Source organism: Variovorax sp. Root434, assembly GCF_001426595.1.
In the GTDB taxonomy this organism is placed as follows: domain Bacteria; phylum Pseudomonadota; class Gammaproteobacteria; order Burkholderiales; family Burkholderiaceae_C; genus Variovorax.
In genome coordinates this window covers 1-57671 of sequence record NZ_LMEK01000005.1, presented here as the reverse complement: position 1 = coordinate 57671, position 57671 = coordinate 1, and the positions used below count along the sequence as shown (strand labels likewise).

The following is a 57671-nucleotide window of genomic DNA, read 5'->3' as shown; positions in this document are numbered from 1 at the left end:
GCGCCGATGAAGACGCCGACGAACAGGAAGATCGCGAGGTTCTCCCAGTCGAAGCCACCGCCGCCTCCGCCGCCGTGGCTGCCCGTGTCGCGCGTGGGTTCGGGCAGCGGCTCGCCGTCGACCAGCCCGATGAGCCGGTCCACCGCCGCGTTCAGCCCGCCCGCGAAGTCGTTGCCGCGAAAGCGCGGCTTCATCTCCTCGTCGATGATGCGCACGGCCGCAAGGTCGGGCACCGCGCCTTCTAGCGCCTTGGCCGTGGCGATGCGCATCTTGCGGTCGTCCTTGGCCACGACCACCAGCAGGCCGTCGCCGACGTCCTTGCGGCCGATCTTCCAGGCGTCGCCCACGCGCTGCGTGTAGCTGGCGATGTCCTCGGGCGCGGTGGTCGGCACCATCAGCACCACGATCTGCGAGCCCTTGCGCTGCTCGAAGGCCGCGAGCTTGGTGTCGAGGCCGTTGCGCTGCGCGGCATCGAGCGTGCCGGTCTGGTCGATCACCCGCGCCGTGAGCGCGGGCACCGGCAGCAGGCCTTGCGCGAATGCGCCGCCCATCGTCAGCAGCATGAGTGCCGCCAGAAGGCGCGCGCCCCATTCCAGAAACACCGCGGAACCGGCTTTGCCGGGCCGCCGGTGTTGCCCCCGGCGAGGGGGGAGGCGCAGTGACACGAAGTGCACGAAGACTGGGGGAGTTACTTTTTCGGCGTGCTGAAGTCGACCGTCGGCGGCGTGGAAATCTGCGCCTCGTTCTGCACCGAGAAGTTCGGCTTCGGCGCGTAGCTGAAGATCTTGGCCGTGATGTTGGTCGGGAAGCTGCGTGCGAGCACGTTGTACTCCTGCACGCTCTCGATGTAGCGGTTGCGCGCCACGGTGATGCGGTTCTCGGTGCCTTCGAGCGTCACGCGCAGGTCGCGGAAGGCCTGGTTGGCCTTGAGCTCGGGGTAGCGCTCCGCCACCACCATCAGCCGCGACAGCGCCGACGAGAGCTCGCCCTGCGCCTGCTGGAACTTGTTGAAGGCCTCGGGGTTGTTGAGCGTCTCGGGCGAGACCTGGATCGAGGTGGCCTTGGCGCGTGCCTCGATCACCTTGGTGAGCGTGTCCTGCTCGAAGCTGGCCTCGCCCTTCACGGTGGCCACGATGTTGGGCACGAGGTCGGCGCGCCGCTGGTACTGGTTGAGGACCTCGCTCCAGGCCGACTTGCTGGCCTCGTCGAGGGACTGGAACTGGTTGTAGCCGCAGCCGCTCAGGGACACGACAGCCGCAAGGATCAATAGCCAGCGCTTCATCATCATTTGCATTACCTCCGCAGAAGATGCGGAAGGTAGCATAGGTGGCTCGATGTCCCTCGATCCCCTCCATGCCCTGCAGGCCGCCAACCGTGCGGTATTGCCCGTTGCTTCCGATGCCTTCGGCACCCTGCTGGTCGCCGGTGCGACTGGCGCGTTGGGAGCGGAACTGCTGCGGCGGCTCGCGGGCAGCCACCGCCATGCCCACACGCGCGTGCTGGCGCGCGAGCCGATCCGCGACGGGTTGCGCGGCGTCGAGACCTACCTGAGCCCGGCCCAGCCGATCGCGCAATGGCCGCTCACCTCCGCCCACACGGCCATCGTCGCCTTCGACCCGCCGCGGCTGTACCACGACCGCGAACGCGCGCTGTGGGTGCCCGAACCCTCGGACCTGCCCGCGCTCGCGCGCTGGCTGCGCGCCAGCGGCGTGCAGACGCTGGCCATCGTGCAGCCGCACGACCAGGGCCGGCTGCCCGAGGCGCTCAAGCGCGGGCTCGCGAGCCTCGACGAGCAGGCGGTGGTGGCCTGCGGCTTCGAGCGCGTGATCCTCCTGCGCTCCGCGCGCAAGCCGGCGAACGCGAAGTTCGCCAATCCCCTCGAGCGGCTGGCCGCATGGATGCTGTCCGTCGTGCGCTTCATGGTGCCGAGCAGCGAGCAGCCGGTGCGCGCGTCGAAGGTGGCGGAGCTGGTTGATGTGGCGCTGCGCATCGCGCCGCCGGGCGTGCACGTGGCCGCGCCCGAGATGGTGTGGCAGGCCGCGCAGGGCGACATGCTGGCGGTGGCCGAGCGCTGGCTCAGTCCTGCTGCTTCAGCCGCGCCATTGGCGTAGCAGCTGCGCCGAATCGACCACCAGCCCGAGGTGCAGCGACACCATCGCCAGCGCCGCGCCTTCCAGATGCGGGTCGGTGCCGCGCACGAGGTCGCGCAGCACGATCACGCGGTAGTTGTGGTTGTTGGCGTCGAAGGCCGTGTTGAGCACGCAGCAGTCAGTGAAGCCGCCGTTGAGCACCACCGTCTCGATGCGCTGGTTGCGCAGCAGAAAGTCGAGGTCGGTCGGGTAGAACGCCGACAGCCGGCGCTTGCTGTCCACGCGCATGTCGCCGGGCTCGACGCGCGTGACCCACTCGGTCCACTTCGAGCCTTCGATGGCGTGCGCGTCGGCGTTCGGAATCTCGCCCACGTGCAGCGGAAAGGTGCGCCGCCACGCTGACGGAATGCCGCGGATGTCGTCCACGCCATCGGGGCGCAGCACCGACTTGATGTGCACGATGCGCACGCCCAGCGCGCGCACCTCGTCATGAAAGCTGTCGATGGGCGCCACCACGTCGCGCGCCCGTGGTGCGGGGCAGGGGCAGTCGGGGCTGTCGTCGAGGTGGCCGCGGTGCATGTCGATGGAGACGACTGCCGTGGTCGCGGGGTTCAGGTAGTCGGCGAACTGCGCCGCGTCGAGTTCGCGCTCTTCGTTGTAGACCCAGGCCTTCATCGCCGTTCTTCTCTCACATAGGGTTGACCCAGCGCACCGGGCTCTTCATCGGCGCCGCGCCGCGAGAGAGCGACCCACACCATCACGCCGAGCGTCACCGCATACGGCGTCATCATCACGAAGTACTGAGGCAGTTGCACGCCGGCCGCGGCCAGCTGCGGAATCAGCGCTTCGATGCAGCCGAACAGCACGGCGCCCGCCAGCGCCTTCCACGGCGACCAGCGCGCGAAGATCACCAGGCCCACCGCGATCCAGCCGCGCCCACCCGTCATGCCCGCGATCCACAGCTTGGTGCTGACCACCGAGATGTACGCGCCCGCCAGTCCCACGAGGGCCGAGCCCGCGAGCACGGCCGCGAAGCGCCATGCCGTCACGCGAATGCCGGCCGCGTCCGCCGCCTGCGGGTTCTCGCCGACGGCGCGCAGCCGCAGGCCGGTGGAGGTGCGCGCGAAGAACCACGCCACCGCGCCGAAGATCGGCAGCGTGAACCACACCATCGCGTTCTGCTCGAAGAGCCTGCCCACGCCCGGCAGCATCGACAGCGGCCACAGGCCCATCGCGCCGATGCCTTCGGTCGCGTGGTTGGTCCAGTCGGCCATCGAGCCCACCAACGCCGTGAGCCCCTGGCAGAAGAACACCAGCGCCAGCCCGGCAATCACCTGGTTCACGCGCAACCAGATCACCATCACCGCGAACAGCACCGACACCATGCTGGCCGCCAGCATCGCGAGCACCAGCGACACCGCCGGCTGCCCGATGGCGATCTGCGCGCCGATGCCGGCCAGCGCGCCGACCAGCATCAGCCCTTCGGCGCCGAGCGAGAGCACGCCCGCGCGCTCGCTGATGATCAGGCCCAGTGCGGCCAGCGCATACGGCACGGCGAAGTCCGGCGTGCTCGCGAGCCAGTTGAGAACGATGCTGCCGCTCATGCCGCGGCCTCCCCGCCCACCCGGCGCAGCCGGTGGCGAATGAAGAAGTCGCTCGACGCCACGCACACCACGATGACCGCCTGGATCAGCTGCACCATGGAGAACGGCACCTGATAGAACACCTGCAGGCTGCGGCCGGTGACGAACAGCGCCGCCACCAGCAGCGCTACCACCGTGGCCGCAAGCGGGTTGTTGCGCGCGAGAAAGGCGATCAGGATGCCCGAGAAGCCGTAGCCCTGGTAGAAGGCCTGCGTGAGCCGCCCTTCCTGCCCCGCGACCACTGCGAAGCCCGCGAGCCCGGCCATCGCGCCCGACAGCAGCACCGCGCCATAAATCGTGCGCCGCACCGGTACGCCGTTGGCATGCGCCACGCGCGGGTTGGCATCGACGAAGCGCAGATACAGCCCCACGCGGCTCACGCTCACCAGCCACCACGCCAGCAGCGCGACCACGCCCGCGAGCAGGATCGAGCTGCCCACGCCGGCGCCCAGCTCGGGCAGCCGCTCGAACGCGCGGAACTGCGGCGAGTAGGGGAAGTTGTCCTTCGGGTCCTTCCAGCTGCCATAGACCAGATGCAGCAGGAAGTTGGCCGCCATGTAGTTGAGCATCAGCGTCGAGATGATCTCGTTCACACCGAGCTTCAGCTTGAGCCACGAAGGCCCCAGCACCCACAGCAGGCCGCAGCCGATGGCAGCCGCGAACATCAGCGGCAGGCGCAGGTTTTCGGGGCCGATCTGCCACATCGAGACGGTGGTCGCGCCGATGGCGCCCCAGATCATCTGGCCTTCGAGCCCGAGGTTCCAGAAGCGCGCGCGGAAGGCGATGGAGCCCGCGAGGCCGACGAGGATCATCGGCGCGGCCTGGAACAGCACGGCGCGGAAGTTCTGGCCGTCGAAGAAGGTCTGCATGACGAACTCGTTGGCGAGTTCGGCGGCTGGTACGCCCGCCGCCACGAGGATCGCGGCGGAGATGGCGAAGCCCACGAGCAAGGCGGCCGCGAGGATCAGCGCCTGCCAGCGCCAGGCCATGTGCTGGCGGATTTCGAGCGCGTAGCGGCGGCCGGCGAGCGGCGGGGTCTTGGGAGGATGTGCCATGTCGGCTGCCAACACTGCTTCAGCCATGGTCCACCATCGCCTGTCCGATGGCTTGCCGGTCGGCGGGCTGCGCGAATTCGCCCGCGATGCGACCGCGCGTCATCACGCCCACGCGGTCGGCCAGCTGCAGCACCTCGTCGAGGTCTTCGCTGATCAGCAGCACGGCGGCGCCGCTGTCGCGCGCGGCGCGGAGACGCGCATGCACCTCGGCGCTGGCGCGCACATCGAGCCCGCGGCTCGGGCTGTGCGCGAGCACCAGCGTGGGCGACTTGCCGAACTCGCGCGCCAGCACGAGCTTCTGCGCATTGCCGCCGGACAGCAGTGCGGCCTTCTGCGCGACCGAGCGCACACCCTGCACGTCGAAGGCGCGCACGGCCTCCTGCGTGTCGCTCTGGATGCGGCCGCGGCGCAGGCGCCACACGGGGCCGTAGCGGCCGGTGTGCACACGGCCGATGGCGTAGTTCTCGGCGACGGAAAGGTCGCCCGCGAGCGCGAGCCCGTAGCGGTCGGCCGGAATGGCGGCAATGCCGATGCCACGGCGCGCGGATGCGGCCATGGTCTTCAGGTCGCCATGGCCTTCGAGCCGGATCTCGCCTTCGGTGGCTTCGCCCGGCAGGCCCATGATCGCGCCCGCCAGCTCGCCTTGTCCGTTGCCGCCGACACCGGCGAGGCCGTAGATTTCACCGGCGTGCAGTTCGAGATCCACGCCGTCGAGCACACGCCGGCCTTCGGGTGAGGCCGGCGTGCGCAGTCCGCGCACGGACAAGCGCACCGGGCCACGCGATGTGGCCGAGGCCCGGAAGCCTTGCGTTGCAATCGATTCACCCACCGTGAGCTTCACCAGCTCGGCAACAGAGGCTTGGTCGGGCCGCAGCGTGGCCACTGTGCGCCCGCCGCGCATCACCGTCACGCGGTCGGCGTACGTCTTCACGTCGGCCATCTTGTGCGTGACCAGCACCACGGCCGCCCCCGCGCGCGCCAGCCCTTGTACCGTCTGCAGCAGGCGCGAGGCCTCCTGGTCGGTCAGCACGGCCGTGGGCTCGTCGAGGATCAGGATGCGTGCGCCCGCGAGCAGCACCTTGAGGATCTCGACGCGCTGCTGTTCGGCAATCGACAACGCATCGATGCGCTTCGACGGATCGATGTCGAAGCCCAGCTCGGACGCCTTGTTGCGGATGTCGCGTTCGATCTCGCGCAGCCGCTCGCCGTGGCTCTGAAACTCGGCTGGCGGCGGCGCAGTGAGCAGGATGTTCTGCGCCACCGTGAACGGCCGCACCAGCTTGAAATGCTGATGGACCATGCCGATGCGGTGCTTCGCCGCATCGCGTGGCCCGGCGAAGCGCACCGCGTTGTCGTCCACCAGCAGTTGCCCGGCCTCGGGCGCATAGAGCCCGGCCGCGATGTTCATCAGCGAGGACTTGCCCGCGCCGTTCTCGCCCAGCAGTGCATGCACTTCGCCCCAGCGCGCGGCAAAGTGAGCGTCGGTCAGTGCCGCGAAGCCGTCGAAGGACTTGCGTATGCCGGTGAGTTCGAGCGCGTTGGGCATGAGGTGCGTGGCTCCGGCTTACTTCTGCGTGACCACGCCCTTGACGAACCAGTCCATCTTCCACAGGTCCGCATCGGACAGCACCGCGCCCTTGGCCACGCGCTCCTTGCCGTCGCGGTCGGCGAGCGGGCCGGCGTAGACCTGCTTGCCCTTCAGGATCGCGTCGCGCTCGGCGGTGATGGCCGCGGTCTTGTCCTTGGGCACGGCGGGGCCGAAGCCGGCGATGTCGGTGCCGCCGTCCTTCATCTCGATGAAGGCGCCGTACTGCGAGGGCTTCCAGTTGCCGGCGATGATCTTCTTGAGTTCGGGCGTCAGGAAGCGGTCCCACACCCACACCGACGAGCACAGCGTGGCCTTGGGCGCGAACTGGCGCAGGTCGCGGTGGTGGCCGGTGCCGTACACACCGCGTTCCTGCGCGACGATCTGCGGCGTGGGGCTGTCGACGTGCTGGCCGATCACGTCGGCGCCCTGGTCGATCAGCGCGGCGGCCGCGGCACGTTCCTTCACCGGGTCGTTCCAGGCGCCGGTGTAGATCACGTTGACCGTGGCGTTCGGGTTCATCTTCTGCGCGCCGAGAGCGAAGGCGTTGATGGTCCAGTTCACCACGCCGAAGGGATTGGCCGCGACGAAGCCGAGCTTGCCGGTCTTGGAGGCCGCGCCGGCCGCCATGCCGCAGAGATACTGGCTCTCGTAGGTGCGGCCGTAGAACGATTCGAGGTTGCTGCCGTTGGTGGTGCCCGAGCCGTTGAGGAAGGCCACGTCGGGGTACTTCGCGGCCAGGTCCTTGAAGCTGTCGGAGTAGCCGAAGGCCGTGCCGATCACGATGTTGGCGCCGCGCTGGATGAATTTCTCGGCCGCGGGCTTGATGGCCGAGGCGTCTTCCGGCACGTTCTCGACGAACTGGATCTTCTGGCCGATTTCCTTCTCGACCTTCGCGCGGGCTTCGTCGAAGGCCTGCGTCCAGCCGCCGTCGTTCTTCGGGCCGAAGTAGAGCATCGCGATCTTCGGCTTGTCCTTCAGCGTGAAGCCATCGGCGGCCGCGGCGGGCAGCGTGGTGAAGAACGCGCCGCCGGCCGCGATGGTCATCGCGAGGCCCAGGCCGGGAGTGAGGGTGCGCAGCTGCTGCATGGAACTACCTTTGGTGAGGGGCTTTGAAGAAAGGGAGGGACGAGAAAATCGGAGCGAGCAGTGCGCGTCACATCATGAAGTTGATGCGGAACACATTGCCTTCGGGGTCCAGCAACACCGACTGGTACCAGTTGTAGTAGGTAACGTACGGCGGCTTGACGAGCGTGGCACCCGCTTCGAGCGCAACGGGCACCATGCGGTCGACGTCGGCCTGGCTGTCGACGTCGATGTTCAGCAGGAACTTGACACCGCGCGTGTCCGAGAACTCGCTCAGGTGCAGCAGTTCGTAGGCATCGAGCGCGTTGAAGCCCAGGCTCGACTTGCCGGTGTCCAGCCCGCGGAAGATCGGCGAGCGGATCGCCTCGATCTCGGCGAAGCCGAACACGCGCTGGTAGAAGCCGCTGAGCGCGACCACGTCCTTCGCGAAGACGTTGACGTAAGACAGGTGGGCCATGCGTTCAGGCCGTCACTTTGGTGCCGCCGAAGGTCGTCTGCTTGACGAACTTCGATGTGAGGTGGTCGCCCGACGAGATGGGCGCGTACTTCGCCTCTTCGCCCGGCGCGAGGCAGCTCGGCAAGCACTCGACCATCGCGTCGTAGTTGGGCTGATGGAAGAACACCAGCGACTGCCGGCGATTGGTGCTCGCCACCTCGAAGGGCGGGTTGATCACGCGGTGCAGCGTGGACACCCACTGGTCGTTGGTCCACTGCATCATGAGGTCGGCGATGTTGACCACCAGGCCGCCTTCGACCTGCGGCACGTCGACCCACTGGCCGGCCTTGTTGAACACCTGCAGGCCCTTGTCGTCGGGCAGCACGATGGTGAGGCTGCCGTAGTCGCTGTGCGCGCCCGCACGCAGCTGGCCGGGCAGTGGCTGTTCGCGTTGAGGCGGATAGCTCAGCACGCGGAACATGCTGATGTGCCTGTCGATCTTGTCGTCGAAGAAGGTCTCGGGCAGCGACAGGCCGAGCGCGAAGACGCGCATCAGCGAGCGCGAGAGATCGCTCATTGCCTCGAAGTAGCCCTCGTAGGCTTCCTTGAAGCCTTCGATGGGCGGCCAGCTGTTGGGCTCGAAGTGCGGGCCGGCTGCGGGGCCGCGGTGGTAGTCGTCGTCGGGCACGTTCGAGGGACCGATGGAGAACGACTCCTTCAGGTCGCCGGGCGCGGCCTCTTCGAGGCTGTAGGAAAGGCCTTCCTCGCCCACTGCGCTGTAGCCGCGCACGGCGTCTTCGCGCGGGCGGTCGACCTTGCGCTTCTCTGCCAGCGGCATGTCGAAGAACCTGCGCGAGAGCGAGGACACGCGGGAGATCAGGTCCGGCGAAATGCCGTGGTTGGTGATGACGAGAAAGCCGATGCTGCGGCAGGCTTCGTCGACTTTCTTCGCGACCTCCGCCTTTCCTTCGGCGGTGCCGGCGAAGTAGGGCGCGAGATCGATGATGGGGACGGACAGCAGGGTCATGGCAGGTTCCTCATGCTTGGCATGCCTTTCGCCATGCAACGTCTGTGCCAGTTGGACCAAATGGACAAAACGCATTCGTCGCGTCAGCATGGTGCGCAACCTTGCGCCGCGAAGGCAACTGCGGCGCAAGGCGATGCACCGTGGCCTTACAGTGGTGCGCCGTTTGCCGATTCATGAACAAGAGCGAGGGAAGATGCCGAAGACCAAAGCGCTGGCCGCAAGCGCCAGCAAAGAGAGCCCGGTGCGCAAGCGCGCCAAGCCCGCGGTGCGCAGCGCGTCCGCGGTGAATCGCCGGCTGCGCCAGATCGAGGACAAGCGCAGTGCGATCCTTGGTGCAGCGCTGGGGTTGTTCTCGCGCTTCGGCCTGCACGGCACGTCGATCGACCAGGTGGCGGCGCGCGCCGATGTGTCGAAGAGCAACCTGCTCTATTACTTCGCGAACAAGGAAGAGCTTTACGTCAATGTGCTGCGCGACCTGCTGGCGCTGTGGCTCGAACCGCTGCGCGGCTTCAGCGCCGAGCAGGACCCGGGCGAGGCCATCGGCGGCTACATCCGCCGCAAGCTGGTGGTGTCGCGCGACCGGCCCGATGCGTCGCGGTTGTTCTGCCTCGAAATGATCCAGGGCGCGCCGCTGCTGCGCGACGAACTCGACCGCGAGCTGCGCACGCTGGTGGAGAAAAAATCGGAAGTGATTCGCGCATGGATCGAGGCCGGCAAGCTGGCGCCGGTCGACCCGCATCACCTGATCTTCGCGCTGTGGGCGGTGACGCAGCACTACGCGGACTTCGGCGTACAGGTGCAGGCACTGACGGGCCACACGCTGGACGATGCGGCGTTCTTCGAGCAGACCGTGGAGAACGTTCAGCGCATCGTGCTGCAGGGCATTGCGCCCCGCTGAATCTTGCCTTGCTCCCTCCCCCTCTGGGGGAGGGTTGGGGTGGGGCAAGCAGCGTGTCCATCGAGCGCTCTGCCTGCCCCCATCCCAGCCTTCCCCCAAAGGGGGAAGGAGCAATTCAAAGGCATTGCCTGCGAATGCAGAAGGGTAAGAAGCGTCAGTGCTGCGGTGGCGCCGCGATCTCGTGATAGCGCCGGTCGAAGTAGATCAAGCCTTGCGCCGCGCCGCCGATGGCGATGGCCACCGCTTCGCAGAACAGCACGTCATGCGTGCCCGCGCTCGTTGAATGCACCACGCGGCAGTCGAAGGACACGGCCGCGTTGTCGAGCATCGGCGAGCCCGTGGTCTTGTGGCTCCAGTTGCCGGCGGCGAAGCGTTCGTCCATCGGCGTCTTGCCGCCGAACAGCGCGGAGAGCGACTGGTGCCCCGCGGCCAGCACGTTCACGCACAGCACACCGTTGGCCTTGAACGCCGGGTACACCGAGGCCGAGCGGTTCAGGCACACGAGCAGCGTCGGCGGTTCGTCGGTCACGCTGCACACGGCCGAGGCCGTGAAGCCGGCGCGGCCTGCGGGGCCGTCGGTGGTGATGATGTTCACTGCGGCGCCCAGGCGCGCCATCGCATTGCGGTAGTCGGCCTTCGGCAGGCCCGTAGGCAGGCCGGGTGGGTTCGATGCTGCAGGGTGGGAGGCCATGGCGTTCAGCATGTCGTGACTCTTTCAGGCCAGCACACAGGCCTCGTCGAAGGGCAGCCGCGGCAGGCGGCCGAACACCTTCGACGCATCGCCGTGGCCCAGGTTGATGAGGAAGTTGGTGGTCCAGTCGGTGCCCTCGAAGAAGGCGGCATCGACCTTCGCCTTGTCGAAGCCCGACATCGGCCCGGCGTCGAGGCCGACCGCGCGCGCGGCGAGCAGCAGGTAGCCCGCCTGCAGGCTGGCATTGCGGAAGGCGGTCTCGTGCGCGGCTTCGGGGCTGCCGGTGAACCAGCTGCGCGCGTCGGCATGCGGGAACAGCGTGGGCAGCTTGTCGTAGAACTTGCGGTCCCACGCGGCGATGACCGTGACGGGGGCGGTCATTGTCTTGTCGAGGTTGCCCTTGGAGAGCGCCGGTGCGAGGCGCTGTTTGCCTTCAGGCGTGCGCACGAACACGAAGCGGGCAGGCGAGCAGTTGGCCGAGGTCGGGCCGAGGCTCGCGAGCGCATAGATCTGCTGCAGCTGTGCATCGGTGACCGGTTCGTCGGTCCAGCCGTTGTGGCTGCGTGCGCCGGTGAATAGCAGCGACAGCGCGGCGTCGTCGAGTGCGGTGGAAAGCGTTTTGGTCATGCGGGAACGGCGGGTGCGCTGACCCGGGAAAGAAAGTCGAGCAGGCTGCGGTTGAAGGCTTCGGCCTCGGTCACGCTGTGGGCATGGCCGCCGTGCGGCATGAAGTCGAGCGTGACGTCGCGCAGGCCATCGGCCAGGCGCTGCGAGCAGGTCCAGGGCACGAGCGCGTCGTCCTTGGCTGCGGCGACCAATGCAGGGGCGGCGATGTCGGCGAGGCGCGCGTCGATGTCGAAGGCCCGCAGCGCGGCGATGCGCGCGCGCATGTTGGCTTCGCCGGGGAAATGCGCGAAGGCGTGGTCGACTTCGTCGGCGACGCGCTGCGCGTGTTCGGCGCACCAGGCAGCGGGGTACAGGAAGATCGGTTGCGCTTCCACGTATGCGCGCGGGCCGCAGGCGCCGAGCAGCGCGAGCCGCGCGTCGAAGCAGCGCGCCGAATGCGGATTGGGCCGGGACCATGCATTGATGAGCACGAGGCTCGCGATGCGCGAGGGCGCATCCAGCGCGAGCTGCAGGCCCACGAGGCCGCCGAGCGCATGGCCCGCGAAGTGGCATTGCGAAGTCTTCGTGGCATCGAGGATGTCGAGCACGTCCTGCGCCATGTGTTCGATGGCATACGCATCGGGCAGCGCAGCGGGGCTGCGGCCCGTACCGCGCTGGTCGTATGCGATGACGCGGTGCCCGGCGGCGACCAGGGCGCCGAGCTGCGGCTGCCAGAAGCCCGCCGAGCCACCGAGGCCGGACGACAGCAGCACGGTGGCCGCCGCATCGGCCGGCCCATGCACTTCGTAGTGCAGCGACGGCATGAGTGTCAGGCCTTCTTGCCGACGTGTGCGATCGAGGCGATCTCGATCAGCGCATCGGGCTTCACGAGGCCGCACTGGATGCAGTAGCGCGCGGGCTTGGTGCCGGGAAAGAACTCGGCATACACCGCGTTGATCTTCGCGTAGTCGGCCCAGTCCTTGAGCATGATCTGGTTGAAGGTCACGTCGTCCATGGTGCCGCCCGCGGCTTCGACCACGCCCTGGATGATGGTGAGCACATGCCTTGCCTGTGCGCTCGCGTCGCCGACGTGGACCACGTTGTTGTCCTTGTCGAAGGGCAGCGTGCCCGACACGTAGAGCACGCCGTCGGCGAGCGTGCCGGGGACGTAGGGGGCGAGCGGCACGCCGGTGCCGGGCGGGATGATGGCTTGCTTGGGCATGAGGGGAGGCTCCTTGAAGTGAATCAGGCGATGGCCGTTTCGGCCGGTGCGGGTTGGGTGATCGATGAAGGCGCGAAGGTGCGGCAGAAGTCGTCTACCGTGGAGACCCATCCGAAGAAGGTTTCGACGTTGTAGACCGAGGCCTTCTGGATCGCAGGTCCGCCGAGTTCGTGCGTGGCGTCCTCGAGCATCACGGCGAAGTATTCGAGGTGGAAGGCATCGCGCAGCGTCGATTCGACGCACACGTTGGTCGCGATGCCGGTGAACACCAGGTGGCGGATGCCGCGTGCACGCAGCGTGCTGTCGAGCGTGCTGTTGAAGAAGCCGCTGTAGCGCGTCTTGGGCACGACGATGTCGCCGGGCTGTGGCTTCATCTCTTCGATGAGTTCGTAGTCCCAGCCGCCCTTGGCGAGGAACTTGCCCCGCAGCTCGGGCCTGGCGCGCATGGTCTTGAGCGCGTTCGACTTGTGCCAGTTCGGCGAGCCGGGGCCGCCGGCTTCGATGTACGCCGCGTCCCAGCCGTTCTGCAGGAATACAACGAGCATGCCGGCCGCGCGTGCCGCTGCGATGGTGCGCACGATGTTCGCGATGGTGCCTTGCGCGCCGGAGATGTCGAAGCCGGCCGAGTCGACATACCCGCCGATGGAGGCGTAGGCGTTCTGCATGTCGACGACGATCAGCGCGGAGTCGGTCGCGTGCAGCGCCAGCGGCTCGGGGCGCGCGGGCAGCACCTGCGGTGCGGGGGCGCCGGGCAGCCGCGGTGCGCCAACGGGGATGTTCGATGTGAGAGTCGTGTTGCGTGCGGGAGTGCTCACGTGGTGCTCCTGCTCAGGCCGCGAGGCGCTCGGGCTCGGCCTGCGAAGGCACGGGGCTCTGCACATGCGCGCGGCTCTTCATGAGCGGCTGGATGCGCTCGCCGAAGGCTTCGACGCCCTGCACGAAATCGTCGAAGGTCAGCAGCACGCCTTCGGTGCCGGGCACCTCGGCCATTTCGTCGAGCAGGCGCGCGACGGTGGCGTAGGAGCCCACCAGCGTGCCCATGTTGATGTTGACGGCGGAGGTCGGGTCGGTCATCTGGCGCACGTTGGTGTCGGCGCCCGACTTGGTGTCGGCTGCGCCCTGCTGGCCCAGCCATGCAATCGCTTCATGGTCGGCGCCGGCCTTGTAGTGCTCCCACTTGGCGCGCGCGGCGTCGTCGGTCTCGTCGGCGATCACCATCATCAGCACGTAGGTGGTGACGCTGCGGCCGGTCTTCGCGGTGGCCTCGATGAGCTTCTCAGCCGCGGGCGCGAAGGCCTTGGGCGTGTTCACGCCCTTGCCGAAGCAGAAGTTGTAGTCGGCGTATTTGGCCGAGAACTCCATGCCCGCGTCGCTCTGGCCGGCGCAGATCACCTTCATGTCGGCCTGCGGCTGCGGGCTCAGGCGGCAGTCGTCCATCTTGAAATGGTCGCCCTTGAAGTCGGACTGGCCGGTGCCCCAGAGGTCGCGCAGCACCTGGATGTATTCGCTGAGGTACTGGTAGCGCGTGCCGAAGAACTGGTCGCCGGGCCACATGCCCATCTGCGAGTACTCGGGCCGCTGCCAGCCGGTGACGAGGTTGAGGCCGAAGCGGCCATTGGAAATGGAGTCGATGGTCGACGCCATGCGCGCCACGATGGCCGGCGGCATCACCAGCGAGGCGGCCGTGGCAAACAGCTTGATCTTGCTGGTGACGGCGGCGAGGCCGGCCATCAGCGTGAAGGATTCGAGGTTGTGGTCCCAGAACTCCGTCTTGCCGCCGAAGCCACGCAGCTTGATCATGGACAGCACGAAGTCGACACCGTAGCGCTCGGCCTTCAGCGTGATCTGCTTGTTGAGTTCGAAGCTGGGCTTGTACTGCGGCGCGTTTTCGGAAAGCAGCCAGCCGTTGTTGCCGATGGGAATGAAGATGCCGACGTTCATGGAAGCGCTCCTGTTGCGAGGTTGCGAAGCTCCTTGCATGCGCCGTGCCAGTTGAATAAGTTGTTTTAAATCAATGGGTTGGAGAAAAATTGCATCCACGTTTTGACCATTTGGTCCAAAGTGGAGCAGGCGTTCCGCCGGAATTGCGGCAGCACGGTGCAGCATGGACCAAAGCGGTGCAGTGCCGCCGTCACGCACGGCGCGGCAAAATCACGCCATGCCCAAGACCCCACTCCGCGCCGCCGCGGCCATCGGCGGCACTGCCGACGACGTCGAAGCGGCCTTCTACGAAGCGCTGCAGCGCGGCGACATCGACGCGCTGATGGCCTGCTGGGCCGACGAGGACGAGGTTTTCTGCGTGCATCCCGGCGGCCCGCGGCTGGTGGGGGCCGTGGCGATCCGCGCGGCCTTCGAGCAGATGTTCGGCAACGGCGCGATCCACGCCACGCCGGCGCGGGTGCGCAAGATCGAGTCGCTCGCCAGCGCCGTGCACAACGTGCTCGAACGCATCGAGGTGCTCACGGCCGAGGGCCCGCGCCATGCCTTCGTGCTGGCCACCAACGTCTATCACAAGACCGTCCAGGGCTGGCGCATGGTGGCGCACCATGCGAGCCCGGGCAGTGCGCGCGAACCGGACGAAGCGAACGATCCGCCCCAGGTCCTGCACTGATGTCTTCCTTCGTCGCCACCTCCGGTCCCGTTTCCGCGCCCCAGTCGCTGGACTACGCGGCGCCGCGCTGGCTGCCCGGCGGCAACCTGCAGACCATCTGGGCCGCGCTCTATGCGAAGCGCTTCGACGGGCCGGCCCCGGTCTACCGGCGCGAGCGCTGGCCCACGCCGGACAGCGACTTCATCGACGTCGACTTCGTCGATGCGCCAATGCCGGGCCCGAGGCCGCTGCTGGTGCTGTTCCACGGGCTCGAAGGCTCGTCGCGCAGCCACTACGCCGAGGCCTTTGCCGCATTCGCCGCCTCTCGCGGCATGGCCTTCGCGGTGCCGCATTTCCGCGGCTGCAGCGGCGAGCTGAACCTGGCGCCGCGCGCCTACCACTCGGGCGACTTCGAGGAGATCGGCTGGATCCTCGCGCGCATGCGCGACCAGCATGCACGCAAGGGCGGCGGGCCGGTGCTGGCGGCGGGCGTGTCGCTCGGTGGCAACGCGCTGATGCGCTGGGCCTCGGAGGCGGGCGAGAGCGCCTCCGGCGTGGTGAGCGCCGTGGCATCGGTCAGCGCGCCGCTCGACCTCGCGGCGGGCGGCGAAGCCATCGGGCAGGGCTTCAACCGGCTGGTCTACACGCGCATGTTCCTCGCGACCATGAAGCCCAAGGCGCTGGCCAAGCTGGAGCAGTTCCCGGGGCTGTTCGACCGCGAGCGGCTGATGTCGTCGCGCAACCTCTACGAGTTCGACAACGTCTTCACCGCCCCGCTGCACGGCTTTCGCGATACCGAGGACTACTGGACGCGCGGCTCGGCCAAGCCGCACCTGGCCTCGGTGCGCGTGCCCGCACTGGTGGTGAACGCCCGCAACGATCCGTTCATTCCCGCGGCGAGCCTGCCGAAGCCCGGCGAGGTCGGCGCGCACGTCACGCTGTGGCAACCCGCGCACGGCGGGCACGTCGGCTTTCCGATGGGGCTGCCGCCGGGGCATGTGCGCGGCATGCCGGAGCGGGTCGGCGGCTGGCTGGCCACGCACGTCTGAGGGCGAGCAAAATAGCGCGATGGACGACATCGTCAAACAAGCCCTCGCCAAATGGCCCAACGTGCCGCACTGCTACGGCTGGCTGGGCCTGGACGCGCGCGGCAACTGGTACATGCGCGACGACCGCACCCAGGCCATGGGCCCGTTCCGCGCGGCCAAGGGCTCGATGCTCAGGCACGACAAGCTGATCGACTTCATCCACCGCAACTACGAGCACGACGACGAGGGCCAGTGGTTCTTCCAGAACGGGCCGCAGCGCGTGTATGTGGAGCTGGAGGCCGCGCCGCTGGTGTGGCGCGTGGCCGAAAAGGAGGGCGGTGGGTTCACCGTCACGTCCCACACCGGCAAGGCGGTGGAGGTATCGGGCTGCCTGCTCGATGGGGAAGGCCGGCTCTATCTGGTCTCGCCCCTCGGGCTTGGACTGGTGCACACGCAGGACGTGGGCATCGCCGCCGAGGCGGTCGAACGAGGCCTGTGGGCGCCGGAGGCGGTGCAGGCCAGCGAACTGCCCGACCGCTTCGGCCATGTGCTGAGCCCGGCGCAGCGCCATGCCGGCACGGCCTCCGCGCCGGCGAAGCCCTGAACTCCGCAGTCTGCCGACCCGCCAATGAAGAAAGCCGGCGCAGGGCCGGCTTTTCGTGTGACCAGGGAAAACGCTTACTTGGCAGGAGCACTGGCCGCAGAGGCCGCGCCTTCAGCGGGGGCTGCGGCTGCCGGGCGGTCGGGCACCGGGAACTTGGCGCCGCCGGCATTGGCCATGTAGACCACGGCGCGGCCCACTTCGAGGTCTTCGAAGTCGCCGCCGCCTTGGGCTGGCATGGCGCCCTTGCCCTTCAGGGCATGTTCGAGGAGGGTGGCATAGCCTTGGCCGATGCGCGGGCCCCAGGCAGCGGCGTCGTTCAGGTGAGGGGCGCCGGGAATGCCGGGCGCGCCGTGGCAGGCGACGCACTGGGCCTTGAACACGGCCTCGCCTGCAGCGAGCGGGCGGTTGGCGTCGCGGATCTCGATGGTGCCGACCTTCCTGAGGCGTTCGGCCACTTCGCGGTCGCGCGCTTCCTTGGTCACGCCGTAGAGCGCCATGTTGTCGCCTTCCGCGGTGCCGGCGGGCTTGGTGCCCGAGACCACGTAGGAGACAAGACCCACGATGATCAGGATCGGGGCAATGAAGGAGAAAAATACCGCGAGCAGCAGTTGCTTCGGGTTCTTGATCGGCCCGGTGTGGGCTTCTTCTGTGGCCTGGTAATGCGGGTCTGCGCTCATTGGCGTCCTCAATAACGGGGGCTCGTCGGGGGGCTTTTCCTAACCAACCGGCGATTATAGAGAGGCCCCTTGCCCGAAGGGACAAGGGACCACCCTTATCGAGCGCCTCGGCGCATCAACCCTTGTCGCGTGCGGCCCAGCCGCCGCCCAGCGTCTTGTACAGCGTGACCTGGTTCTGCAACTGCAGCAGGCGTGTCGTCACGGCCGATTGCTGCGCGGTGAACAGCGAGCGCTGCGCGTCGAGCAGATCGAGCGCGCTGGCGATGCCGTTGCGGTAGCGCAGGTCGGAGAGCTTGAAGCGCACGGCTTCCGCGTCGGCCTGCGCACGCTGCGCGCGCACCTGCTCGCCCAGCGTGGCGCGGCCCGCGAGCGCATCGGCCACTTCGCGGAATGCCGTCTGGATCGACTTCTCGTACTGCGCCACCGCGATCTCGCGCCCGGCCTTGGCCGAGTCGAGCGTGGCGATGTTGCGGCCGGCATTGAAGATCGGCAGCGTCACCGACGGCGCGAACGACCAGGCCTTGGAGCCGCGGTCGAACAGGCCCGAGAACTCGCTGCTCGCGGTGCCGATGGAACTCGTCAGCGACACGCGCGGGAAGAAGTTCGCGCGCGCCGCGCCGATGTTGGCGTTGGCCGCGATCAGCTGCTGTTCGGCCGAACGGATGTCGGGCCGCTCGGCCAGCAGGTCCGAAGGCAGGCCGGCCGGCACGTCGGGCATTGGCTTGATGCCGTCGAGACCCTTGACCCCGCCCGCCGTGGCTTCGGCCGGCACCGGTGCGCCCAGCAGCAGGGCGAGGGCGTTCTCGTCCTGCAGGCGCGCACGCTGCTGCTGCGCATAGGAAGCGCGCGCCGTTTCCAGCAGCGAGTTCGCGGCCTGGAAGTCGAGCTCCGACGACACGCCGTTGTCGAAGCGCATCTTCGTGAGGCGCACCGACTCCTCGCGCGTGACCATCGTCTGGCGCGTGATCTCCAGCAGCTCGTCGTCCGCCAGCAGCGTGAGCCAGCCGTTGGCGACCGACGCGATCAGGCTGATCTGCACCGCCTTGCGGGTCTCGTCCGTGGCGAGGTACTGCGCCAGCGCCTGGTCCTTCAGCGCGCGGATGCGGCCGAAGAAGTCGATTTCCCAGGACGTGAAGCCGACGCTGACGCTGTACTGCGAGGCCACGCTGCCGGCGCTGCTGTTGTAGACCTGAGCCGGGTTGGGGCTCGAGCGCGAGCCGCTGCCCGTCAGGCCGAGCGCCGGGAACAGATTCGAGCGCTCGATCTGGAACTGCGCGCGCGCCTGCTCGATGTTGAGCACCGACACCCGCAGGTCGCGGTTGTTCGTGAGCGCCGTCTGGATCAGGCCTGCGAGACGCGGGTCGGTGAAGAAGTCCTGCCAGGGCAGGTTGGCCGCGGCCTGGCCGGGCGGCTGCGCCGGGTCGCCCGGGAAGGTGGTCGGCACCGGCGCCGCGGGGCGCTCGTAGGTCGGAATCAGCGAGCAGCCGGCCAGCAGCATTGCCGCGGCCAGGGCTGTGGGAATCAGTTTCTTAGTCATGTGCTTTCTCTTCCGTGATGCCGGCGGCTTCCGCATGCCGCTTGTCGACCTCGTGCTGGCGCGCACTGCCCTTGAACAGTGTGCGCACCACGACGAAGAACACCGGCACGAAGATCACGGCAAGTGCCGTACCCGTCACCATGCCGCCGAGCACACCCGTGCCGATGGCGCGCTGGCTGGCCGAACCGGCGCCCGAGGCGATCACCAGCGGTACCACGCCCAGGCCGAAGGCCAGCGAGGTCATGATGATCGGGCGGAAACGCAGATGGGCTGCGGCCAGAGCCGCTTCGACGACGCCCTTGCCCTGCGCCTGCAGATCCTTGGCGAACTCGATGATCAGAATCGCGTTCTTCGCCGAGAGGCCGATGATGGTGATCAGCCCCACCTGGAAGTACACGTCGTTCGAATAGGCGCGCAGCATCGTGGCCAGCAGCACGCCCAGCACGCCGAGCGGCACCACCAGAATCACCGACAGCGGGATCGTCCAGCTTTCGTACAGCGCGGCCAGGCACAGGAACACCGCCAGGATCGCGAAGCCGTACAGGATGATGGCCTGCGAACCCGCGAGCTTTTCCTCACGCGACTGTCCCGTCCATTCGAAGCCGAAGCCTTGCGGCAGCTGCTTGGCGAGCTTTTCCATCTCGGCCATGGCGGCACCCGTGCTGAAGCCCGCGGCGGCGGAGCCGCTGATGCGGATCGCGGGATAGCCGTTGTAGCGCACCGTCTGCGTGGCGCCCGTGACCCACTTGGTGGTCGCGAAGGCCGACAGCGGCACCGGCTGGCCCTGCGTGTTGCTGGCGTTCAGCTTGAGCAGGTCGTCGGGCTGCATGCGTGCGGGCGCATCGGCCTGCACCACCACGCGCTGCAGGCGGCCGCGGTTCGGGAAGTCGTTGATGTAGCTCGAACCCAGGCCCGTCGACAGCGTTGCGTTGATCGCATCGAAGGTCACGCCCAGGGCGCTGGCCTTGTCGCGGTCGATGTCGATCTGCAGTTGCGGCGCGTCTTCCAGGCCGTCGGGGCGAACCTGCGTCAGGATCTTGCTCTGCGAAGCCATGCCCAGCAGCTGGTTGCGTGCGTTGATCAGCGCCTCGTGGCCTGCGCCCGAGCGGTCCTGCAGCCGGAAGCTGAAGCCGCTCGCGTTGCCCAGTTCGGGAATGGGCGGCGGGCTCAACGGGTAGATGAAGGCGTCGCGGATGCCCGAGAGCGCCCCGAAGGCACGTCCGGCCAGCGCGCTGGCCGAGTGGGCCGGATCCTTGCGTTCTTCCCAGTCCTTGAGCGTCACGAAGGCGAGGCCCGCGTTCTGGCCCTGGCCCGAGAAGCTGAAGCCCATCACGCCCACCATGCTCTGCACTTCGGGCTGCTTGAGGATGAAGCCTTCGACCTGCTGCATGACCGACAGCGCGCGCTCTTGCGTCGCACCCGGCGGCAGCTGCACGTTGACGATGATGTTGCCCTGGTCTTCTTCCGGCAGGAAAGAGCTCGGCAGGCGCGTGTAGGTAAACACCACCGCGCCGATGATCGCGACGTAGATGACCAGGTAGCGCGCGGCGCGGCGCAGGATGCGCGCGACCACGCTCTCGTAGCCCTTGGCCGTGCGCGTGAAGCCGCGGTTGAACCAGCCGAAGAAGCCGGTCTTCTCATGGTGGTGGCCTGCTTCCACGGGCTTGAGCAGCGTGGCGCACAGCGCCGGCGTGAGCGACAGCGCCATGAAGGCCGAGAAGCCGATCGACGTCACCATCACCGCCGAGAACTGGCGGTAGATGTTGCCGGTCGAACCCGCGAAGAACGCGAGCGGCACGAACACCGAGATCAGCACCACCGTCACGCCGATGATGGCGCCGGAGATCTGCCTCATGGCCTTGCGCGCGGCTTCGAGCGGCGAGAGCCCCTCTTCGCTCATGATGCGCTCGACGTTCTCCACCACCACGATGGCATCGTCCACCACGATGCCGATCACCAGCACCATGCCGAACATGGTCAGCACGTTGATCGAGAAGCCGAGTGCGAGCAGCGAGGCGAAGGTGCCCAGCAGCGCGATCGGCACCACGATGGTCGGGATGATCGTGTAGCGCCAGTTCTGCAGGAACAGGAACATCACGATGAACACCAGCGCCACGGCTTCCAGCAGCGTCTTGACCACTTCGGTGATCGAGATCTGCACGAAGCGCGAGCTGTCGTACGGAATGTTCCACTTCACGCCCGGCGGAAAGAAGCGCTCGAGCTCGGTCATCTTGGCGCGGATCGCCTTGGCCGACTGCAGCGCGTTGCCGTTCGGCGTGGGCTGCACGCCGATGCCGACCGCGGGCACGCCGTTCAGGCGCGCCGAGGTCGCGTACGACTGGCCGCCGAGTTCGACGCGCGCCACGTCCTTCAGCCGCACGGTCGAGCCGTCGGTGTTGGCGCGCAGCACGATGTTCTTGAACTGCTCCACGTTGGCGAGCTGGCCGTTCACCACCACGGTGGCCGCGATGGCCTGGCCGGGAATGTTGGGCAGGTCGCCGATCGTGCCGGAGGACACCTGGGCGTTCTGCGCCTTGATCGCGTTGTTCACGTCGGTGGCCGACAGGTTGAAGCCCTGCAGCTTGGCCGGATCGATCCACACGCGCATCGCGTTCTCGGTGCCGAACAGCTGGGCCTGGCCCACGCCCACCACGCGTTGCAGCTCGGGCACGATGTTGCGCGAGGCGTAGTCGCCGAGCGCGACGGGGTCGAAGTTCGGGTTGTCCGAAGACAGCATCGCGAACAGCAGGAAGTTGTTGCGCGACTTGTCCACGCGCACGCCCTGCTGCGTCACGGCGGCCGGCAGCCGCGGCGTGGCGCGCGAGAGCCGGTTCTGCACATCCACCTGCGCGAGGTCGGGGTTGGTGCCGGCCTCGAAGCTGATCGTGATGGAGCCGGTGCCGTCGGCCTGGGCCACCGATTCCATGTAGATCAGGCCCGGCGAGCCGTTCATCTCGCGCTCGATGACGGACAGCACGCTGTCCTCGAGCGTCTGCGCCGAGGCGCCGGGATAGGCGGTGTTGATGACGATGGCGGGCGGCGCCACCGGCGGGTACTGCGAGATCGGCAGCTGGGTGATTGCCACGCTGCCCATCACCAGGATGAACAGCGCGATCACCCACGCGAAGATCGGGCGGTCGATGAAAAATTTGGCCATTTGCGGGCGCTTTCCTGATTACTTCTTGTCGGTCTTCTCGGCCGTGGCCGCCGCCGCCGGTGCGGCCCCCGCAGCGGCGGGCGTGGCCGCGCCGTTCGGGTTGGGTTTGGTCCACGGCACTGCCTTCACCGGCGTGCCGGGCGGCATCATCTGCAGCTTCTGGAAGCCGTCGACCATCACCTGCTCGCCGGCCTTCAGGCCATCGAGCACCACCCACTGGTTGTCCTTGGCGGCGCTGATCTTCACGGTGCGCTTGCTGATCTTGCCGTCCTTGTCGACCACCGACACCGTGTCGCCCTGCTGGGTGCGCGTGACCGCCTGCTGCGGCAGCGTGATCGCGTTGGTGGCCTGCGCCTGTTCGAGCTTCACCCGCACGTACAGGCCGGGCAGCAGCTCGCCCTTGGGGTTGGGCACTTCGGCGCGCAGCGTGACCTGGCCGGTGGTGGAGTCGACCGTGAGGTCGGAGAACAGCAGCTTGCCTTCCAGCGGGTAGTCGCTGCCGTCTTCCAGCACCACGCGGATGGTTGCGGCGTCCTCGCCGCTCGCGCGCTTGTACTGGCCGGCGGCCACGGCGCGGCGCAGCTTCATCGCGTCGGAGGCCGACTGCGTGAAGTTCACGTACAGCGGGTTGATCTGCTGCACCACGGCGAGCTCGGTGGCGTCGCCCTGGCCCACCAGCGCGCCTTCGGTGACGAGGGCGCGGCCGATGCGGCCGGCGATGGGCGAGGTCACGTCGGCATAGCCGAGGTTGATCTTGGCCGTCTGCACCGCGGCGCGCCCGGCGGCCACGTCGGCCTCGGCCGTTTTCTGCGAGGCCACGGCCGTTGCGTATTCCTGCTTGCTCACCGCATTGGCTTCGACCAGCGGCTTGTAGCGGTCGGCCAGGGCCTTGGCCTGCACCGCGTTGGCTTCGGCGCGGGCCAGCGTAGCCTGCGCGTTCTGCGAAGCGGCCACCAGCGGCGCGGGGTCGATGCGGAACAGCAGCTGGCCGGCCTTCACGTCGCTGCCTTCGCGGAATTCGCGCTTCAGCAAGATGCCCGAGGCGCGGGCGCGGACCTGGGCCACGCGCGAGGCTTCGAGGCGGCCGGGCAGTTCGGTGACGAGGCCCACATCGGTCGGAGCCGCGACCACCACGCCCACCTCGGGTGCGGGGGGATGCCCGCCGCCAGCGCCCGGGCCAGCGGGTGCATCGCTCTTGCCGCAGCCCGCGAGGACCAGCAGGACGACGGCTGCCACGGTCGCGAGACGCGGCGAAAAGGACGAATGACGCGAAACATGCAGAAGAGGCATGCGATTCCTTTGAAGCGAAAACAGGAGATGGCGCATTCGCGGGCGAACCGGAAACCTGTACAGCCAGGCGGGCCATCGGGAAAGCCGGCAAGTTTACATACATTCATGGATGTATAGTGACAGCCGAGCAATGGCCCCACGATACAGAGAGGGCGTTGCCTTTACAAATCTGGAGATTTAGTGGCACGTCGTACGAAGGAAGAAGCACTGGCCACGCGGCATCGATTGCTCGATGCCGCGGAGCTGCTGTTTCAGGCGCAAGGCGTTTCGCAGACCACGCTGCAGCAGATCGCGCAGCAGGCCGGCGCGACGCGCGGCGCCATCTATTGGCATTTCAAGGACAAGGCCGACCTCTTCAACGCGATGATGGAGCGCGTCATCCTGCCGCTGGAGGCTCTGCCGAAGGCGGCTATCTCTCCCTTCGTCGACGATCCCCTGGCCGAGATCGAGGAGGGCATGGTCCAGGCGCTCACCCTCATGACCACCGACCCCCAGGTGCGCCGCGTGTTCGACGTGGCGACCCACAAGGTCGAATACACCCACGACATGGCCTCGGTGCAGCAGCGCCACCTCGACGCCCGCAACGCCTGCGTGAGCGATTTCGAGAAGGCCCTGCGCCTGGCTGCGCGCCGCAACCACGTCAAGCTGCCGGTGCCGGGCCACGCGGCGGCGCAGGGGCTGCATGCGCTGATCAGCGGGCTCATCCAGAACTGGCTGCTCGACCCCGAGGCTTTCGACCTCGTGCTGACCGGCAGGCGCACGTTCCGGGTCTACCTGGCGGGGCTCGGGTTCGCCCGGCCGCTGCCGGGAACCCCCGCCGTGAACGAAGCCGAAACAGTCCCCGCCTGATAGGCGATAATGTGTGGCTCCGGTGCATGCCGGACCCCAATTCCTCGCTGTATTTCAACGGATAGAATTCGGCCCTCCGAAGGCTGAGATCCAGGTTCGATTCCTGGCGGCGGGACCAGACACTGAGATCACAGCGTCTCACAAAGCCTCAAACCCGCACGTCTTCCCCAGCGTAGCGGGTTTTTCTTTGCCTCATGTCGGATCACGGCGTAGCGTGACAACGCAGCGAAATACCAGCATTTTTGTTGGTATTTCGACCAGGTCGAAAAGCCAGATACCAACACGAGGGCAGCCATGGCGCTCGCCGACACCCGGGTCACCTTGCCATTGCGCATCTGTCCATCGCGCCAGTCGAGGAAGCGCATCGTCTGGCCGAGGCTCGTATTTGTGCGCACGGCGATGATCCGTCGCGGGTCGCCCAGCATGCGTTCGATGATGGCGCCCGGTCAGAACAGCTCCAAGCTCTGCTCGCGCGATTGAGCGCATCGATCGGCTGCGGATCGGTGCCTTGCGGGTTCACATCGAGCGCCACGACCGCAGCCACACTTCTAGGGGTTTGCATTGACAAGATGAAGAATTACGTAAGATTCGCGCCCACGCCTCAACCAAGGTCCCCATGCTCGACGTCGACTTGCCAGCGCCCGCTGCGGCCGTTCGCAGCCTTCTTGCCAGCCGCGGGATCGTTCCGGCGCTGGCCTTGCTCAACGATAGGACGTCCTATCGGTTCACGGCGATCTACAAATTGAACGGTGACGTGATGCGCGCGGCGCATGCCTTCGACCGCGACTCTGAATACCGCACCTGGCTGAAGGTGGTGCCTCTGGGCAAGAGCTTCTGCCAGTACGCGCTCGAGCACGGCGAGTTCGTGACCAGCCATGCCTCCAAGGATCAGCGCCTGACGAACCGACCTTATGCCGGCATGGTCGAGTCGTACTACGGCCGGCTGCTGACGCGAGGATGCGGCACGCCCTATGGCACCTTCATCCATTTCGACTTGGAGCCGCGCAGCATTCCCACAGAGGAAATCCGCTTCCTGCGCGAGGTGATCCCGCAGTTCATCGACTACTTGGAATGAACAGGCGGCAACAAGGCTCCACCAAACGAACGACTGGTGTTGAGGCCGAATCCGGCTGTCGACGTGCGATCAGGGCTGAACCGGGCGCCCGGGCTCCTGCTGGTGTCATGGATTACGGAGATGATGCTGGGCCCACGGGCCGCCACGGGGGCGTGCAGCTGGTGCCCAGGAGCCCCGCCAGGGCCGGCATGACATTGCCGGCCTAGCGATCCAGGCTTTCGCCGCTGCTAACGCCTGTCGATCACCCCATTGCGTGGCTTCTGCGCCGCGGTCTTCGGGCCTTTCTTGCGCTAGATGCCGCAGCGCTCCCGGTTTCAGTATCTGCTCTTGCGCGGCACTGCAGCTGGCGCAGAGCGCTGAGTTGCCGGGCTTCTTCGGCCTTGAGCAGGCTCCGGGCGGTGCGGGCGGCCGAATACACGACGAAGAGCGTGTTGATGGCGTGGGCCCATTGTTTGGCGGCCGTGTCCGGACCCATGCCGGCTTGAGGGTTCGTCCTGCTGCCTGGTGCGGCATCGTGTTGCCATTGCTGCCGCCAGAGAGCCCCGGGAGAGGGAAAGGCTGGTGTGGCGACACCCGCCACGCGAAGGATGGCTTCTTTTTGATCGGTGGTGAGCATGTCTGTCTCCTGCGAATTCGTTACGGCCCTTGTAGTTCCGTCCGGCATTCGACACCGTCGGCGATTTTCCGATTTGCATGCCGGATGGCATTGTCCTGCGCATAGCGAAACACGCTCGGCCTCAGGCGTTCAGTTCCGAGAAGGCCAGATCCCGCGGCAACGGCCGCGCTCGGGGTGAACGAGTACGGCGTCCCTTCCAACTTTTTGCCGTTGATCATCGCGTCCGTCCTTGCGCGCGAGTAGCTTCACGTTCAGTTGATGAGCAGGGCCGCAAGCAGCAGGGGAAAATACAAAGACACCACGATCGCACTGATGACAGCGAACTCCGTGAACCCCATGCCCGCGTTTTCACGCAGCAGGTTCATGAAGAATTTTCCCAGCAGCAGGTTGCGCAGTTCCATGTGCGTTCTCCAGTGAGGTGGTCAACTGGCGCCGCTTGTTACCTTTGGGACAAGGCGTATCGCCGTGAAGTCACTGTAGAAATTGCGCCGCATGCGCACATGAGCGGTGCGCACCTTCTCGGGGGAGACAATTGCCCTGCCCCCTCCCTGCTACCGCCCATGACAAAGCGCCTCCTACGAAAGCAGTATTGCGCGCGGCGAAACCTTGAGATTCACTTGCGCATCAAAAACGCCGAGGGGAACATGGATGGGCAAAGCCACTTATCACATGGCAACGGTGACCTTGAAGCTGCCATTCGAGATCACCCACGATGCAGAACTGGCAGCTCTCCGAGCTGCCGGCATTCCGGTCGACGATAGGGGCGTTGCGGCGTCAGGTTTTCTGCACATGAGGACAACCAGCGACTACCGTTCCCACATCTTTCGATGGTTCGCCAGCAGGGGTCCGGCGGACGGCTTGGGGCGCGTCGGCGCGCCGAATACGACGAATCCCAGGCGGAGAGGTCACGCCAACGCTGAGACCATCGGCGAGCTCAAGCATATGGGCGTGCTCAGCGAGATCTTCGAAGCACGCCCGGCGTGATGGTGGCTGAAGACGTGGGGCAAGGTCGTCAAGGAGGCAGGGATCCAGCCGGAGTGAGGCCGCCGCACGATTTCAGGGCAAGCTGCCGCGAAGCGGAAGACTGATCCAGAAGGTCGTGCCCGCGCCGGTCGCACTCGCGGCCTCGATGTGCCCGCCATGGCGCCGCAGCACCGTGCGCACCACCGCAAAGCCCAGTCCCATGCCCCGGCGCCTGATGGGCGCATGGGGTTCATCGGCCGAACCATGCGTCACCTCGTCGTTGCTGCGCTGCGGCCGCGTTCCATTCAAGAGGTTGTTCAGTTGCGCATGGGACATGCCCTCGCCGTCGTCGCTGACCGCAATGAAGGCCCGCGAATCTTCCTGCGCCCCGGCGCCGGGCTCGGCCGCGAGGCAGAGCGTGATGCGCCCGCCCGCGGCGCTGTGGCGAATGGCGTTGTTCAGCAGGTTCACGATCGCGCGAGTGAGCAGCACACCGTCGGCATGCATGGCGAGTTCGTCCGCGTCGCTGATGCGGGTCTCGATCTGCACCTGGCTGGCGCGCGCATACGGCCAGACCTGGTCGCGCGCGTCGAGCAGCACGGTGCCGAGGTGGGTGTCTTCCATGCTGTAGTCGTCGGAGCCTGCTTCCACGAAGTCCATGAACCCTTCCGCCAGGCTCACGGTGCGCTCGGCTTCGCGGCGCACCGCGTGCAGCAGCACGTCGATGTTTTCCGTGGGCCTGTACATCGACAGCAGGCTGAGGATCGTCATCTGGGGGCTGCGCAGATCGTGCGACAGCAGGCGGCGCCATTCTTCCCGCTGGTTCTGCGCCTCGCGCTCGGCGGTCATTTCGGGCAGCACGACGATCCAGTTGCGATCGCCGGCTTCGGTGGTGCCGAAGGCTTCGGCTTCGAGCTGAAAGATGCGGCCGTCGGATGTCCGGTACTCGCGCCGCAGATCCTCGCTCCAGTGGGCACCGATGGCTTCGATGCCCTCGCTCGCAACGCCGCCAAGGCTGCCGAGCAAGGTCGGCAGGTGCATGCCCTGGGGCGGTCGTGCCGGGGCGTGCATGGTGGCGCGCAAGGTCTCGTCGAGCAATCGCCGCGCCGCGGCATTGCTCGACCCGATGTAGCCGGTGTCATCGCAGATCAGCACCGCCGCCGGCATGATCTGGAGCGCCTCGTCCATCAGCGTCTGCATGCGGCCGATTCGCGCGATCGCGCGGTCGAGCGCCTGCTGCGGATTTGCCGGCGGAGCCTGCATCGGGATGGCCAGGGCCGCCAGCGCCTGGAAAGCGCTCGCTGGCAGGCTGTCGAGCGTTTTCGCGCGCTGCCGGAAGTAGACGAACTGCGATTCGAGCCGGCGCCAACTCCACAGCAGGTAGAGCGCCAGCATGCCAAGGATGGGGGCCGCCGGCGGCAGCCACCAGTGCAGCAGCGGCATGGCCAGCACGCAGAGCAGCAGCCACGAGAGCGCGAGGCCGGAAATGAACACCAGCGCATGGCGCCTGGCATGCACCAGGAGAAACAGCACCAGCCAGATCGGCAAGGTGGTCCATGCGGCATATGCGAGCGGTGCCGGCATGCGCACGTTGCGGCCGTGCAGCAGTCCGTCGATCAGGTTGGCATGCACCTCGATGCCCGGCAGTGCGGCGACGCCTGCGTTCGGCGTCGGCACCTGGCCGCCCAGGCCGTGCGCCGTGGCGCCGACCAGCAGCAGCTTGCCCTGCAGCAGCGCGGCCGGCACCTCGCCACGCAGAACGCTCGCATAGGACACCGTGCGGTAGCTGCCCCGTGCCCCGGCGAAGAACATGCGCACGGGTTGCTCGTGCCTCCAGTCGCCAGGCGCGATCGCTGCAGGCTCGGCCTCGGGCTCGGCCGCCGACCCGTACCCGGCCATCAGCGCGCCCACGTAATACTGACCCCGGCCAGCCGGACCTTCGCGCAGATACAGCGTGCGCGACACGCCGTCCCCATCGAGCGCCAGCTCCGCATGGCCGACACCGCGCGCATGGGCAGCGAACACCGGCAAGGGCGGCAGGAAGCCCGGCGCAGTGCCGCTGTCGCGCAGCATCGGCAGGTAGACGGGCAAGCGATCCATGGCCCGGGCCAATTGCTCGTCGTCGCCGGCATCGGGGCTGGGTTCTGTCAGGAACAGGTTGAGCAGCACTGCTCGAGGTGCTGCCGGTGCGAGTTGTTCCAGAAGCCGTGCATAGATTTCGCGCCGCCAGGGCCAGCGTCCCAACTCGCGCAAGCTTTGCTCGTCGATCGCAACGATCAGGATGTCCGGCGACGCCGGGGGCGCGGCGAGCGGCAGCACGGAGTCGTAGACCATCGTGTCGAGCATCTGCAGCCAGCCGGGCCGATCGACGAGCCACAGCATGGCGGCGGGCAGCAGCAGCGCAATCAGCAGCCGCGCGACCATTGCACGTGCGCGCGTGCGGGTGGGGAGGCGCTCGCGATCACTCGATCGCTGCATCGAGTTTCGCGGGTCCACGGTTCAGGCGGCCGCTTCCTGCGTGGCGTCGAGGCAATAGCCTCGCCCGTAGACCGTGCGCAGGGTGAGCCCCTGTGCGGCTTCGAGCTCGAGCTTGTTGCGCAGCCGGTAGATGTGCATGTCCAGCGTGCGCGAGGGCAGGTCTCCGTCGTAGCCTGCGCTTTCGAGCAGGTGCGCGCGCGAAACCACGTGGCCGATGTTCTGGAACAGCATCAGCGCGAGCTTGAACTCGCGGCTCGAAAGTTCCTGGCGCCGCGGCGGTGCGCCGTCGTCGTGCTCCGGATGGATCAGAACGCTGTGCGAAACCTGGTCGAACTCCCAGCGCCCGAAATGTCTACGGTCGGACGGCTCGAGCGAGTGGCTTCTCTTCAGCAGGCGCTGCAGGCGCGCCCGCAGTTCCAGCAGGCGCACAGGCTTGACCATGTAATCGTCGGCGCCGAGGCCCAGGGCTTTTGCCACATCGCGCTCCGAAGACCGTGAGCTCAGCATCAGGACGGGCACTGGGCTCTTCTGCCAGGTGCGCAGCCACTGCAGCAGCTCGGCGCCGTCGAGCCCCGGCACGTTCCAGTCCAGCACGATCAGGTCGAAGGTTTCGCGGCGCAGCGTTCTCTGCAGCGAAAGCCCGTCGGCGAACGCAATGCAGGTGCTGGTGACGTCTCCCTGCGTGAACTGTTCCTGCAGCACGCGGACCAACTGAGCCAACTGGTCGGGCTCGTCTTCGAGTACGGCGATACGCATGGGTTCGGTTGTCGGTGTCCGGTACCGAATGCGGAGCCTCGACTGCGAGCGGCCGCAGCCTTGGCGCCCACGAAGACTGGCGGTGACCAGGCAAAAGAAGTGAGTGGTAACAACTGTTAATAGTTTATCACCAAATCTCACATTTGTAAGACGAACCAAATCGCTCTTGAGACCATCCAGGCATGGGAAGCCATTGGATCACTGAGAGATGATGAAGATGTCTTTAAATGATGTTGACGTTCGAGCCGAAAATCCTAATTCGAAGTCGAGCGCGCAGGATTTGATATTGCCGGATGTCCGCCTTTTCGTGAAAGCGGTTGAGGCCGGAGGCTTGACGCACGCGGCCGCGGCGCTGGGAATTCCCAAAGCCACCGCATCCAGACAGCTCAAAAGACTTGAATCGACGCTCGGGCATTTATTGATGCACCGCAGTGCGCATCGATTTGGATTGACCGACGAAGGGCGCTCTTTTTTATCGGCTGCGCGCGACATTCTTATCGCGGTCGACGATGCAATGGCGCAGCGCGCGAGCACGAGCGACGACCTGAGGGGGCGGCTTCGCGTCTCGGCCTCCAGCTATTTCGGCCGGGCTCTGCTGGCGCCGCATCTTCCCGCTTTCATGGCCGCGCATCCCCGGCTCGAAATCACGGTGCGCCTGGGGTCTCACAAGGTGGATCTTTCCCGCGAGGAAGCCGACGTGCTCATCCGGGCGAGCCGCGAAGGGTGCGAAGACCTCGTGGCGCGCCGCGTCGCGAGCGAGCCGCTCGTGCTGTGCGCAGCGCCGTCCTACCTCGAGCGGCGTCCCGAAATCAAGAATTTGGAAGACCTCGCGCGGCACACTTTCCTGACTTGCGACGCCGAGCGCGCCGGCCAGGAAATGATCATTCCGACTGTTTCCGGGGAGCACGGCGTGCAGCCCAAGGGCCTGTTTCGCTCCAACGATTCGGAATTGCTTTTGAGGCTAGCCTGCGCGGGCCAGGGCATCGCCTTGATTCCCCTGATGCTGGCAAAACCAAAAATAGAAGACGGATCGCTTCAGGTTGCATTTCCGGCGCTCGAATTGAAGCCGATGGAATTCGATCTCATGTATCTCCCGGGCAAGCGCAATTCGCGGAAGGTCAGGGCCTTTGCCGATCACCTGCTTGGCGCCCTGAAGCAACCGGCCGGTCGCCAGTCGTTGGCCGCCTGAAATAAATGCGCTTTTTTCACATTTTCCGTTGACTGCTATTCCGTACGCGTTGTTGTGCGTTTGCGTCAGCCTGCGATGCTGTGACCGACGTCGCCCAATGATGAGTTTTGGGTGGAAAAGCGAGGAAATCAGTGGAATTTAGCCCGATTTTCTGAAGATCTGTCCTTGGTTGTTCCGTCTGGAACCATGAGTCTCGATCCAAAAGTGGAACTTTTCTAGTAGAAAAATGGTAGACCACTTACATAATTAACAGTTGGAAATAAATGTATCAACTGGGGCGAAAGCGAGCCCCTCCTGCCCCCTGAATCGCAAAGAAATTCCCGTCCCCTGCAGCCCGAGCTGCTGATTCCCTCGCCGGCGATGGACCGGCATGCCTGTGACTTTCGAACCCGGAGCAAGCATTCGTGCCAACTGAAAAATCTACTCAATCCTTTTCCCGCCCCCGCATGGGCGGTTTCCCGGGGCTCGCGGCCCGCATGGCGGCCGGCGTGCTCATGGCGGCCTGCCTGATGGCGCCTGCGGCGGCGCAGCGCGTCGCCTCGCCGGAGGCTGGTGCCGGCAGCAAGACGGTTACCGTGGCGCTCACGCAGCACAAGGTCGTGAAGGCCGCCGACGGCAAGGAGCAACTGCTGGAAGCCTCCTCGGTGAAGCCGGGCGACATCCTCGAATACCGCGCCACGTACACCAACAACACCGGCAAGGCGGTTTCCGGCCTGGTCGCCGACCTGCCGATTCCCGAGGGGCTCGAGTACCTGCCCCGCAGTGCCAAGCCCGGCGCGGCGCTGGTCAAGGCGGCCGCCAAGGACGGCGTCTACGGGGCCGAGCCGTTGATGCGCAAGGCTGACGGCAACAAGACCGAACCGGTGCCCTACAGCGACTACCGCGCTCTGCGCTGGACGCTCGGCCAGTTGCCCGCCAATGGCGTGACTGCCGTGAGCGCACGCGCCAAGGTCGAGGTCGTCGTGCCGCCTGCTCCCAAGGCCGCCGCCGCGGCAGTGCAGGCACCCGCCGTCACGGTGCAGCCCGCTCCCGCGCGCTGATCACCAGGACAGCGGTCTCTTTCTTGGGTTCATTCCGCTGATCGCACGCAACCCGGCTGATGTTCCGTTCGCGGACGGGGCCGGGATTTTTTTGTCCCTTTTTTTGACAACAACCGAGGAGAAACCACGTGAGTCCCATCTCGCCAGCCAAGGGCGTCGGCTTCAGGCCGAACGCCACCTGGGCGGGCGCCGCAGTTTTGTCGCTGGGCTTCCTGTTTGGAAGCTCGAGCGTCTTTGCCGCGCCGCCGCCCGCCAACACCGTCATCGGTAACCAGGCTTCGGCCACCTATTCGGATTCCGCCGGGACAACGCAACTGGCAACCTCCAACCTGGTGCAGACCACGGTGCAGCAGGTGGGCTCCTTCACGCTGGACACGGTCAACCAGGTCACGACCACGGTCGTCAACACCAAGCTGGGTGCCGCGGGCTCGGTGGTCTACGCGCCACACACCCTGACCAACACCGGCAACGGCACGGACAGCTTCACCATCACGGTGGACGCCGATACCAACGCTTTCTCGAAGGTCGAGGTCTACCCCGACACCAACGGCGACGGCGTACCCGACGGCACCACGCCGCTGTGTACCGCCACCTCCGCCGCGGTCTGCAACGTGCCCGCGCAGAACGTGCCGGGCAACAACGGCACCTTCCAGTTCGTGGTGGCGTACACCATTCCTGGCACGGCCACCACGCCGACGACGCCTTTCGACACGGCCACCATCACTGCCGTTCCCGGCACGCCGGCCTTGTACACGGCGCCGAACACCTCGGCGGCGGACAAGGACCAGGTGAACCTGACCACCGTGGCTGCGTTCAATGCCACCAAGTCGATCGGTGCTCCGGCTGTCGCCGGTCCCGGCGGCGCGGCCTGGCCGCTCGCGAGCACCGGCGGTCCGCGTTCCTCGTCGGCTACCTGCTCGACGACGTGGGCGGCCGGCCTGGCTTCGAGCGCCACCTGCAAGTACACGGTCTACACGCTCAGCTTCAACAACACCGGCGGAGCGCCCGGCAAGTTCGCCCTGTCGGACACGCTGCCATCGGGCCTCACGTATGTTGCGGGCTCCGCTGTCTGGAGCAGTGCACCAGGCGTCGCGCTGGGTGACGGTGCCGCCGGCGATCCGGCCGGCATCGACTTCCAGGTGACCGGCAATACGCTGAACGCCGTGGTCGCTTCGCTGGGCCAGAACGTCACGCAGACGATCAGCTTCGTGGTGCTGGTGAACAACACGGCAGTGGTGGGCACCTCGACCACCACCAACGTGGGCCAGTACAACCCGACCGATTCCCCGGCCGCCACGGCCGCGGCCATCGGCACCCTGGGCTCGAGCACCAATCCGGCGGCCTACACGGTCACGGCCAGCTACGGCATCGTGCTGGGTACCAACCCCTCGACGGCCGCGACGGCAGTCGACACGGTGGCTGGCACGCCCAACGGCACCGCGGCGGACACCACCACGCGGCCTTCGGTCGTTGCCGGCGGCAGCGTCAAGTTCGCGCAGACCGTGTTCAACGCCGGCAGCGGCGTGGACAGCGTCAACCTGAGCATTGCGAACGGGACTTTCCCGGCAGGCACGACCTTCCTGCTGTTCGCGGCCGACGGCGTGACGCCGCTGCTCGATACCACGGGCGACGGCGTTCCCGACACCGGCCCGATTCCGGTCGGCGGCAGCGTCAACATCGTCGTGCAGGCCAATGTGCCGGCCAGCGCCACGGTAGGTTCCGGTCCGTTCGACGCGGTCGTCACCGGCCGCTCCGCGGGCGATGCGACCAAGCTCGATGCGACGCTCGACCGCGTCACGGTGGTTGTCGGTTCGCTCGTCGACCTGACCAACAGCGCAGCGGGTACCGGTTCCGGTTCGGTCGGTGGCGGTGACCTTGGCCCGGGCCCCAGCCCGCAGCCGACCACGACCAACACCACGCCAGCGGGCACCGGCACGATCTTCACGCTGTTCGTCAAGAACAACGATGGAACCGGCCCTGCAACGCAGACCTACAGCCTGGCAGCCAGCCAGTCGACCAGCTTCCCGGGCACCCTGCCGGCGGGCTGGAGCGTGAAGTTCGTGGCCGCGGGCGGTACCTGTACCGCTGCTGCGATCACCAGTGTGTCCGTGGCTGCCGGCGCGCAGCAGCAGGTCGACGCCTGCGTGACGCCGCCTGCAACGCAGACGCCGGTGACCGCCCAGGCGATCTACTTCCGCGTGCAATCCACTGCCGTGGCATCGACCGGCGTGCTCGTGTCCGACGTCAAGCTCGACGCCGTGACCGTGACCACCGCACAGACGCTGGGCGCAACGCTCACGCCTAACAACGTCGGCCAGGTCGCTCCCGGCGGCACGGTCGTCTATGCGCACACGCTGACCAACACCGGCAACCAGAGCTGCGGCGCGTACCAGCTCACGGCCACCGTGCCGGCGGGCGATGCCACGCTGGGCTGGACCACCGCGATCTACCTCGACGTCAATGGCGACGGCCAGATCAATGCGGGCGACACCCTGGTCACCGGCCCGATCGCAGGGCCGCTCGCGGCCGGTGCAACGCAGAAGCTGCTGGTGCGCGTGTTCGCTCCGGGCGGTGCCAGCGCGGGTGCGACCGACACGGCGACCGTGACGGCGACGTTCACGGACCCGGCCCCGAACTGCGGCGCGCCGTCGGCCACCGACGTCAGCACCGTGATCACGGGCCAGCTGCGCGTCGTCAAGACGCAGGCCCCCGACGTCGCCTGCGACGGCACGGCGGACGCCGCCTTCGCCGCGACGCCCCTGTCGCTGAAGCCCGGCCAGTGCATCGTCTACCAGATCGTTGCCACCAACGAAGGCAGCGCGCCGGTCACCAACATCGCGATCAACGATGCGGCGCCCGCCTACACCACGATGAGCCCCACGCAGCCCCCGGTGGCTACGCGGTGCGTCTCCACGGGTGTGAGCGGAACGGCCCTGGCCTACGCGCAGACCGCCACCGCGGTGAGCTGCGGCAGCGCGGCCAACACCGTGGCCCCGAGCGGCACGGCCACCCTGACCTTCGCCGTACGGATCAACCAGTGATGCGCGATTGAGTCGCCGGCGGGCCTCGGGGTCCGCCGGCTTTGAGCGAGGCGCCGCCCTGTCGGCCGCGCTTCGCCTTTTTCCCCTGCCGCTTTCGTGCGCCGTGCATGCGCATCGGCGCGGAAGCGGCAGCGGAAAAAGATCCAGTCATTCACGGCCCGGAGGGGCCGACGGAAGGTTTCACGGAGTGCAATTCTTGTCTGATTCAATGAGCGTGAGCGGCAGCTCGCATCGATGGCGCCGCGCCCGCGCCACGCTCGCGATCGGGCTGGCATTCCTCCTTGCTCCGGCTGCGGTGCTGGCAGCCCCCGCCCCTGGCGGCACCGTGATCCGCAACGTGGCAACGGCCACCTACGTGCCGGCCGGATTTGCCCAGACCGAAACCTCCAGCTCCAACAGCGTGGTGGCAAACGTGCTGCCGGTCGAGGCGCTGGTGCTGACGCAGGACCAGACCGTCACGCGTCCGCCCGCTACCGTCGTCACGCTGAGCCACCTGCTCACCAACACCGGCAACGTGCCGTCGAGCTACATGCTGGGCTTTGCCAACAACGCCGGCGGCTGCGCGGCCGACACGCTGGACCTTTCGGCCCTGCGGGTGGTGCGCGACACCAACAACAACGGCGTGGCGGACCCCGCCGACCCAGTGCTTCCGCTCGGCGCCGGCGGTGCACTGGCGCTGCAGCCCGGCGAGACGGCCGCGCTGCTGGTGCAGGGAACGATCCCGGCGAGCGCGAACGGCGTCGCCTGCGCCGCATTGACGGCCACCACCGCGCTGCAGAACCTGAGCGCCACCAACCGCGACGTCGTGACCGTCGGCGACGTCGCGGTGATCTCCATCACCAAGGCCGCGAGCTATCCCGGCATCGTCGTGCCGGGGCAGACGCGCATCGACTTCACCGTTTCCGGCACCAACATCGGCGCCCGCGATGCGCAGCCCGCCAACAGCGCCGCGCCGGCCGGCACGCCGGTGCTGGTGAACGGCGCGCCGGCCAGCCTCGTGCTGGTGCGCGACCTGGTGCCGGCCGGCACGCAGTACATCGCCGGCACGCTGCAGAGCACCGCCGCGGGCGCGGTGCGCCTGTTCCGCCTGCCGGGCGACCCGGCCTTCAGCTATCGCACCGCGGACGATGCCGCCGCGATCGAGGTGGCGATCGGCGTACCCACTCCCGTGTCGCGCAATGCATCGATCGCCATGCAGTTCGCCGTGCGGGTCAGGCCGGACCAGACCGGCGACATCCGCAACACCGCGCAGAGCTACTACAACGACGGCGTCGCGCTGGCGGTGTCGCCGTCCAACACGGTGCTCATCACCACGAGCCAGAGCCGCATCGGCGTTGCCAAGGCTGCGTCGGTGCCGCGACCGAACCGCGGCGCCGACGGCCTGCTCGACGGAACCGCCACGGTGCGCTTCAGCGTGGACATCCGCAACTACGGCGCCGTGTGGCTCTACGGCGTGCAGGCGGCCGACCTGCTCGAAGGCAGCGGTGCCACTCAGTTCGGCAGCTACACGACCGCGGCGGTACCGGGGCCGAACCAGTACACGGTGGTGGCCGGCTCGATGGGCATCGCGGGCAACCAGGGCAATGGCGTGAGCGGCACCGTGGCTGCGGCCAACGCTGCCTTCACCGGCACGCCGGCCGCGCAGAACCTGCTGGCACCCGGGGCCGTGCTGCCGGTCGGGGCGCGGTTCACCGTGCAGTTCGACCTGCGCATCAACCTCAGCGGCCGCACCGGCACGCTGCTGAACAGCGTGCGCGCACAGGGCGCGCTCACGCCCGGCGGCGCGCCCGTGGCCTTCGACGATTCGGTCGATGGCGCCGACCCGGACCCGGACGGCGACGGCAACCCGAACAACAACAGCTCGCCGACGCCGGTGTCCATGGAGCTTCCCTCGCTCACGCTCGTGAAGAGCGTCTCGCTGCCGCGGCGCATCGGGCAGGGCGTGTACGAGCTCGACTACCGGCTGCTGGTCACCAACACCGGGGTCGCCCCGGCGCCGCACGTGCGCGTGATCGACAACCTGAACTGCACCTTCGACATGGACAAGCCGGACGGCTCGGTCGCGTCCTGGGAGCTGGTCGGTGCGCCCAAGGCGCGCAGCGGACTGCTCGACGTCGCGGGAAGCTTCACCGGCCGCGCTACCTGCAACCGCGGCGCGCTCGCCAGCAGCGATCCCTTCCAGCTGCCGACCGAGGCGGTGCTCAGCCTGAGCGACGGCAACCGCGGCCTGGCGCCCGGCCAGAGCGAAGAGATCGGCTTCACGGTGCGCATCACCGAGAAGGCCGGCGCGGTGGGCAGCCGCGTGGCGGTCACCAACAAGGCCTGGGCCGCGGCCTTCGACCAGAACACCATCAACGTCACGCCCGCCATGCTGGTGGCGGCCAGCGCGAGCTCGGTGCAGTCGCTGCTGGCCGATCCGGCGGGCACGGTCTACAACGCCGTGACGCGCGAGCCCGTTGCCGGCGCGGTCGTCACCTTCACGCGGCAGTCCTGCAGCAGCGGGGCCGCGACGCCGATCACGGCGGGGGAGATCTTTGGCGGCTCGTCGGGCGCCTATACATTCAATACGAACGGCAGCGTCTCGATGACCACGGGCGCCGACGGCAGCTACCAGTTCTTCCTGCAGTCGCCGCCGGTCACCGGCATGTGCACCTACTCGCTCGGCGTGGTGCCGCCGGCGGGCACCGGCTATGTCTACCCGTCGCAGCTGATCCCGGTCACGGCCGGCACTTTCTCGAGCTGCGGCCAGATCGCGCCCAACGCCACGCCGCCCAAGGGTGCCGATCCGACGACCCACTACTTCTCCGTCAACGCCGGCTTCAATGCCTCGGGCGCGGCCTGCGACATCGTGCACAACCACATCCCGCTCGACCCGGGCAACGTGCTCGGGCTGGTGCTGCGCAAGGACGGCAGCAAGCGCCAGGTGGAGTTCGGCGACTTCATCGACTACGCCCTGACCGTGACCAACAAGACCGGATTCCCGGTCACCGGCGTGCGCTTCAGCGACAGCCTGCCGCCGGGCTTCGCCTATGTGGCCAACAGTGCGCGCCTCAACACCGCCGCGGCCGGCAACCCGGCGGGCGGCGCGGGCCCGCAACTGGTCTTCGACTACCCGACGCTCACCCTCGGTATCGACCAGGCGGCCGTGGTGCGCTACCGCGTGCGCATCGGCGTGGGCGCGCCCACCAACGGAGACGCCATCAACCGTGCGCGCGCCTATTCGGGGCCGCTGCAGTCCAACCTCGCGAACTGGACGGTACGCGTCACGGGCGGCGTGTTTTCCGACGACGCCTTCCTGTTCGGCAAGGTCTACATGGACTGCAAGGCGGACGGCAGGCAGGAAGGCGCCGACGAGATCGGCGTGCCCGGCGTGCGCCTGTTCATGGAGGACGGCACCAACGTCGTCACCGACGTGGAAGGCAAGTGGAGCCTCTACGGCCTCAAGCCGCTCACCCACGTGCTGCGCCTGGACCAGACCACGCTGCCGCCCGGCGCCCGCCTGGAGCTGCTGGACAATCGCAACGCCGGCCGCCCCGAGAGCCGATTCGTCGACCTGAAGAAGGGCGAGTTCCACAAGGCCAACTTCATCATCGGCAATTGCGGCGACCAGGCTGTGGTGGCCGACGTGGTGGCGCGCCGCGCCGCCATTGCCGCGATCCCGGACACCGAGGCCGAGGCCCAGGTGCGGCTGCGCCTGAACCCGGAAGGACAGATCGTTGCAGTGGGCGATCTCCGCTCGCTGCCGGCCAGCGGCCAGGCGCTTGCGAGCGGCAGCAGCGGCTCGACCATGGCGTCGTCGGCGCCGCTGATCGCGATGCCCGATGCGCCGGCCAACGCCAGCAGCTTCGTCGGTGCCGCTTCGGGCAGCATGAGCGGCACGCTGGGCGCCACCGCGCCGGCGGCCGCGACCCCGGCCGGAAGCCTGTTCGCCGCGCTCAATGGCCTGCCGGCCGCTGCGCAAGGCGCGTCGGCCGCGGGTGGCACGGCGGCCGGCATCGGCGCCTTCGCCAGCCGGCCCGTCAACACTTCCGCCGCCATGCTGGCGCCGCGCAGCGCGCCGCTGCTGCCGCAGGCCGCGCCCAGCCCGATCGAGTTGGAAGTGCTGCTGCCCGAGCTCGACGGCAACGCCCTCGGCTTCCTTGACCTGAAGGAAGGCGACACCGTTCCCGGCCAGTCGATCAACGTGCGCGTCAAGGGCGAGTCCGGCGTGGCGCTGCGCCTCTCGGTCAACGGCCAGGCCATCGACGAGCGGCGCGTCGGCAAGAAGACGCAGCTGCCGTCGAAGAACCTCGGCGCCTGGGAATACATCGGCGTGGTTCTGCAGCCCGGGGCCAACCGCCTGCAGCTCGACGCGGTGGACGATTTCGGCAACGTGCGCGCCACGCAGCGGATCGGCATCGTCGCGCCGGACAAGCTCGGCGCCATCCAGGTCGACTTGCCCGAGCTTGCATATGCCGACCTGCGCACCCCCGTGGCTGTCAAGGTACGGCTGGTCGACGCGGCCGGCGTGCCGGTGACCGCGCGCACCCAACTCACCCTGGAGACGGACCGCGGCCGCTGGCTCGACGAGGACCTGAACCCCGCCGAACCCGGCACGCAGGTCTTCATGGACGGCGGCGCGGCGGAGTTCCGCCTGCTGCCGCCCAGCGAGCCGGGTGATGTGCGCCTGCGCGTGAGCGCCGGCAGCTTCGTGAAGGAAGTGCGGTTGGCGTTGCTGCCCGAGATGCGGCCGATGCTCGGCGTGGGCATTGTCGAGGGCGTATTGGACTTCACCAGGCGCGGCAGCGTGCCGCTCGGCGCCATGCCCGCCGGCGCCGCGTTCGAGGCAGAGTTGACGGGCCTTTCCGACGAGCGCAACAACCGCCGCGCCGGCGCCCGCGCCGCCTTCTTCTTCAAGGGTGCCGTCAAGGGCGACTACCTGCTCACCGCCGCCTTCGATTCCGACAAGACGCGCAACGACCGGCTGTTCCGCGACATCCGGCCCGACGAGTTCTACCCGGTGTACGGCGACTCGTCGGTCAAGGGCTTCGACGCGCAGAGCACGCAAAAGCTCTACGTGCGCATCGACAAGAACCGCTCCTTCCTGCTGTACGGCGACTTCACCACCGCGAGCAGCACCGAGGTGCGCAACCTGAGCCAGAACAACCGCTCGCTGACCGGCCTCAAGCACGTGTACGAAGACCGCAACGTGCGTGCGACCAGCTATGTCTCGCGCACCGCGCAGACCCAGCAGGTGGAGGAATTCCGCGCCGTCGGCACTTCCGGCCCCTACTACCTGAGCGCCACCGGCGGCGAGTTCGTCGACAACAGCGAGCAGGTCGAGGTCGTGGTGCGCGACCGCAACCAGCCCGACGTCGTGCTGCAGCGCACGCCGGTCACGCGCTTCGTCGACTACACGGTCGAGCCGCTCACGCGCCGCATCCTGTTCACCCATGCGATCGCGTCGGTCGATGCCAACCTGAACCCGCAGTCGATCCGCGTCACGTACGAAGTCGACAGCGGAGGCCCCAAGTTCACGGTGGCCGGCACCGACGTGCAGGTCAAGGTGGCGGAGCGCCTGCAGCTGGGCGTGGTCGCCAGCACCGACCAGAACCCCGAGAACCACCGCAAGCTGCGCGCCCTGACGGCGGTGGCCCGCATCGGCGACAACACCACGGCCGCGGCCGAGCTGGTTCGCACCGATTCCGATGAGAAGGGCAAGGGCGAGGGCACCCGCCTCGAAGTGCGTCACCAGGACGAGAAGCTCGCGGTCGTGGCGCTGGCCGGCAAGACCAGCGCGGGCTTCGACAACCCCGGCGCCAGCTTTTCCGCAGGCCGCACCGAAGCCTCCGTACGCGCCGAATACAAGGTCGACGCAAGCACTGCGGTGCGCGCCGAAATGATCTACAGCAAGGACGCCCTGCTCGAAGGCGACCGCAAGGGCGCCACCGCGAGCGTGCAGAAGAAGTTCGGCGACACCCTGGTCGCCGAAGTGGGCCTGCGCCAAGGCCAGCGCAGCAGCGGCCTCGCCTCCGGCTCCGGATTCGACTACGGCGAGGTCTCCACCTCCAACGGAAGCCTCGGCAGCCGCGTGGGTGCCAACAACGTGACCGCACTCGGTGCGGCGGCCACCGCCAATACGGACAGCGAGAGCCTGACCACCGTGCGCGCACGCCTGTCGGCGCAGGTGCCCGGCGTGCCGCTGGCCCAGGTCTTCGTCGAAGGCGAGCAGGACCTGCACGATTCCGGTCGCCGCACGCTGGCCGTTGGCGGCAACTACGCCATCACCGACAAGACCCGCGTCTACGGCCGCTACGAACTCGTCTCCAGCCTCTACGGCACCGACGGGCTGAGCGCGACGCAATCCAACAACGTCGGCATCCTGGGCATCGAGAGCAACTACATGGAGGGCGGCCGCGTCTACAACGAGTTCCGGCTCGCCGACAGCATCGACGGCCGGGCCGCGCAGGCGGCGACCGGCGTGCGCAACACCGTGAAGCTCACCGACCGCTTCAGCGTGACCGGCGGGCTCGAACACACCCGCCAGCTGGGCGGCTACGCCAACAGCGCGAACAGCGGCACCGGCTATGCGGGCGGTCTAGGCCAGTCCACCGCCATCACCGCCGGGGTCGAGTACCTCACCGACACCTACAAGCTCAGCGGCATCCTCGAAGGACGCAAGGGCGACGACGCCGACACCCGGCTCTTCAGCGCCGGCTTCGGCTACAAGATCAGCCCCGCCTGGAGCCTGCTGGCGCGCAGCGTGGTGAGCGACAGCGAAGGGCAGGGCACCAACGCAGGCAACGAGCGCCACCTGCAGCGCCACCAGATCGGCCTCGCCTACCGCCCGGTGGACACCGACAGCTGGAACGCGCTGCTGCGCTACGAGCGCCGTTCCGAGCGCATCGTGGGGGGCGGCAATGCGGCTGGCGCGTTGAACGGCGGCAGCGCCTTCGGCAGCGACTCCGGCCACAGCAGCCTGCCGGGCAGCACCAGCGCCGACATCGTCTCGGCCCACCTGAACTACAACCCGCAGCGCGGCAGCGTTCTCAGTGCGCGCTACGCGGGCAAGATTTCGCGCGCCGACGACGGCTTCCTGGCGAGCAGCTACTGGGCCCATCTGCTGCATGCGCGCTACACGCGCGACATCAACAAGGACTGGGACTTCGGCGTGCAGGCCGGCGTGCTCTACGGCAAGGGCGGCGCTCTGCAGAAGACCGCGGGCGTCGAGCTCGGCTACCAGGTGGCCAAGGACCTGTGGGTCTCGGCCGGCTACAACTTCGTCGGCCTGCGCGACCGCGAGCTGACGGCCAACGAATACACCAGCAAGGGTGCCTACATCCGGCTGCGCTTCAAGTTCGACGAGACGGGGCTGGGCTTCGCGTCGGCCAGCGCCCCCGCCGCATCGGCCTCTCGGAAAAACACGGATCAGGCAAGCGAACATGCAAAGACTCAAGATTAGGCTGCGCTCGCATGTGGCCAGCGCGCGGCGATGGCTCCTGCTCGCGGCCTGGCTGCTGGCCTTTCCGCTTCTCGGGCATGCGCAGCAGGTGCTCGTGCCGCAGGGCGCGGTAAGGCTCAACGGCACAGTGGTGGGCACCAACGCCGGCCAGGTCGTGCAGACGGTTTGCGCCAACGGCTTTCCCACAGGACTGACCATGTGGGAGCGCATCAACGGCCCCGAGGTCAGCGGCACCTTCGCCAACCTGACCGGCGGGTTGCGCGCGGTCGAATTCGGCTGCACGCCATTCACCGTGAGCGAAGGCGCTGGGGCGGCGACCATCGCGTTCGGCTCGTCGGCCTCGGCAGGATGGTGGGGCCGCCCGATCAACGGCATGACGCAGCGTGGTCCCCAGGTCTGTCCGGCCGGCACCGTGATCGCCGTGCTCGGCGGCTTCGACCGCATGTTCAACGGCGCCTCGGGCAACATCTATCCGACGCAGATCACCTTCGTCTGCCGCCCGGTCATGGTCACCGCGGGCGACTGGTTCCAGGTGGCGTCCAGTGGGGGCGCGAACTTTACGCTGGGCCTTACCGCGGACGACGGCGGCACGGGGCCAGGCTCCGCGGTGCCCGGGCCCGTGAACGCCGAAAAAACGGTCTGCCCGTTTTCCGCGACGGGCACCTGCAGCGGCCTGGTCGATACCGGGGGCGGTGAACTGATCGACGGCTTCTCCGGCGTGAGCGGCAAGTTTCCCGATGCACGCGTTTCGCAGCGCATCAGTTTCGTCAACTACGCGTGGGACCAGACGCTCGGCAGCAGCACGAACACGGCCGCCTGGCGCCCGAGCGTTGCCGGCGTGGTCTTCTATCCGCCGGGCGTTTCCAACAACACGGCGCGCTACCAGCAGACCTACGAGACCTACACCTCCGCGGGCACCAACTACAGCGGCAACGCCCTGCCGCCGACCGGGACCAACAGCAACAGCTACTCGAAGTCCGGCACCTGCGCGACCGCGCACGCGCTCGGCACCAACGAGGACTACACCTGCTCGAACATCATCACCGGCCGTCCGGACCTGCAGGTGCAGGTGGTCGTGCCGAGCGATGGCTGGACCAGCTACGGCCAGCAGCGCAACGTCAGGCTCATCGCCAAGAACTTCGGCCCTGCGCCGACCACGGGCTCGGACAATTCGACCGCGGTGCTGACCCTTCCGACCGGATGGGACACGGGCACCTTGCCCGCCAACTGCGCGAAGGCCGGTTCGCCCGTGGTGGTGACCTGCCAGGTCAACCCCACGCCGCTGGCTGCTTCCAGCGGCCCGAACCTGACGGACGGCGGCGAGGTCGGCTTCGACATTCCCGTGTTCCCGCAGCCCAGCGTGGCGACCGGCAGCTACTCGGTTCCCAACGGCGCCAAGGTGTGCGTGCAGGCCGCGACGCCTGGCGCCACGCACTTCTGCACGGTGCCCAACGACGCGAATCCGAACAACGACGACGGCGTGAACGTCAATGAGACGGCGACCCTCGTGCTCGCCTACAACACGCCGCCCAAGATGGCGCCCAGCATCACGACCACCGTGGTCTCGAACGGCGGCGTGGGGTCGTTCAGCTACCTCGGCAACAACGGCGCGGCCGCCAGCCCCATCGTCACGACTTCGCCAGGGGTCGGGGCCTCCGGACCCGCCAAGTTTCTGAACACGCCCGCAACCTCGACGTTCATCCTGCAGAGCTCCGCGCCAGCCGGCTTCGTGCTGACCGGCATCAGCTGTACCGGCATGGCGCCGGGCGGCACTGCGACCTACGATCTCTCGACCCGAAGAGTGACCTTCGATGCGGCCGCCACCGACTACGGCGCCACCATCCTCTGCACCTTCACCTACACCCGCGTGGCCGTGACCGTGAGCAAGGTCACCCAAGGCGGCACGGGCAGCTTCGGCTTCAGCGGCACCAATGGCTTCACCGCGCAGAGCATCGCGACCACCGCGGCCGGCACGCCCGCGGCCGGTGAGCAATCGGGCCTCACCACCGTGGGGGCAGCCACCACCATCACGGAAGACGCGCCGCCCGCCGGCTGGAAGCTCAAGAGCATCGTCTGTACCGGCATGGGCGCCGGCGGCACGGCCACGCCGGACCTCGCAACGAGGTCCGTCGCGCTGAATGCCGCTGCCACTGCGGCGGGCAGCAACATTGCCTGTACCTTCACCAACTCGATCGAGCCGCAGCTCAATCTGACCAAGACCGCCAGCGCGCCGAGCTTCGCGGTCGGCACGCCGGCCAGCTACACGCTGACGCTCGCCAATACCGGCCCGGTCGCCACGACGGCCGTGACCACCATCAGCGATACGGTGCCTGCGACGCTGACGCTCGGCACCATGCCCGCCGGCTGCACCGCCACCGGACAGGCCGTGAGCTGCACGGTGCCCGCGGGGCTCGCGGCCACCACTGGCAGCGTCTCCTTCGTCATTCCGGTCACGCCGCTGGCCGGCGCGGTGCCGAGCGTGGACAACACCGCGACCGCCAGCGGCGGCGGCGATACGGCCTGCAACGCCGCGGGCAACTGCACGAGCAGTGTGACGACCCCGGTGCTCGCGCAGCCCCGCATCACGGTGCGCAAGACCAAGACCAACGTGACGGGCACCCATACCTTCGGCTACACGCTCACGGGTGTCACCAACTCGGCGGACAGCATCGACGTGACGGCGCTGTTCACGCCGCAGGCCTCGGCCACGGTCCATCTGGGCACGGCCGGCATCGCGGCGACGGTGCAGGAGTCGAGCGTGCCTGCGGGCTGGCCAGCCAATCCGGTCTCGGCGTCCTGCCTGGACTCGGCGGCCGCGACCAGCGGCAATCCCGCGACCGAGCTGGCGACGTTCGCCGGCAACACCGCGACCCTGCCCGCGAGCGCGATGCGGTCCGGTGCGGTCATCACCTGTACCTTCACCAACACCGCGGCCCCGGTGATTGCCGTGGACAAGACCGCGCCCGCGACCGTGGCAGCCGGCGGCAACATCGCCTACGGCCTGAACCTGGCCAACACGGGCGCGGTGGACTCGGGCACCTCGCTCGTCGTGAGCGAGCAATTGCCGCCGGGCGTGGTGGCCACGTCGGCCGTGGCCGGCGCCGGCGTCACCTCGGTGAACTGCGGCACGCTGCCCAGCGCCGCCGGTGCACTGCTCAGCTGCACGATGACGCTGCCTGCCGGCGGCATTCCGGCCTCCACCGGTGTGCGCGGCTTCACGCTGAACGCGACCGCACCGATCGCGGCAACCGGCACGGTGCTCACCAACTACGCCAGCACCAGCACGAGCGGCGTGGGTGCGCCAGCCACGGCAGCGGGCGCGGGCTGCGTGTCCGGCAACGGCGTGAGCTGTGACAGCGCCCAGACGAGCATCGTCGTCGGCTCCGGCACCGCCAGCCAATCGGGCCTGCGCATCGTCACCGACAACCAGCTCGCCAACGGCGCGGCGCAGGACGTGCTCGAGGTCTTCATCCGCGACGCGGCCGGCAACCCGGTCCAGGCCGGCACGGTGGTGAGCTTCGGCGCGACGCCGAACGTCGCCTTCAACGGCGGCGCGGTGGGCGCCGCCGGCAGCTGCACGACCACGGCGGCCGCGACCTGTCAGGTGACAGCCACCTCCACCGTGGCCGCCGTCTACAGCGCGACACAGGTGACGGTGGGCGGCGCGGTCCTGAGCGGCAGCTTCAGCGTCGGCGCCAACAGCTACCTGCCGAGCCCGCAGCCCTACAGGTTCGGAACCATGCCGACGGTGACCATCCGCAAGACCTCGCTCGGCGGCACCGGCACCTTCAGCTTCACGGGCACCAACGGCCTGGCGGCGACCCAGAACATCACGACCACGGTGGACGGTACGCCGGCCAGCGCGGCGACGCGTCCGCTCGCGGCAGCCAACACCGCAACGACCATCACCGAGGGCGTGCCGCCGGGGACCTATGCACTGGTCGATGCCTCCTGCACCGGCATGGGCGCCGGTGGAACGGCCTCGCGCAACGGACGCGTGCTCACGCTGGACGCAGCTGCGACCGCGCCCGGCAGCAACATCGTCTGTACCTTCACCAACACCGCCGACACCAATCCGCCTTCGCCGCCCATCGCGCCGACGGTGATGTGCTCGACCAATGCGGCGATCTTCAACACGGGCTTCGACGGCCCGGTCGGACCGCCGCTGACTACCGGTCGCGATCCGGTGTGGGAGTCGGGTATCGGCGCGGCGACGGGCGGACCCGGCACCGTCGCCACCTGGGCGCGCTCCTACGTCGGCAACAAGGCGCCGACGGCCTGGATTGCCTCGCCCTTCGGCAATGCCAACTGGATCTCGCAATACCAGACCACGCACGCCGGCAATGTCGACATCTACCACCGCTTCACCTTCAACATGGCGGCGTCGGTCAACCCGGCGAGCTTTTCCCTGAAGCTGGACTTCTATTCCGACAACTCGGTCGCGGAGATCTACGTCAACGGCGTGCTGCAGAGCGTTGGAGGCGTGCCGCAGGGCGGGGCCAGCCCCTACGCATTCCGGGGCTTCGACCCGGGTACCGCGGCCAGCGCCACGCTGGCGAGCAACTGGCAGGCCGGCTCGAACACGGTGGTCGTCCACATCAAGAGCGGCGCCCCCTACCAGGGCTTTCTCGCCCAGGCGACCACCAGCGCACTCTGTTCGCCGGCCACGGTCACCTTGCAGAAGACCACTACCGGCGGCACCGGCGGCCCCTTCAATTTCACGTTGACCAACACCACCCAGGCAGCCGGCAGCGTCAGCACCGTGGCCGCCGGCACGCCGGCACAGGTGGACGGCAACACGGCAGCTGCGGGCACGCAGGCCTTCACTGCCAGCGCGAACGGCGCGGTCATCAGCATCACCGAAGCCGCAGTGCCCGGCTGGAACCTGGCCGGTGCGACCTGTACCGACGCGGGCACGCCGGTGGGCAGCCTCGGCACCGGGGCGAGCGGCCGGACCTACACGATCCCAGCGGCCAGCGTGCAGCTGGGCAAGTCGCTGCAATGCGTGTTCACGAATGCCGCATCGGCGAGCGTGACCATCCGCAAGGTTTCCGTAGGCACCACCGGCACCTTCGGCTTCACCGGCGACAACGGCCTGGCGGCGCAGAGCATCACCACCACGGCCGCCGGCACGCCCGCCGCGGGCGCGGCCCAGACCCTGACCACGCCCGGCGTGGCGACGACCATCACGGAAGATCCGCTGCCGGCCGACTACCTGCTGACGGGCATCAGCTGTACCGGCCTGGGCGCCGGCGGAGCCGCCACGCCCGATCTGCCGAATCGCAAGGTGACGCTGAACGCCGCCGCCACGGCACCGGGCAGCAACATCGCGTGTACCTTCACCAACACCTATTCGCCGCCGTTTCCCCGGGTCCAGCTCGTCAAGACCACCGTCGGCGGTGTCGGCGCCAATCTCTTCGGTTTTGCGCTCAGCGGCCTTTCAACGGCGACCGACAGCATCACCGTGACGGGCGAAGGCAGCGCGAACGGCGCCGCCAACATCACGGGCACGGCGGGAACCGGCGTCACCATCCGGGAAAGCTCGCCGGACGGCTGGCCCGCCAATCCGATGAGCGCCAGCTGCGTGGATGCGAACAGCGCCACGCCGACCACCGCGTTCGGCACGCTCACGGGCAACCAGCTGACCATTCCTGCCGCCAACATGGTGGCCGGGGCGGCCATCACCTGCACCTTCGTCAACGGCTATCCCAGGAGCGTGACCGGCCGGGTGTTCCTGGACAACGGCGTGGGCGCCGGAATCGCCAACGACGGCCTGATCAACGGCGGCGAGGCCGGCATCCCCGGCATCACCGTGCGCTTGACCGATTGCGGCACCACCACGCTCGCAACGACGACCACGAACGGCAGCGGGCAGTACGCGCTGGGAGCGCCCCTCGGCCTCGGCTTGAACGATCCGGTGTGCGTGGAAGAGACCAACGCCGCTTCGCGCATCTCCACGGGCGCCTCGCTGGGCAGCGTCTCGCTGCGCTCCGGCCAGGCCGTCGCCATCGCCGGCATCAGCTACACCTACACCCGCAGCGGCACGCCGGATCGCATCGCCTTCACCTGGAACGGCACCGGCCACGCGGGGCTCAACTTCGGCGACGTGGACCGCAACACGCTCGCGGCCGACGGCGCGAAGACCGGCCAGCCCGGCAGCACGGTGAGCTATCCGCACACCTTCATGGCCCGGACCGCGGGCGCCGTGAGTTTCGACATCCCGAGCTCGGTCGACACGCCTGCCGTCAGCGGCTGGAGCGGGAAGATCTTTGCCGACGCGGGCTGCACCGGTTCGCTGCAGGCGGGCGCCGCGCTGCTGTACCCGCCGGCCGCGCCGGTGAACGTCGTGGCCGGGCAGAGCGTCTGCATCCTGATGCAGGAGTTCATTCCCGCCAACGCGGCGACCGGCAACGGCAACGCCAGCGTCGTGCAGGCCAGCTTCGTGTTCACCAATGCCGGCCCGGCCCTGAGCGCCACCTACACGGTGACCGACACCACAACCGTCTCGACCAGCGCGCTGGAGCTCAAGAAGGAAGTGCGCAACGTGACGCAGGGCGGCAGCTTCGGCATCAACAACCAGGCGAAGCCTGGAGAGGTGCTGGAGTACCGCATCACCTACACCAACAACGGCTCCAGCCCGATCAGCGGCATGACGGTCAACGACACGACGCCGCAGTTCACCGCCTTCGTCGCGGCGCAGGCGGGCACGACGCCGGCGACGCTCGCGAACTGCCAGAAGCGCACGCCCGCCAATCCGATTCCGGCGGCCACGGAGGCCTGCGCAACGGCGCAGACCGCGGGAGGCACGGGGGCGCTGAGCTGGCAATTCACGGGACCGCTGGACCCGGGTGCTTCGGGGGCTGTTCTTTTCACGGTCAAGGTGAACTGAGGCCGAAGAGATGCGGGCCGAATAATCCGACGCCGCCGGCGGGCGCAAGCGATTGCAACCGCCCCGGCCTCATGACACCATGCCCCGCATGCCCTACCAACTGCATTACTGGCCCACCATCCAGGGCCGCGGCGAATTCGTGCGGCTCGCGCTCGAGGCGGCCGGTGCCGACTACGTCGACGTGGCGCGCCTGCCTGAAGCCGAGGGCGGCGGCGAGTCCGCGCTGGGCCGGCGGCTGGGCGACCCCGACAGTGCGCGGCCCGCATTCGCGCCGCCCTTCCTCGTCGACGGTGACATCGTGGTCGGACAGACGGCCGCGATCCTGCTCTACCTCGGCCCCCGGCTCGGGCTGTCGGGCGTGGGCGAATCAGACGGACTGTGGACGCACCAGCTGCAGCTCACCATCGCGGACGTGGTCGCCGAGGCGCACGACACGCACCATCCGATCTCGACCGGCGCCTACTACGAAGACCAGCGCGACGCGGCCGTGCTGCGCGCACGGGCCTTTCGCAACGAGCGCATCCCCAAGTTCCTGAACTGGTTCGAACGCGTGCTGCAGCGCAACCCCGCGGGCAGCCTGCACCTGGTGGGCGACGTGCTGACCTATGCGGACCTGTCGCTGTTCCAGCTGGTGGACGGCCTGCACTACGCGTTCCCGAAGGCCACGGCGCGGGCGCTGGCTGCAACGCCCGCGGTCGAGAAGCTGCATGCCAATGTCAGGCGCCGGCAGCGCGTGCACGACTACCTGCAGAGCCCGCGCCGCATCGCGTTCAACGAGGACGGCATTTTCAGGCGGTATGCGGAGCTGGACGGCTAGCGCCGGGCAGCACATGAGCAAGTGCTGCCTGGACGAAGCCGCCTCCTTCGGGGGGCTGATCGCGCGACAACGCCGGCTTCCGTCACTGATCCGGAAGCCGGGCATCAAGCCGGCCTGAAAGAAGTTCCCCCCAGGCGCGCTTACCCCTTCCTGTGCAGCAGCTCCAGGAACTGCTGTGCCGGAATGCTGAGCGGCCGGTCGCTGCGCACGATGCTGCCGTAGGTGGAGAGCTTGTGCCGGATCGCGTAGTGCACGATGCTGAGCACGCCGTGCTCGGCGTCCCGCCGCGCAACCGTTGCCGGAATCACGCCGATCATCGACGACTTGCGGATCAGGTTGATGGTCGTGAGTATCGAGCCGGTCTCGATCAGGCCGGGTGGCATCACCGCGTGGTGCACCTGGAACTCGCGCTCGATCACGTCGCGCATGGGGCTGTGCGCCGGCTGCAGGATCCACGTGTAGTCCAGCAGATCGGCGAAGGCCACGCGCGAGCGCCCGGCCAGCGGATGCTCGTTGCCGACGACCACCGCCAGGGATTCGTCCTCGATGGCCCTGAAGGTGCAGGCCGCCGCTTCGGGGCCCATGGGGCGCCCCACCACCACCTCGAGCACGCCCTCGTGCAACTGGGCGAGCAGCTTGTCGCTGGTGTCCACCGCAATCTCGATGGCCAGCAAAGGATGGGCTGCCTTGAGCTCGGTGAGCGCATCGGTCAGCCGGCCGGGCGAGGCCGCCATGATGCTGCCGAGCGAGAACTTGCCGACGCTGCCGAGCTGGAGTTCGTGCAGTTCGCGATTGAGCGCCTCCATGCTGCCGCGGATGCCCCTGAAATACCCCATCACGCGCTCGCCTGCCGCATTGAGCCGCAGCCCGCGCCCGACCCGCTCGAACATCGGCTGGCCCAGTGCGCTCTCGAGCTCGTGGAGCATCTTGGTGGCGGCCGGCTGCGTCAGGCCGAGCTGATCGGCAGCGGCGCGCAGGGTGCGCCGTTCTTCGACTGCCAGCATCAGCGCAACCTGCCGCATGCGAATGCGGTTGAGCAGCCGAGGGGTCGAATCCTGCCTGTCGATGGAGCCCACGATTGATTACCTCAGGATATTGATCGATCAAGAGCTTTCAGTTTACGTGCATCAATCGCCTGCCTACGATTGCCGCCGACGATTCCTCGAAACAGACCGGAGACAAGCAGATGAAAGAGCTCATGGCGGCCGCGGCCGCCGGGCTGCTGGCGTTCGCAGCCAGCGCCGTGCAGGCCCAGGAATGGCCCACCCGCCCGATCAGGATCATGGTCGGCTCGGCGCCCGGAGGCGGCACCGACGCGATGGCCCGCGCGGTGGCCGACCGGCTGGGCCCCTTGCTCAAGCAGCCGGTGGTGGTCGAGAACCGGCCCGGCGCTTCCAACACCCTGGCAGCCGATGCCACGGCCAAGTCCGGCGACGGTCACACCATGGTGATGGGCGTGGTCACGGCCCATGCGATCGCGCCGCACCTGCTCAAGCTCAACTACGACAGCAACCGCGACCTGGTGCCGGTGGCCTTCGTCGGCGCGGTGCCCAACGTGCTGGTGGTGAGCAACAGCGTGCCGGCCGACTCGGTGCAGGCGCTGGTCAAGCTGGCCAGGCAGGAGCCCGGGAGGCTCAACTACGCCACCAGCGGCTCGGGCAGCACCCAGCACATTGCGGCCGAGCTGTTCAAGGACGCGACGGGCGTCGACATCGCGCATGTGCCCTACAAGGGCAGCGGCCCGGCGCTGGTCGACCTGATCGGTGGCCAGGTGCAGCTGAGCTTCGACACCCTGCCCTCGGTGATCGGGCAGATCAGGAACAGCAAGATCCGCGCGCTGGCTGTCACCACGCCGAAGCGCAACCCGCAGCTGCCCAACGTACCGACGCTGGCCGAAGCCGGCGTGCCCGGCATCGAGATGAGCGCCTGGTACGGCATCTACATGCCGGCAGGGGCATCCAAGGCGGTGCAGGACAAGGTGCACGACGCGGTCAACCAGGTGCTTGCGATGCCCGAGACCAAGACCCGCCTCGACGCCATCGGCGCCGAGATCACGCCGATGACCCAAGCGCAGTTCGCGCAGTTCCACGCCGCCGAATACAAGCGCTTCGGCGAGGTCATCAAGAAAAACCACATCCGCCTGGATTGACATGACGAGTTCATCTTCTCTTCCCGTTGTCGCGCTCACCCTGGGCGACCCCGCCGGCATCGGCCCCGAACTGATCGCCAGGCTGCTGGCCAAACCCGAGGCTGCCGCCACGGCCAACATCGTGCTGATCGGCGACCGCTGGCTGTGGGACGAAGGCCAACGCATCGCCGGCGCTTGCGTCGCGACCGAAGAGGTTCGCTCGCTGGCTGAAGTGCGCGGCCGTGCGAACACAGCGCGCCCTGCATTCCTCGCCGTGCACAGCATCGACCCCGCGATGGTGCAGCGCGGCCAGGCCGCTGCGCCGGGCGGGCGCTCGGTGCTGCAGGTGCTCGACCTGTGCATGGACGCGACGCTGGCCGGCGAGGTCGACGCGATCTGCTTCGCGCCGCTGAACAAGCACGCCATGAAGATCGGCGGCATGCAGCACGAGGACGAGTTGCATCATTTCGCGCAGCACCTGGGCGTGACCGGCTATTTCTGCGAGTTCAACACGCTCGGCGAGCTCTGGACCTCGCGCATCTCCTCGCATGTGCCCCTGAAGGACGTGGCGAGCTACGTGAGCGTGGAGCGCATCGAGCAGGCGGCCGAGCTGATCTACCGCTCGCTGCTGGCCAATGGTGTGGCACAGCCCAGGATCGCAGTCGCGGCCTTCAACCCGCACGGCGGCGACGGGGGGCTTTGCGGACGCGAGGAGGTCGACGTCATCGTCCCCGCCGTGCAGCGCCTGCAGGCGCGCGACTGGCCGACCGAGTCGCCTTTCCATGGCCCTTTCCCGGCCGACACCATCTTCCTGAAGGCGCAGGCGGGCGAGTACCAGGCCATCGTGACCATGTACCACGACCAGGGCCAGATCGCGATCAAGCTGATGGGCTTCAGCCGCGGCGTCACGGTGCAGGGCGGGCTGCCGATTCCCATCACCACGCCGGCGCACGGCACGGCCTACGACATCGCAGGCCAGGGCAAGGCCAGCGTCGAAGCCATGTGGCAAGCCTTCCGCATTGCAGGCCGCATGGGCGCTGCGCACCGCCTCGCCAACCACGCACCCGCTTGAATACACCTCAACACCAGAGAGACACCATGAAGATCAAATCCGTCCGCGCCCGTGTTTTCGAGTGGAAGGGCAAGACCGTTCCGCCACAGGGCAACTTCTGCTCCAACGCGATGGACCTGCTGTACGCGCCGCAGGAAACCATGAGCACCTTCCGCTTCCATTCGTGGACAGTGGTCGAGATCGAGACCGACGACGGCATCGTGGGCCTGGGCAACGTGGCGCTGGCGCCGGCCATCGCCAAGGCCATCATCGACCAGTACCTCGCGCCGCTGGTGATCGGCCAGGATCCGTGGGACTACGAGTACCTGTGGCAGCGCATGTACCGCGCCACCCAGGCCTGGGGCCGCAAGGGCGTGACCATGGCCGCGATCTCGGCGGTCGACCTCGCGATCTGGGACATCCTGGGCAAGTCGGTGAACAAGCCGGTGTTCAAGCTGCTCGGCGGCCGCACCAAGGAAAAGATTCCTTGCTACTACTCCAAGCTCTACCGCACCGACCTGAAGGAAATGCAGGCCGAGGCGCAGAAGTTCCTCGACCAGGGCTTCACCGCCTTCAAGATGCGCTTCGGCTACGGGCCGGCGCACCTGCAGAAGGGCGTGGCGGAAAACCTGAAGTCGGTCGAGGCCGTGCGCGAAGTCATCGGCTACGACAACGACCTCATGCTCGAGTGCTACATGGGCTGGAACCTCGAGTACGCCAAGCGCATGCTGCCCAAGCTCGAGAAGTTCCAGCCGCGCTGGCTCGAGGAGCCGGTGATCGCCGACGACATCGACGGCTATGCCGAGCTGAACCGGCTGACGAGCATTCCGATTTCGGGCGGCGAGCACGAGTTCTCGCTGTACGGCTTCAAGCAGCTGCTGGACCGCAAGGCGGTGTCGGTGGTGCAGTACGACACCAACCGCGTCGGTGGCATCACGGCTGCGCACAAGATCAACGCGCTGTGCGAGGCCCACAGCGTGCCGGTGATCCCACACGCGGGCCAGATGCACAACTACCACCTGACCATGAGCACGCTGGCCTCGCCGATGAGCGAGTACTTCCCGATGCACGACGTCGAAGTGGGCAACGAACTCTTCTACTACATTTTCGACGGCGAGCCGGTGGCCGAGAACGGCTTCCTGCAGCTCGACGACCACAAGCCGGGGCTCGGCCTCACGCTGAAAACGGAGTACCTCAAGGACTTCAACATCGTCGAATGACGGCGGCTGCCATGTTGTCCCCAACGCCCCCGCCGAACGCCCGCGTGATACGCCTGCACGCCCAGGACGATGTCGTGATCTCGCTCGACCAGCTGGTCTCGGGCACGCACATCGAAAGCGAAGGCATCGCCGTGGCCGGCCTGATTCCGCCCGGCCACAAGATGGCCACGCGTTCGGTCGAGCCGGGTGCGGTCGTGCGCCGCTACGGGCAGATCATCGGCTTTGCGACCCGGCCCATTCGTGCGGGCCAGCATGTGCACACGCACAACCTCGCGATGAGCGACTTCACGCGCGACCATGCGCATGCGGCCGATGCACGCCCGACGGCGCACGCTGCCGAACCGGCGAGCTTCGAGGGCATCGTGCGGGAGGACGGCCGCGTCGCCACGCGCAACTACATCGGCATCCTCACCTCTGTGAACTGCTCGGCCACGGTGGCGCGCGCCATCGCCGATCGCTTCCGGCGCGATATCCATCCCGAGATGCTGGCGCCGTTCCCGAACGTCGACGGCGTCGTGGCGCTCACCCACGGAGCCGGCTGCGCGGTCGACCCCGAGGGCGAGGGGCTCGCCATCCTGCAGCGCACACTGGGCGGCTACGCCTGCCACCCCAACTTCGCGGGCGTGCTGGTCGTCGGCCTGGGCTGCGAGACCAACCAGATCCGGCAGCTGCTGGCGACCCAGGGCCTGCAGCACAGCAATCGGCTGCACAGCTTCACGATCCAGGACACGGGCGGCACCACGCGCACCATCGCACACGGCATCGAGCGCATCCAGGCGATGCTGCCGCAGGCCAACGACGTGCGGCGCCAGACCGTTCCCGCCAGCCACCTGGTGGTCGGCCTGCAGTGCGGCGGCTCCGACGGCTACTCCGGCATCTCGGCCAACCCGGTGCTCGGCGCGGCGGTCGACCTGCTGGTGGCGCACGGCGGCACGGCCATCCTTTCGGAAACGCCGGAGATCTACGGCGCCGAGCATCTGCTGACGCGGCGTGCGCAAACACCCGAGGTCGGACGCAAGCTGGTCGAGCGCATCCGCTGGTGGGAGGCCTACTGCGCGCGCAACGGCGCAGCGATGGACAACAACCCCTCGGCCGGCAACAAGGCGGGCGGGCTGACCACCGTGCTGGAAAAATCGCTCGGCGGCATCGCCAAGGCCGGCTCGACCAATCTGGTGGATGTCTACGAATATGCGCAGCCGGTGAGGGCGCGTGGCCTGGTGTTCATGGACACGCCCGGCTACGACCCGATCTCCGCCACCGGCCAGGTCGCGGGCGGCGCCAACCTGATCTGCTTCACCACCGGACGCGGTTCGGCCTACGGCTGCGCGCCGTCGCCTTCCTTCAAGCTGGCCACCAACACCACGCTGTGGCAGCGGCAGTCCGACGACATGGACCTCAACTGCGGCGAGGTGCTCGATGGCACGCGCAGCATCGAGGAACTCGGCGAGCGCCTGTTCCGGATGCTGCTGGCCACCGCCTCGGGCCAGCCTTCGCGCAGCGAACTTCACGGCTACGGGCAGCAGGAGTTCGTGCCCTGGCAAATCAGCGTGATCACCTGACGCGCAACTTCTTTCACCACACCATGACAACCACTCGCCCCGTCCGCTTTTGCGGCATCTTCCCCGTCGTGCCGACGCCGTTCGCCGAGAACGGCGAACTCGATCTCGAAAGTCAGAAGCGCTGCGTCGACTTCATGATCGATGCCGGCTCTGATGGCCTGTGCATCCTGGCCAACTTCTCCGAGCAGTTCCTGCTGTCTGACGACGAGCGCGAGCTGCTCACGCGCACTGTGCTAGAGCACGTCGCGGGCCGGGTGCCGGTGATCGTGACCACCACGCATTTCAGCACCGAGGTCTGCGCCGCGCGCAGCCGCCGCGCGCAGGACATGGGCGCTGCCATGCTGATGGTGATGCCGTCCTACCACGGCGCCACCTTCCGCGTGCCCGAGCCGCAGATCTTCGAGTTCTACGCGCGGCTGTCCGATGCGGTGGACATCCCCATCATGATCCAGGACGCCCCGGCCGCCGGCACGCCGCTGTCGGCCGCGTTCCTCGCGCAGATGGCGCGCGAGATCGAGCACGTCGCCTATTTCAAGATCGAAACGGCGGGTGCTGCATCGAAGCTGCGCGAGCTGATCCGCCTGGGCGGCGACGCCATCGAAGGCCCGTGGGACGGCGAGGAGGCCATCACGCTGATGCCCGACCTCGATGCCGGTGCGACCGGCTCCATGACCGGCGGCGGCTACCCCGACGGCATCCGGCCGATCATCGAGGCGCATCGCGCGGGCGACCGCGACAAGGCCTTCGCGCTCTACCAGCGCTGGCTGCCGCTCATCAACCACGAGAACCGGCAATCCGGATTCCTCGCAGCCAAGGCGCTGATGAAGGAGGGCGGCGTGATCGCCTGCGAAGCGCCGCGCCATCCCTGGCCCACGATGCATCCCGAGACCCGCAAGGGTCTGATCGAGACTGCACGGCGGCTCGATCCGCTGGTGCTGCGCTGGGCACGCTGAACAAGGGCCCCTCATGCAAAACTTCGACAACCTGATCGGCGGCGAATGGCGTGCCGGCGCAAGCTACAGCCCCAACCTCAACCCCAGCAACCTGTCCGACGTGCTCGGCCAGTACACGCAGGGCGACGCATCGCACGTCGAGGCTGCCGTTGCTGCCGCCACCGCCGCCTTCCCGGCCTGGGCCACGGGCAGCATCCAGGCGCGCTCCGACGCGCTCGACAAGATCGGCGCCGAAATCCTCGCGCGCAAGGAAGAACTCGGCACGCTGCTGGCCCGTGAAGAAGGCAAGACCCGCGCCGAAGGCATCGGCGAAGCCACGCGCGCCGGCCAGATCTTCAAGTTCTTCGCCGGCGAATGCCTGCGCCTGTCGGGCGAGGTGCTGCC

The 57671-nt window shown here is 67.8% G+C and carries 46 protein-coding genes and 1 tRNA gene (1 of these 47 running past the window's edge); 21 read left to right on the top strand and 26 right to left on the bottom strand.

The features are described from left to right. Both ASD05_RS06420 and ASD05_RS06415 read right to left on the bottom strand, forming a co-directional pair. A protein-coding gene (locus ASD05_RS06420; protein ID WP_414930039.1) for a TPM domain-containing protein crosses the window boundary here: on the bottom strand, positions 1-602 show its 5' portion. 301 nt of this gene lie to the left of the window's left edge; 602 of the gene's 903 nt are visible here — the first part of the coding sequence; it begins with the start codon at positions 600-602; its stop codon lies off the left edge, out of view. Positions 603-688: 86 nt separating this feature from the next. Further along, the gene (locus ASD05_RS06415) at positions 689-1288 is read right to left on the bottom strand and encodes a LemA family protein (RefSeq protein ID WP_007838488.1); all 600 of its coding nucleotides are present in this window, start codon (positions 1286-1288) and stop codon (positions 689-691) included. Between the two features lie 46 nt (positions 1289-1334). Here ASD05_RS06415 and ASD05_RS06410 point away from each other — a divergent pair, with 46 nt between their 5' ends. Continuing rightward, positions 1335-2111, top strand: a complete 777-nt coding sequence (locus ASD05_RS06410; protein WP_056589305.1) for a hypothetical protein — start codon at positions 1335-1337, stop codon at positions 2109-2111. On the opposite strand, the gene ASD05_RS06405 is transcribed toward ASD05_RS06410, so the two are convergent. The 7 genes from ASD05_RS06405 to ASD05_RS06375 all read right to left on the bottom strand — a co-directional run bounded on the left by ASD05_RS06405 (position 2091) and on the right by ASD05_RS06375 (position 8922). Next, on the bottom strand, positions 2091-2765 hold the full coding sequence (locus tag ASD05_RS06405; RefSeq protein ID WP_007838492.1) for a cysteine hydrolase family protein: 675 nt from the start codon (positions 2763-2765) through the stop codon (positions 2091-2093). The two genes, ASD05_RS06410 and ASD05_RS06405, sit on opposite strands and share 21 nt — an antisense overlap. Beyond that, on the bottom strand, positions 2762-3694 hold the full coding sequence (locus ASD05_RS06400; protein WP_056589301.1) for an ABC transporter permease: 933 nt from the start codon (positions 3692-3694) through the stop codon (positions 2762-2764). The genes ASD05_RS06405 and ASD05_RS06400 overlap by 4 nt, the downstream gene beginning before the upstream one ends. Beyond that, positions 3691-4815 (bottom strand): ABC transporter permease, encoded by a 1125-nt coding sequence (locus ASD05_RS06395; RefSeq protein ID WP_056589298.1) that lies wholly within the window; start codon positions 4813-4815, stop codon positions 3691-3693. The genes ASD05_RS06400 and ASD05_RS06395 overlap by 4 nt, the downstream gene beginning before the upstream one ends. Next, on the bottom strand, positions 4808-6334 hold the full coding sequence (locus ASD05_RS06390; protein ID WP_056589295.1) for an ABC transporter ATP-binding protein: 1527 nt from the start codon (positions 6332-6334) through the stop codon (positions 4808-4810). The genes ASD05_RS06395 and ASD05_RS06390 overlap by 8 nt, the downstream gene beginning before the upstream one ends. Before the next feature lie 18 nt (positions 6335-6352). After that, complete coding sequence (locus ASD05_RS06385) at positions 6353-7462, bottom strand: BMP family ABC transporter substrate-binding protein (protein WP_082571986.1); 1110 nt, start codon at positions 7460-7462, stop codon at positions 6353-6355. Positions 7463-7529: 67 nt separating this feature from the next. After that, positions 7530-7916 carry a VOC family protein gene (locus tag ASD05_RS06380; protein WP_056589292.1) on the bottom strand — a complete coding sequence of 129 codons (387 nt, stop codon included), beginning with the start codon at positions 7914-7916 and terminating at the stop codon, positions 7530-7532. A gap of 4 nt (positions 7917-7920) precedes the next feature. Next, on the bottom strand, positions 7921-8922 hold the full coding sequence (locus ASD05_RS06375) for an isopenicillin N synthase family dioxygenase (RefSeq protein ID WP_056589480.1): 1002 nt from the start codon (positions 8920-8922) through the stop codon (positions 7921-7923). 193 nt (positions 8923-9115) lie between these two features. Between ASD05_RS06375 and rutR the strand changes: the two genes are divergently transcribed. Continuing rightward, the gene (rutR, locus tag ASD05_RS06370; protein ID WP_056589289.1) at positions 9116-9820 is read left to right on the top strand and encodes an HTH-type transcriptional regulator RutR; all 705 of its coding nucleotides are present in this window, start codon (positions 9116-9118) and stop codon (positions 9818-9820) included. Positions 9821-9974: 154 nt separating this feature from the next. Here the strand turns inward: rutR and rutF are convergent, their stop codons facing one another. From rutF to rutA, 6 genes are read right to left on the bottom strand one after another with little or no spacing between them, the layout of a single operon-like run. Then, the gene (gene rutF / locus ASD05_RS06365; RefSeq protein ID WP_056589285.1) at positions 9975-10523 is read right to left on the bottom strand and encodes an NADH-dependent FMN reductase RutF; all 549 of its coding nucleotides are present in this window, start codon (positions 10521-10523) and stop codon (positions 9975-9977) included. 12 nt (positions 10524-10535) lie between these two features. Continuing rightward, positions 10536-11138, bottom strand: a complete 603-nt coding sequence (locus tag ASD05_RS06360) for a malonic semialdehyde reductase (RefSeq protein ID WP_056589281.1) — start codon at positions 11136-11138, stop codon at positions 10536-10538. Then, the gene (rutD, locus tag ASD05_RS06355; protein WP_056589278.1) at positions 11135-11941 is read right to left on the bottom strand and encodes a pyrimidine utilization protein D; all 807 of its coding nucleotides are present in this window, start codon (positions 11939-11941) and stop codon (positions 11135-11137) included. The genes ASD05_RS06360 and rutD overlap by 4 nt, the downstream gene beginning before the upstream one ends. A 5-nt stretch (positions 11942-11946) precedes the next feature. Then, positions 11947-12339, bottom strand: a complete 393-nt coding sequence (gene rutC, locus ASD05_RS06350; protein ID WP_007837393.1) for a pyrimidine utilization protein C — start codon at positions 12337-12339, stop codon at positions 11947-11949. A gap of 23 nt (positions 12340-12362) precedes the next feature. Then, positions 12363-13154, bottom strand: coding sequence for a pyrimidine utilization protein B (rutB, locus tag ASD05_RS06345; protein WP_082571985.1), 792 nt, complete (start codon positions 13152-13154; stop codon positions 12363-12365). A gap of 13 nt (positions 13155-13167) precedes the next feature. Then, positions 13168-14280: a pyrimidine utilization protein A gene (rutA, locus tag ASD05_RS06340; protein WP_056589275.1), complete on the bottom strand. Its 1113-nt coding sequence runs from the start codon at positions 14278-14280 to the stop codon at positions 13168-13170. A gap of 217 nt (positions 14281-14497) precedes the next feature. On the opposite strand from rutA, the gene ASD05_RS06335 reads away from it, so the two are divergent. The 3 genes from ASD05_RS06335 to ASD05_RS06325 are packed head-to-tail and all read left to right on the top strand — an operon-like array spanning position 14498 to position 16561. Then, entirely contained in the window at positions 14498-14950 is a 453-nt protein-coding gene (locus tag ASD05_RS06335) for a YybH family protein (protein ID WP_007837388.1), read from the top strand. After that, entirely contained in the window at positions 14950-15978 is a 1029-nt protein-coding gene (locus ASD05_RS06330; RefSeq protein ID WP_056589272.1) for a YheT family hydrolase, read from the top strand. The genes ASD05_RS06335 and ASD05_RS06330 overlap by 1 nt, the downstream gene beginning before the upstream one ends. A 19-nt stretch (positions 15979-15997) precedes the next feature. Continuing rightward, positions 15998-16561 carry a DUF2946 family protein gene (locus ASD05_RS06325; protein ID WP_056589269.1) on the top strand — a complete coding sequence of 188 codons (564 nt, stop codon included), beginning with the start codon at positions 15998-16000 and terminating at the stop codon, positions 16559-16561. A 74-nt stretch (positions 16562-16635) separates the two neighbouring features. Here ASD05_RS06325 and ASD05_RS06320 read toward each other — a convergent pair whose 3' ends face one another. The 4 genes from ASD05_RS06320 to ASD05_RS06305 all read right to left on the bottom strand — a co-directional run bounded on the left by ASD05_RS06320 (position 16636) and on the right by ASD05_RS06305 (position 23222). Continuing rightward, entirely contained in the window at positions 16636-17238 is a 603-nt protein-coding gene (locus ASD05_RS06320) for a c-type cytochrome (RefSeq protein ID WP_056589265.1), read from the bottom strand. A gap of 115 nt (positions 17239-17353) precedes the next feature. Beyond that, positions 17354-18775, bottom strand: coding sequence for an efflux transporter outer membrane subunit (locus ASD05_RS06315; protein WP_056589262.1), 1422 nt, complete (start codon positions 18773-18775; stop codon positions 17354-17356). Then, a complete protein-coding gene (locus ASD05_RS06310; protein WP_056589259.1) occupies positions 18768-21932 on the bottom strand; it encodes an efflux RND transporter permease subunit in 3165 nt (1054 codons plus the stop codon). Before ASD05_RS06310 ends, ASD05_RS06315 begins: the two co-directional genes overlap by 8 nt. Positions 21933-21950: 18 nt before the next feature. Then, a complete protein-coding gene (locus tag ASD05_RS06305; protein WP_056589256.1) occupies positions 21951-23222 on the bottom strand; it encodes an efflux RND transporter periplasmic adaptor subunit in 1272 nt (423 codons plus the stop codon). Positions 23223-23402: 180 nt separating this feature from the next. Here ASD05_RS06305 and ASD05_RS06300 point away from each other — a divergent pair, with 180 nt between their 5' ends. Both ASD05_RS06300 and ASD05_RS06295 read left to right on the top strand, forming a co-directional pair. Continuing rightward, positions 23403-24071 (top strand): TetR family transcriptional regulator, encoded by a 669-nt coding sequence (locus tag ASD05_RS06300; protein ID WP_056589253.1) that lies wholly within the window; start codon positions 23403-23405, stop codon positions 24069-24071. A 43-nt stretch (positions 24072-24114) separates the two neighbouring features. Beyond that, a tRNA-Arg gene (locus ASD05_RS06295) sits at positions 24115-24189 on the top strand. A 10-nt stretch (positions 24190-24199) separates the two neighbouring features. Here ASD05_RS06295 and ASD05_RS29985 read toward each other — a convergent pair. Then, on the bottom strand, positions 24200-24496 hold the full coding sequence (locus tag ASD05_RS29985) for a hypothetical protein (RefSeq protein WP_157609991.1): 297 nt from the start codon (positions 24494-24496) through the stop codon (positions 24200-24202). 191 nt (positions 24497-24687) lie between these two features. On the opposite strand from ASD05_RS29985, the gene ASD05_RS06290 reads away from it, so the two are divergent. Next, positions 24688-25146: a hypothetical protein gene (locus tag ASD05_RS06290; protein WP_056589250.1), complete on the top strand. Its 459-nt coding sequence runs from the start codon at positions 24688-24690 to the stop codon at positions 25144-25146. A gap of 241 nt (positions 25147-25387) precedes the next feature. On the opposite strand, the gene ASD05_RS29980 is transcribed toward ASD05_RS06290, so the two are convergent. The 3 genes from ASD05_RS29980 to ASD05_RS30410 are packed head-to-tail and all read right to left on the bottom strand — an operon-like array spanning position 25388 to position 26163. Further along, a complete protein-coding gene (locus ASD05_RS29980) occupies positions 25388-25762 on the bottom strand; it encodes a hypothetical protein (RefSeq protein WP_200955400.1) in 375 nt (124 codons plus the stop codon). A 20-nt stretch (positions 25763-25782) separates the two neighbouring features. Further along, positions 25783-25980 carry a hypothetical protein gene (locus tag ASD05_RS29975; RefSeq protein WP_157609989.1) on the bottom strand — a complete coding sequence of 66 codons (198 nt, stop codon included), beginning with the start codon at positions 25978-25980 and terminating at the stop codon, positions 25783-25785. Positions 25981-26013: 33 nt separating this feature from the next. After that, a complete protein-coding gene (locus ASD05_RS30410; RefSeq protein WP_200955399.1) occupies positions 26014-26163 on the bottom strand; it encodes a hypothetical protein in 150 nt (49 codons plus the stop codon). A 268-nt stretch (positions 26164-26431) separates the two neighbouring features. Between ASD05_RS30410 and ASD05_RS30405 the strand changes: the two genes are divergently transcribed. Then, positions 26432-26746, top strand: coding sequence for a hypothetical protein (locus tag ASD05_RS30405; RefSeq protein WP_200955397.1), 315 nt, complete (start codon positions 26432-26434; stop codon positions 26744-26746). A gap of 72 nt (positions 26747-26818) precedes the next feature. On the opposite strand, the gene ASD05_RS06280 is transcribed toward ASD05_RS30405, so the two are convergent. Together ASD05_RS06280 and ASD05_RS06275 are read right to left on the bottom strand one after the other, a co-directional pair. Further along, positions 26819-29203, bottom strand: a complete 2385-nt coding sequence (locus ASD05_RS06280; protein ID WP_235507877.1) for a CHASE2 domain-containing protein — start codon at positions 29201-29203, stop codon at positions 26819-26821. Between the two features lie 21 nt (positions 29204-29224). Continuing rightward, a complete protein-coding gene (locus ASD05_RS06275; protein WP_056589244.1) occupies positions 29225-29959 on the bottom strand; it encodes a response regulator transcription factor in 735 nt (244 codons plus the stop codon). Between the two features lie 208 nt (positions 29960-30167). On the opposite strand from ASD05_RS06275, the gene ASD05_RS06270 reads away from it, so the two are divergent. From ASD05_RS06270 to ASD05_RS06245, 6 genes are all read left to right on the top strand, one after another. Beyond that, on the top strand, positions 30168-31148 hold the full coding sequence (locus tag ASD05_RS06270; protein ID WP_235507875.1) for a LysR family transcriptional regulator: 981 nt from the start codon (positions 30168-30170) through the stop codon (positions 31146-31148). Between the two features lie 446 nt (positions 31149-31594). Next, positions 31595-32188: a hypothetical protein gene (locus ASD05_RS06265; RefSeq protein WP_056589241.1), complete on the top strand. Its 594-nt coding sequence runs from the start codon at positions 31595-31597 to the stop codon at positions 32186-32188. A 128-nt stretch (positions 32189-32316) separates the two neighbouring features. Beyond that, positions 32317-35229: a beta strand repeat-containing protein gene (locus ASD05_RS06260; RefSeq protein ID WP_056589238.1), complete on the top strand. Its 2913-nt coding sequence runs from the start codon at positions 32317-32319 to the stop codon at positions 35227-35229. 208 nt (positions 35230-35437) lie between these two features. Next, positions 35438-42670, top strand: coding sequence for a DUF11 domain-containing protein (locus tag ASD05_RS06255; RefSeq protein ID WP_056589235.1), 7233 nt, complete (start codon positions 35438-35440; stop codon positions 42668-42670). Further along, entirely contained in the window at positions 42651-49559 is a 6909-nt protein-coding gene (locus ASD05_RS06250; RefSeq protein ID WP_056589232.1) for a DUF11 domain-containing protein, read from the top strand. Before ASD05_RS06255 ends, ASD05_RS06250 begins: the two co-directional genes overlap by 20 nt. A gap of 88 nt (positions 49560-49647) precedes the next feature. After that, positions 49648-50376 (top strand): glutathione S-transferase, encoded by a 729-nt coding sequence (locus ASD05_RS06245; RefSeq protein WP_056589230.1) that lies wholly within the window; start codon positions 49648-49650, stop codon positions 50374-50376. A 140-nt stretch (positions 50377-50516) separates the two neighbouring features. Here the strand turns inward: ASD05_RS06245 and ASD05_RS06240 are convergent, their stop codons facing one another. Next, positions 50517-51452: a LysR family transcriptional regulator gene (locus ASD05_RS06240; RefSeq protein WP_056589226.1), complete on the bottom strand. Its 936-nt coding sequence runs from the start codon at positions 51450-51452 to the stop codon at positions 50517-50519. 110 nt (positions 51453-51562) lie between these two features. On the opposite strand from ASD05_RS06240, the gene ASD05_RS06235 reads away from it, so the two are divergent. From ASD05_RS06235 to ASD05_RS06210, 6 genes are all read left to right on the top strand, one after another. Beyond that, positions 51563-52525, top strand: coding sequence for a Bug family tripartite tricarboxylate transporter substrate binding protein (locus ASD05_RS06235; protein WP_056589223.1), 963 nt, complete (start codon positions 51563-51565; stop codon positions 52523-52525). Between the two features lies 1 nt (position 52526). Beyond that, entirely contained in the window at positions 52527-53576 is a 1050-nt protein-coding gene (locus ASD05_RS06230) for a 4-hydroxythreonine-4-phosphate dehydrogenase PdxA (protein WP_056589220.1), read from the top strand. A gap of 26 nt (positions 53577-53602) precedes the next feature. Next, positions 53603-54775, top strand: coding sequence for an L-rhamnonate dehydratase (locus tag ASD05_RS06225; protein WP_056589218.1), 1173 nt, complete (start codon positions 53603-53605; stop codon positions 54773-54775). Positions 54776-54786: 11 nt separating this feature from the next. Beyond that, complete coding sequence (locus ASD05_RS06220) at positions 54787-56334, top strand: UxaA family hydrolase (protein WP_235507873.1); 1548 nt, start codon at positions 54787-54789, stop codon at positions 56332-56334. A 23-nt stretch (positions 56335-56357) separates the two neighbouring features. Continuing rightward, positions 56358-57287: a dihydrodipicolinate synthase family protein gene (locus ASD05_RS06215; protein WP_056589212.1), complete on the top strand. Its 930-nt coding sequence runs from the start codon at positions 56358-56360 to the stop codon at positions 57285-57287. A gap of 13 nt (positions 57288-57300) precedes the next feature. Then, a partial coding sequence (locus ASD05_RS06210) for an aldehyde dehydrogenase family protein (RefSeq protein WP_157609985.1) occupies positions 57301-57671 on the top strand: 371 nt, incomplete at its 3' end.

Bases quoted from the DNA above. Each gene is read 5' to 3' on its own strand.
- ASD05_RS06385 (WP_082571986.1), bottom strand. From the start codon at position 7,462: ATGCAGCAGCTGCGCACCCTCACTCCCGGCCTGGGCCTCGCGATGACC.
- ASD05_RS29980 (WP_200955400.1), bottom strand. From the start codon at position 25,762: ATGCTCACCACCGATCAAAAAGAAGCCATCCTTCGCGTGGCGGGTGTC.
- ASD05_RS30410 (WP_200955399.1), bottom strand. From the start codon at position 26,163: ATGGAACTGCGCAACCTGCTGCTGGGAAAATTCTTCATGAACCTGCTG.
- rutA (WP_056589275.1), bottom strand. From the start codon at position 14,280: ATGAACGTCGGCATCTTCATTCCCATCGGCAACAACGGCTGGCTGCTT.
- rutR (WP_056589289.1), top strand. From the start codon at position 9,116: ATGCCGAAGACCAAAGCGCTGGCCGCAAGCGCCAGCAAAGAGAGCCCG.
- ASD05_RS06375 (WP_056589480.1), bottom strand. From the start codon at position 8,922: ATGACCCTGCTGTCCGTCCCCATCATCGATCTCGCGCCCTACTTCGCC.
- rutD (WP_056589278.1), bottom strand. From the start codon at position 11,941: ATGCCGTCGCTGCACTACGAAGTGCATGGGCCGGCCGATGCGGCGGCC.
- ASD05_RS06400 (WP_056589301.1), bottom strand. From the start codon at position 3,694: ATGAGCGGCAGCATCGTTCTCAACTGGCTCGCGAGCACGCCGGACTTC.
- ASD05_RS06305 (WP_056589256.1), bottom strand. From the start codon at position 23,222: ATGCCTCTTCTGCATGTTTCGCGTCATTCGTCCTTTTCGCCGCGTCTC.
- ASD05_RS06225 (WP_056589218.1), top strand. From the start codon at position 53,603: ATGAAGATCAAATCCGTCCGCGCCCGTGTTTTCGAGTGGAAGGGCAAG.
- ASD05_RS06360 (WP_056589281.1), bottom strand. From the start codon at position 11,138: ATGACCAAAACGCTTTCCACCGCACTCGACGACGCCGCGCTGTCGCTG.
- ASD05_RS06220 (WP_235507873.1), top strand. From the start codon at position 54,787: ATGTTGTCCCCAACGCCCCCGCCGAACGCCCGCGTGATACGCCTGCAC.
- ASD05_RS06280 (WP_235507877.1), bottom strand. From the start codon at position 29,203: ATGCAGCGATCGAGTGATCGCGAGCGCCTCCCCACCCGCACGCGCGCA.
- ASD05_RS06255 (WP_056589235.1), top strand. From the start codon at position 35,438: ATGAGCGTGAGCGGCAGCTCGCATCGATGGCGCCGCGCCCGCGCCACG.
- ASD05_RS06390 (WP_056589295.1), bottom strand. From the start codon at position 6,334: ATGCCCAACGCGCTCGAACTCACCGGCATACGCAAGTCCTTCGACGGC.
- ASD05_RS06380 (WP_056589292.1), bottom strand. From the start codon at position 7,916: ATGGCCCACCTGTCTTACGTCAACGTCTTCGCGAAGGACGTGGTCGCG.
- ASD05_RS29985 (WP_157609991.1), bottom strand. From the start codon at position 24,496: ATGCTGGGCGACCCGCGACGGATCATCGCCGTGCGCACAAATACGAGC.
- ASD05_RS06410 (WP_056589305.1), top strand. From the start codon at position 1,335: ATGTCCCTCGATCCCCTCCATGCCCTGCAGGCCGCCAACCGTGCGGTA.
- ASD05_RS06265 (WP_056589241.1), top strand. From the start codon at position 31,595: ATGGGCGGTTTCCCGGGGCTCGCGGCCCGCATGGCGGCCGGCGTGCTC.
- ASD05_RS06215 (WP_056589212.1), top strand. From the start codon at position 56,358: ATGACAACCACTCGCCCCGTCCGCTTTTGCGGCATCTTCCCCGTCGTG.
- ASD05_RS06315 (WP_056589262.1), bottom strand. From the start codon at position 18,775: ATGACTAAGAAACTGATTCCCACAGCCCTGGCCGCGGCAATGCTGCTG.
- ASD05_RS06290 (WP_056589250.1), top strand. From the start codon at position 24,688: ATGCTCGACGTCGACTTGCCAGCGCCCGCTGCGGCCGTTCGCAGCCTT.
- ASD05_RS06335 (WP_007837388.1), top strand. From the start codon at position 14,498: ATGCCCAAGACCCCACTCCGCGCCGCCGCGGCCATCGGCGGCACTGCC.
- ASD05_RS06250 (WP_056589232.1), top strand. From the start codon at position 42,651: ATGCAAAGACTCAAGATTAGGCTGCGCTCGCATGTGGCCAGCGCGCGG.
- ASD05_RS06320 (WP_056589265.1), bottom strand. From the start codon at position 17,238: ATGAGCGCAGACCCGCATTACCAGGCCACAGAAGAAGCCCACACCGGG.
- ASD05_RS06415 (WP_007838488.1), bottom strand. From the start codon at position 1,288: ATGATGATGAAGCGCTGGCTATTGATCCTTGCGGCTGTCGTGTCCCTG.
- ASD05_RS06245 (WP_056589230.1), top strand. From the start codon at position 49,648: ATGCCCTACCAACTGCATTACTGGCCCACCATCCAGGGCCGCGGCGAA.
- rutF (WP_056589285.1), bottom strand. From the start codon at position 10,523: ATGCTGAACGCCATGGCCTCCCACCCTGCAGCATCGAACCCACCCGGC.
- ASD05_RS06325 (WP_056589269.1), top strand. From the start codon at position 15,998: ATGGACGACATCGTCAAACAAGCCCTCGCCAAATGGCCCAACGTGCCG.
- ASD05_RS29975 (WP_157609989.1), bottom strand. From the start codon at position 25,980: ATGATCAACGGCAAAAAGTTGGAAGGGACGCCGTACTCGTTCACCCCG.
- ASD05_RS06230 (WP_056589220.1), top strand. From the start codon at position 52,527: ATGACGAGTTCATCTTCTCTTCCCGTTGTCGCGCTCACCCTGGGCGAC.
- rutC (WP_007837393.1), bottom strand. From the start codon at position 12,339: ATGCCCAAGCAAGCCATCATCCCGCCCGGCACCGGCGTGCCGCTCGCC.
- ASD05_RS06235 (WP_056589223.1), top strand. From the start codon at position 51,563: ATGAAAGAGCTCATGGCGGCCGCGGCCGCCGGGCTGCTGGCGTTCGCA.
- ASD05_RS06270 (WP_235507875.1), top strand. From the start codon at position 30,168: ATGATGAAGATGTCTTTAAATGATGTTGACGTTCGAGCCGAAAATCCT.
- ASD05_RS06275 (WP_056589244.1), bottom strand. From the start codon at position 29,959: ATGCGTATCGCCGTACTCGAAGACGAGCCCGACCAGTTGGCTCAGTTG.
- ASD05_RS06395 (WP_056589298.1), bottom strand. From the start codon at position 4,815: ATGGCTGAAGCAGTGTTGGCAGCCGACATGGCACATCCTCCCAAGACC.
- ASD05_RS06330 (WP_056589272.1), top strand. From the start codon at position 14,950: ATGTCTTCCTTCGTCGCCACCTCCGGTCCCGTTTCCGCGCCCCAGTCG.
- ASD05_RS06405 (WP_007838492.1), bottom strand. From the start codon at position 2,765: ATGAAGGCCTGGGTCTACAACGAAGAGCGCGAACTCGACGCGGCGCAG.
- ASD05_RS06310 (WP_056589259.1), bottom strand. From the start codon at position 21,932: ATGGCCAAATTTTTCATCGACCGCCCGATCTTCGCGTGGGTGATCGCG.
- ASD05_RS30405 (WP_200955397.1), top strand. From the start codon at position 26,432: ATGGCAACGGTGACCTTGAAGCTGCCATTCGAGATCACCCACGATGCA.